Source organism: Tunturiibacter empetritectus (assembly GCF_013410875.1).
Taxonomy (GTDB): Bacteria; Acidobacteriota; Terriglobia; order Terriglobales; family Acidobacteriaceae; genus Edaphobacter; species Edaphobacter empetritectus.
This window is the reverse complement of sequence record NZ_JACCCU010000001.1, coordinates 57,672-115,342: the sequence shown is the minus strand read 5'-3', so window position 1 is coordinate 115,342 and position 57,671 is coordinate 57,672. Positions and strand designations below refer to the sequence as shown.

Genomic DNA, 57,671 nt, shown 5'->3' with positions numbered 1-57,671 from the left:
TCACCTGGGCCACCCTCCGCCTCAAGCCCATCGTCTCCCGCAAGATTGACTACGAAGGCATTCAGTTCCATGGCATAGACGAGTTTCTCGACCTCACCAACCAGGCACACGACATCGAGTACACCGTTAGTTGGGTCGACGTAACCTCCAAAGGCGGCAACTTCGCACGGGGCGTCTTTATGCAGGGCGATCACTCGGCCAAAAAAGACGATCTCAAACCCTCGCCCAAACCAAAGCTGATCTTTCCCTTTGAAGCTCCCGGCTTCGCCCTCAACTCACTCTCCGTCAGCCTCTTCAACACCGCGTTCTTCCACAAGCAGATCCACAAGCGAGCCGTTGCCCTGCAGGACTACGAGCCCTTCTTCTACCCGCTCGATAAGGTTCTCCGCTGGAACCGTATGTACGGCAAACGCGGCCTCCTTCAGTTTCAGTACGTCATCCCCTGGGAGCACGCCAAAGAGGGCACCGTCGCCATCCTCCGTGAAGTCGCAAACTCCGGCCTCGCCAGCTTCCTCGCCGTCCTCAAAGCCTTCGGAGACGTTCCATCCCCGGGTATGATGAGCTTTCCAAAACCCGGCATTACCCTGGCCCTCGACTTTCCCATCAAGCCTGACAAGAGCTTCCCACTCTTCCAGCGACTCGCCGACATGACCCTCGAGTTCGGCGGCCGCCTCTATCCAGCCAAAGACGCCGCCATGACCGCCCATCAATTCCAGTCCTTCTACCCACAATGGGAGCAGTTCGCACGATTCCGCGATCCCATGCTTACCTCCAGCTTCTGGGAGCGCGTCACCCCAAATTCATAAGACCGGACAAAGCAAGCCTATGAGCACCACCCCGCAATCAACCTCAACCCCTCGCAAGATCCTTGTCCTCGGCGCAACCTCCGGCATCGCCGAAGCAACCTGCCGCATCTGGGCCTCACAAGGTGCAAGCCTGTTCCTCGTCGCGCGCAACGCCGAAAAGCTGGCAGCAGTAGCCGCCGATCTCAAGACCCGCGGCGCCAGCTACGTGGACACTGCCGTCGCCGACCTCGATGACACCGACCAGCACCCTGCGCTCCTGGCCCACGCGGTAAACTCCCTCACCGGCATGGACATCGCCTACCTCGCCCACGGCGTCCTCGGCGACCAGCTCGAAGCCGAGCGCGACTTCAACACCGCCGCCCAGATCCTCCACACCAACTTCATGGCCCCGATCTCACTCCTCACCTGGCTCGCGAACTTCTGCGTCCAGCGCCATGCAGGCACCCTCGCCGTGCTCTCCTCGGTAGCAGGCGAGCGAGGCCGCAAGTCCAACTACGTCTATGGCTCCTCAAAGGCCGGCCTCTCCGCATTCCTCGACGGCCTTAGAAACCGTATCGACCGCGAAGGCGTCACCGTGCTCACCATCAAACCCGGCCCCACAAAAACCGCAATGACCGCCGGCATGCCCAGGAGCGAGAAGTTCGCCGACGTCGACTCAGTCGCCGAATCCATCGTCAGCGCCATCGACAAGCGCAGGGACATACTCTACGTCCCATTCCAGTGGCAGCCCATCATGTTCATCATCCGCAACATCCCCGAGCGCATCTTCAAGAAACTCAACCTCTGAAAGATAGGTCCTGCCGGACGGGCCTCCTACGCGGAGGGCGGGCGTTCGCACGCCTTTTTAGAGCTTCGCGTGGTCCTCCCGTTGGTCGGAATAATCTTCCTCGCGACCAACGGGAGCGCCAACCGAAGGTATACAAGTCACGAAGTGACCGCGCGCCGCGCAGGCGGCCCGCCCGGCAGGACACACGCCTCTCCCAAAAACCTGTCAAGCCCCAGATTCACCAAACCCCGCACCAATCCAGCGAATTCGCGTGGCGTATTAGTTACACCCAAATCGCTATAATGGAGACAGGAAGAAAGAAGATCCCCAGCAAATACCAGGGTTCCCTGTTTTAATCTCATAACCCCTTTGTTTGGAAGAATCTGCAGGCAACTCGTTTATTATCAATATTTTGGCGGCCAATACTTCGCGCAAGCCCATGATTAACAAAAGGCTTACACGCAGGTAATAGGGGGGGTATCCCTCTAGGAGTTCTCCTGCTGCTGCTGCGCCATCTGCTGCTGACGAGTCGGCGGCGGTGGCTGCTCTGGGAGCTGTGTCGCCTTCTCCACCAGAATCGACCAATCCTCGGGCACCGGCAGCTCCTGATCGAGCGAAAGGGTTCCCAGGCTCGGAGTCACCCGAACCGCCACGGTCAACTCACTCGCTGCGCGCCCGCGAAAGATGCCGTGAGTCGGCGGAACATCGGAGTAGTCCCTTCCGATTGCCGTACGAATATGCCGGTCCCCCGCCACCAGCCAGTTCGTAGGATCGAACCCCACCCATCCCAGGTGTGGAATCAAAACCTCAATCCAAGCATGTGTTGCCGAACTCACCGACCGGTCCATGTCACTCTCGCCATGAAACAGATATCCGCTCACATACCGGCAGGGGATCCGCAGCTTCGACCGCACCAGCGTGATCATGATGTGAGCAAAATCCTGACAAACACCAGCCTTAGTGCTCAAAGCCAGATCGATCGGTGAATCGACATGCGTCGACTTCGGTTTGTAGTCGAAGTACTCATAGATCTGCTGATTCAGGTGATGCAGCACCATCAGCGGATCGTCCCTGCGCCTCACGTCCAACTCGGCAGCAAGAGCGTCCAGCGCCGGCGTCGGTATAGCAAACTCGCTAGGCAGCAGCATCTCCCAGTAGTCACCGTTCTCCACCATCGCGTCCAGATCCGCCCAGGCATCAGGAGCTAGAAACGCCGGAACCTGCGCCGCTGGCTGTACCTCGACCAGCGACTCAGCAACGATCACCAACTGCCCGTGCATTCCTGGAATATCGAAGTGGTGGACATGGTTCGCCAGATGATCGCGATAGCTGAAGACTCGGCATCGCGGGCTTACCGAAAGATGAAACGTCAGGCAGCGCTGATTCTGGTCGCTCCGCGGGTGCATCCGCGTCTCCATCATGCTCTCGCTGACCTGGTTGCTGTACAGGAACTTCGTCAGATGGCGAATCGAATAATACATAGCCCGTCCCTTCCGGTCTTACGAAGATGCTGCATCTGCTAGAACGGCCAATGAAAGAGCCATCCCAACCGCCATCTGTCCCGCTGATACCAAACAATAGCAGGTAGAACTGTCGCGAAAGCCGTCGGCAACAACAATTGAAGCCACAGGTTGTTAGTGTGAAACAAGTCAGACAACACAACACGGGTTGCTCCCTGCGCAAAGGCGCTTAGCAGGAAGATCGCAAGGGATGCCCGTCCCACCCAGACCAGAGCCTCGCCGATCCAGTGGTTCTCAAGCAATCGGGAAAGGAGAAAAAGACCAGCAGTCCCAGTCAGGCCAAGCACAATATACGTCCCGCGATTCACGAAACCATAAAGATAGATAGCCGCGAATTGGAAGGCGGCAAGCAGCATAAAACCAACCGCCGCCATCCACTTTGGAGTATGTTCCAGCCGAAAGATGTGGTGTCCGACCCACATTCCCACGGCCACAAAACAGAACTCCTGCAACACGTGGTCCGTGGTGAACGTTCCGTAGATCGGCGCCACCCCGGCAAGCACTGAGAGCAAAAAGCGCAGCCAATTCGGAAATCGCACGGTCAAGAGCGCCAGAAGCAAACACCAAAATAAGGTGAATAGAAACCAACTCACACTCCCGTCGGCGACATTCCTCAGAAATGTATTCCAGTGAAATGGCGAATAGGACATCTGGAATCGTCGGATCAAAGGGCCGAGCGCAGCTGAGATGGCCGCGAATAACAAATAGGGATACAGTACGGTCTTCATTTTCTCGAGCGTGAACTTGGCCGGTCCCCGTCGCTGAATGCTACCGAACACGAACAGTCCGGAGGCAAAGAAAAAGGCAGGCATGTGAAAGCTGTAGATGAAAGCTTTAGAAAAATCAGCCCACGGACCGGACCACCAGCCCCGATGCACAACACCTTGTGCCGTATGGCCATAGACGACCAGAATGATAGCAAGACCCTTAACAAGGTCCACAAGGTTCGACCGTCTCCCGCTGGTAATCGGTCTCCGTGTCTCTTCTGCCAGTGCCTGTTCGATCATCTACCCTGCCAGGGCCGCCTGAATGGAATAGTCCACGTATAGCTCGTAGATCGTCTCATGAATGGCTCGGCACTGTGCCTGAATCCCACCCAGGTACCCCAGCACATCCTGGCTCAGGATCTCGTCGACGCTACTGTAGTTTAAGGAGGATTGCAGACGACCGCTCAGTCGACGCAAGGTCTCGGCACGGACCTTACCGCTGTCTCCCTGGATCTTCTCCAGCGCGCACTGCAAGCTGTCGATCGAAAATCGAACCGAATGTGGAAACTCCTCGTCGAGCAGAAGAAACTCGAAGATCTGATCCGGTGTCAGATCCGCGGTATACACCTTGCAGTACGCCTCGAACGCGGTCGCCGAACGCAACAGTCCCATCCAGTCCAGGTATTCATTCCCATCAACGATCCTCTCTGGGTGCCCCCACAGGTCGACATGGTAAGCCTGAAGCAACAGCGCGGTCGCACACGCCCGTTCGATATACCGTCCCACCTGAATGAACTGCCAGCCTTCGCCGTGGTTCATAGTAGAATCTGTGACACCCTGAAACTGATGTACCGCCTCCATCACCGATTGCAGAAACTCGCTGGGGTGCGTCATACCTTGCACCAGCGCCTCCGACTGCCTCTGACTCTGAATCTCCGGCCGCGTTACCTGTAGATAGAGGCTGTTCAGGCGGTGCCATTGCTCGGTAGAAATCTGCTCCCTCACGTGGCGCGAGTTTTCCCGCGCAGCGATGATGCAGGACAGGATCGAAGCCTTGTTTTCCGTATCGAAAGTCAGCGTCTGCGTGAGCGCATACGGCTCACCGGTCCACTCAACATTCTTAGGCTTACCCAGAGCTTGCAGCACCCGTTGCCATCGACGCTCTGCACTGATCGGGCTTTCATCGAGCATCAGATTCAGATTCACATCCAGTAGTCGCGTCGTATGCTCGGCGCGCTCGAGATACCGGCTCATCCAGTACAAACTATCCGCGACGCGTGACAGCATTGGTCACTCCTTTCACTGGCTCAGCACCCAGGTATCTTTGCTCCCGCCACCCTGCGACGAGTTCACCACTAAGGACCCTTGATTCAGCGCTACCCTTGTCAACCCACCCGGCACAATCGTTACCTTATCTCCATACAAAACATAAGGTCGTAGATCCACATGCCGCGGTTGCAGTTCGTCCCCGATTAAACAGGGCGCTCGCGAAAATGAGATCGTCGGTTGCGCAATGTAGTTCCTCGGATCAGCCTCTATCTTCTGCGCAAACTCCTCTTGTTGTGCTTTGGTCGATTGCGGTCCGATCAGCATCCCATACCCGCCGCTCTCGCCCACCGCCTTCACCACCAGCTTGTCGAGATTCTGCAGCACATGTTGCCGTTCCTTAGGCCCGGTCAACAGATACGTTTCAACATTCTTCAGCACCGGCTCTTCGCTCAGGTAATACTTGATGATCTCCGGCACGTACGCATACAGCGCCTTATCATCGGCCACACCGGTACCAAACGCATTGGCCAGTGTCACGTTACCAGCGCGATAAGCATTGAACAGACCAGCCACTCCAAGAATCGAATCTCCGCGAAACGCCAGCGGATCGATGAAGTCATCATCCACCCGCCGGTAGATCACATCCACCCGCCGCAGTCCGATCGTAGTCCGCATGTACACAACGTTGTCATGCGTTACCAGATCGCGTCCTTCAACCAGTTCGATCCCCATCTGCCGCGCAAGATACGCATGCTCAAAGTAAGCAGAGTTGAACACTCCCGGCGACAGCAGCACGATATTCGGCTCTGGTCGTCCCTCCGGCGCCAGGGACCGCAACGTTCCTAGTAGCAACTGCGTGTACTGCTCAATCGGCCGCACATTGTAGCTTCGAAACAGCTGCGGAAAGATCCGCTTCATCACCCTGCGATTGGTCAGCATGTAGCTGACTCCGCTAGGCACGCGCAGATTATCCTCCAGCACTACAAACTCGCCGTTCTCCAACCGAATCAGGTCGGTCCCGCATACAGCAATGTAGACATTTCGCGGAACCTGCAACCCCATCATCTGACGCCGGTAGTGTTTGCAGCTATAGACCACCTCACGCGGTACTATTCCATCATCGAGAATCCGTCCCTCGTTATAGATGTCCTTCAGAAAAAGATTTAGTGCCGTAATTCGCTGCGTCAGCCCGTGCTCTACTGTCGCCCACTCGGCCGCAGTGATAATCCTAGGAATCAGGTCATACGGAAAGATCTTCTCTGTCCCCTCTTCGCGGCCGTAAACCGTAAACGTAATGCCCTGATTCAGGAAACTGAGGTCGGCCGCCTGTTTTCTGCGTTGTAGCTCTTCCGAAGGCAGCGCCGAAAAATGCTCCAACAGTGGTTCGCAGTGTCGATGCAAATCGCCGAGCCCGGTGAACATCTCGTCATAGGCATGGTCCAGCAAATAGTTTTTAAGGGACGCATGCTCGAACTGGGATGACTGGGTGGGATGCATTAGGAGCTTTGAGTATAGCGGACATCCCCGAGCATCCAAACCCAATCTCACGCTCACAGGTACCCAACAAACAGCTGCAGCGGCGGATGCGTCGATGCTCTCGACATCCGGCAGCGCGAGCACCGGGACACCACCTGCTAGGAGATTTATGCAGCTTTGCCGAGGCTGCGACCGCCTTATCTTTGAAGAAGTAGAGACCCAGACGTAGTGCCGATACCAGTTCACGATAGGTCTTCGCATCTTATCGGCCGCGGCCAGCACGAGATAGTGCAGCAGGGGATGGGGTGCGCGGTGCAGTCGTAGCTTAGCGACTTAAGAGCTTCGCATACCGCGCGATTGCCCATGCTGTGGGCAATAAGGTGAATCTTCTGTGAACCGTTGCGAGCCTAAGGAGGCAGGAAGCGTTCCAGATGATTGGCCGTCCGGCTAACGTTTGCGACATCGCTGGCATAGTCCTCAAAGGTGCCGTTGGCTGAGCGACAACACTATGGTCGATTTGAGGCGAGAAGTTTTTCTACTTCGGCGTGGAGGCGGGCGGTGATGGCGGCTGCGGTGTCGTTTGAGGAGAAGCGGATGGGTTGGCCCACGTTGATCTGAAGGGTGCCAGAACGGAACCAGCGACGGCGGCGAGTTTTGAGTTCGCCTAAGCCCTGGATGGCCATGGGCAGTACTGCTGCTGAGGATTGCTTGACCAGCAGGCCGATTCCAGGGCGGAAGGGGGCGAGGGTGCCGTCGGTAGAGCGGGTGCCCTCGGGGAAGACGACGACGTGGAAGCCGTAGTCGAGGGCGTTGCCTGCGTGGGCGAAGCTGAGCTGGAAGTCGCGCAGACGCGGGAGGGGAAAGACGTTGAAGAGCGCGGTGAGAAGGAGCCAGGTGGGTGGGCCGAGGGGGTTGAGCCAGTAGGGTTGCTGGTTGCGGGCGTGGCGAAAGTCTTCGAGCATCTCGCCGGACATGGCTACGGCGGTGCGGAGGCGGATAGCACGGGGAAGGGCGTAGAGGAGGAGGGGGAGATCGTAGGCGGTGACGTGGTTGGCGATGAGGAGGAGCGGTTCGGTTGGCTGCTTGTCTGTTTGCTGCGTGTCTGCTTGTTGCGGGTGGATTGATTGATATGGCCGAGCTGCTGGTGACACGCGGGGTGCGGCTAAGAACCAGACCAGGGGTTGGGCTACACACTCGACGAAGGCGGTGCGAATCCAGCGGATGGGTAGTTGCCAGGACCAGTGAGGGTAGAGGTAGTGGGTAGCTTCTGCCGGGATCGGCGCTTCGGGCTGTTGGGTCGCCTGAAGCTTTTTTGTCAGCGCGTTGAGGTCGGCGGTTTCGGCGAATTCAATTTGCTCGGGACGCGTAACCGATTGATCTTCCGAGACTCCTCTATTGCCAGAGTTTGCGACGAGGTGGCATAGCTCGGGGAGCGTCTCTACCTTGTCGTATTGCTCTTGGGGAAATGCGACGCCGAGTTTTTCTTCGAGCGCGTCCTGGAGCTGGACGCGGCCAAGGCTGTCGAGACGCAAGTCTTCGGCGAGGCGTAGGTCTTTATTTTGGATTTCGTTTTCGGGAGGGACGCCTTCGCCTGTGATGCGGGCTATGAGGGTTAGGAGCCAGTCGGTGGAGGTGGTGGCTGGTGTTGACGGGGCTGCGTTGCCGTTGTTGGCTTCCCTGCTGGTCAGCCAGTTGGCTACGGCTGCGCGTTTGATCTTGCCGGTGGAGGTGCGGGGGAGATCGGGTTCGGACCAGAGGGCCCAGCGGCGGATGCGCTGGAACTCGGCTAGGCGGGTGTTGGCACGTTGCAGGATGGCGGGGGCGCGGTCTGGGGCATGGTCGGGGGTGGTGCGAAGGGCTAGGACGGCGCAGGGTTCGGGTCCAGTGGGGGTTGCGATGGGGACTACGGCGCAGGCGGCTACCTCGGGTTCTGGCTCGAAGGCGGCTTCGAGGTCTTCGGGGTGGAGATTGACGCCGGTGGCGGTGACGATGGTCTCGCTCTTGCGGCCAAGGAAGCGGAGTTCGCCGGTGGGTTGGGCTTCGGCGAGATCGCCGGTGGCTAACCACTCGTCGGTGCGGGGTTGAAGGGCACCACCGGACCAGGTGGCGGGGGAGATCATGGGGCCGCGGACGAGGACTTCGCCGTCGGGCTGGATTTTGACGTCGCGACCGGGGAGGGGCTTGCCCATGGTGCCGCGGGCGACTTTGAAGGGGTGGTTGAGGGTGATGAGGGCGGAGGTTTCGGTCATGCCGTAGCCCTGGACGAGGACGAAGCCGAGGGCGTTCCAGAACTGCTCGATGGGTACGGGGAGGGCGCCGCCGCCGGTGACGAAGGCCCAGTACTTGAAGCCAAAGAGGGAGTGGATGTCGCGGAAGCGCCACCAGCGTTTTTGCGCGGAGATGCCTTTGGCGGCTTCAATACGTGCCGTGAGGTTTGAGTTTTCGGTTTCCAGGTGGGTTTTGAGCAGGGCGAGTACGCGGGGAACTCCGGCGAGGACGGAGATGCGTTCGCGGCGAATGGTTTCGATGAGGCGGGGGGCGGTGAGGCGGGATTCGAAGTGGACCTCGGCGGCGAAGATGGAGGGGACCCAGAGGCCCATCATCTGGCCGAAGACGTGGCTGAGGGGGAGGGTGTGGAGGAAGCGGAGGGGGTGGACGATGCGCTCGTAGCGCATGTAGGGTTGGGCGGCGGTGCGGATGGGTTCGAAGCTGGAGAGGATGTTGCCGTGGGTGTGGACGATACCTTTGGGGTCGCCGGTGGTGCCGGAGGTGAAGAGGATCTGGAGGGGCGTGTCATGGGAGAGGGTGGGGATGGGGTTGGCTTGATCTGCCGTTACGGCGGGGGGAAGGGTGGTGGGCCAGTCTTCGAACGAAAGATGTGGCCAGTCGTTGGGGAGGGTTTGTAGGAGCATGGCGTCGCCGACGATGAGGGAGGGCCGGACGTCGGAGGCTACTCTTGTGGCGAAGTCGGGGGTGCCGTAGGCGTCGAGTGGGACGACAATGATGCCGCGGAGGATGCAGGCGTGAAAGGCGGCGACCCATTCGGCGCTGTTCTGTGCCCAGAGGATGAGGCGGTCGCCTGGTTGGAGGTTGCGTGAGACCAGGAGTGCGGCGAAGCGTCCGGCCAGGTTTGCGATCTCTGCGTAGGTTGTCGCTTTGCGGCGGTTGCCGGTGTACTGGACGATGGCTGTCTGGCGGCCGAAGCGACGGAAGTCGTCGAGCAGTACGGCCAGGTGGGGGCGGGTGGGCATAGGCAGTCAGCTAGACAAAGATAACCCATTGCTACGCCATGCTCGACCAACGCAAGCTAGCCCAGATTGATAAACACAGGAAGATTCCCTGATACTGAAGCGACGACTCGTGCCTTCGCCGAAGCGATACACGCAGCGCGCAAGCCTTCTAAAGCTACTCGGAAGCGTATCTTAGCGAGGCTAACCATAGGTCGTGTGCTCGATGCATGTAAAAGCTGCCTTCGGTCCCCAGCTTCTTGTCGGCTGGTCCCACGCCTACCTCTTCTGTCACTGCTCTGCAGCCGCCCTCGACAGGTATGAAGTGCCACGCATGGTAGTGACTCGACTCAGATGGCGCGACAGTTTCGGGTGTCCAGCTTAGGCGCTTTCCGGGAACCCACTCCGTGATCTTTGCTGTGATGGGTGTGTTGAAGATGGATAGCGAGAGAGTACGCCCTAGTCCTGGAGTTTTGTTCGGTCCCTCAACCCTGACATCTTTTACCAGGATGAACCATTCTGGCCATGCGGTAACGTTTGCCATCTGCGCGAAGACATGCTCGCATGGTGCCGGAATGAGAAGCTCATTATGGCTGAACTGCGCGGCCGTTGCAGGGTCGAAACCTTTTGGCCAGTGAATAGTAGTGTCTCGGCGTGCCAAATCGTTCAGGGCGATGTCGCGCGCCATGGCTGGGGTCTGTGCACGGGAGGGTTTATGCGAACCCACGAATATCAGGAACAATACACCTAACAATACAAAGCCTCGCTGCATAACCCTACGATACAGAATTCTGCGAGTGCTCGTTAATCCCCGCAAACGCGCTTTTCATCAGTGGAGATCACTGACGCTAAACCTACTTATCCGTAGTATTTCGCGTGCTGGCAAGGTGTGGAATCGAATCGATTCCGCGGCCATCTAAACGACGAACTGGTAGAAACCATGAAAGTCATTGAGCTAGCAGCGCCACGTGTCGATTCACTGCATTCCTGCACTTATTCTGATCCCGTCCCAGGCCCGGGTGATGTGTTAGTTCGTCTGCGGGTCGCTTCGTTGAACTTTCTTGATATCGCCGTTGCCACCGGTAAGTACTCCCTCAACAATTTTCCGATCATCCCCGTAACAGACGGGGCGGGCGAGATCGCGGATATCGGCGCGCCTGTGGCCGACTGGAAGGTTGGAGAACGGGTCATCCCGCATTTCATTCCCAACTGGCAAGATGGCCGGATGCCCACCGCCGATGGTGGACCGCGTCGTGGCATCGATCTTCCTGGTAGCCTTGCGGAGTATGTGGTGGTTCCTGCGTTCGCTGGTCCGCACGCCGGCGCATCTATCGAACGCTGAATCTGCCACCTTACCGATAGCGGCAACCACGGCTTGGCGCGCCATTCGCAGTGCTGGACTGGGACCGCACAAGACAACTCTCGTGCTCGGCACCGGCGGCGTATCGCTTTTTGCAATGCAGTTTGCAAAGGCGCACGGGGCGCGTGTCCTTATTACATCGTCCTCTGACGAGAAACTGGAGCGCGCCCGTAAACTGGGCGCCGATGAAGGACCTGGGCAGAGCGCAGTACGGTGGCCAGCATGGCTTTCTCATGATCGAGCCGAGGGAGAATGCGGGAAGCATCTCCCGACCGTCATACCCATAATCCCTGCGCCGCGTGGGCCAGTTAAGAGCCAGTAGCAGATCTCGCACATAGCGGGGTACAGGATGGGTATCGCATGAGCGTTTCCAGCCATCGCAGCGCAGTCAGTCAAAGGGCCATCAAGGGTTGCGCACCTCAATCGTTTATTGTTGACCCTGGCGCATGCGAAGAAGCGGACCGGGAACCTGGCCGTTATAGGCGACTGTTCGAATGTGGTGTTTAGGGGAAGCCTCGAGCGTGTACGGAGCGATCTCCAGCGTGGCGTCCGGAGGGCGCCGCTCCGGACGCTGCGCCCAGGAGAACCGACCCCGTGGCCATGCCCGAAAGCTGTGCAAAGCGCCGACGAGTCAACAATGCCGAATATCCTTGGTCTGTCATTACATCAATATCCTGAATGCGAACGGGTGAAAACCTGTCTTCGCAATACGGGCCTTTCGCTTGATTGGCCGCGCCAGGAAGAGTTACGGATCACACTGCAGAAGTTGCTACGGAGAAAGCGGGGATCTTTGTCGGCGAGTACGTCTGCTTTTACGTTTCCGAAGGTAGTCTCAGACTTGTGTTTGATGTTGTCGTAGAAGGCCTGCAGGATGTCCTCTTTGAAATGGGCTGCGGAGGCAGACGTGCGTGAAATGGCGGACGCTCATACCAATGCGCTCAGCGAGCGATTCGACGGTGAGGTCTTCACGAACGTGCTGGAGGCTCCATACCTGAAGCTCGCGCAATGGCTTTCAGGTGATGCCTGATGCGAAGCATGTGGCTGTATTGTGCTTGCCCGCCCGGACGCACGAGAACCATGACCAGGAAACGCGCGATCTTGAGAGCTGTTTCGTGTCCGTGGTCTTCTTCAACCAGGGCAAGAGAGAGGTCAATACCGGCTGTAGTACCTGCCGATGTGCAGATAGAGCCGTCGTGCAGATAGATCGGCTCGGGCCGCACAACGACTTTTTGGTATTCCCTGGCGAGACGGTCACAGAAGTTCAGTGGGTAACGGCTTGCTTCCCGTTGAGGAGGCCTGCTCTGCGAGAAGGAATGCGCCGGTACAGATGGATGCGACGTGCGCGAGATAAGCGCCTTTAGGGCACAGTGCTGCAGATGTTCTCGAGAATGACGTCGACTGCAGCGCAAGCCAATCGCTCAAGCTCCGCGTCATTTTCATGCTTACCGACTCCTGCCAGCAGGCGGTATAGGACGTCTCCTGTCAATGAGTCGTGAAGGATCACCGCCATCCGATCAATTGGGATCGTTGTTTTTCGCAGCTCTTCACGACGACTTTCCAACAAAGATCGTATGAACGAAGCTGTCCTGGCGGGACCGTGTGTATACCATGCCTCTCCTACTTCGGGACAGTTCGCTGCCTCGCCGATGGCGAGTCGGTGAAGCTCCACGGACCGTTTTGCGGTGATGAGCTTCAGGATGTGAAAAGAGAGCTTCTTAAGGCTCTCTTCAAGATTCAATCCTGAGTAATCGATCTTCGCGAGCGGCTCATTCGATTCGCGGCACAGATTCTCGATACTGCTGATGAACAGCCCACACTTCCCACCGAATTCGCTATACACCGTGCTCTTCGAACCGCCAGCCACCTCGACAATCTTGTCGATGGTGACGCCCTCATAGCCGCGCTTTAGGAACAGGTCTGCCGCGACTCTTTGGAGCTTGCTGTTTCGAACTTCTCCTCGCGATGGTTTGCTAGGCATTCATCTGCCTGTCGTGAATAAATATTTCAACGCGGTCCATAGCCGGAATCCTCCTGTATTAACAACATTTTATGCGTCCACTCTTGTTCACATCTGGGAATTTTTAGTGCGTCGTATTCGAACTTGAGTGCATCTTATTTGTACTGTACAGTACAGTACATAAGATGACAATCGCAAACTGTCTGAAATATGAAGACCACATGGAAATCAATTTCGAAGATTCGCTCATTCACCCGACAGCGGGAGCCTCCATTCGGACGGCATCTCAAACGGGATCGAATTCAGCAATCAGCATTGTGCATCCCGCTGAGTTGAGCACGGAAACGCAGCAGACATCAGGATCGCTAAGGATGTCCGCCATTACAGCGATCCACGGTATTGTTTCCTCGCTCTGGGCAGGCATATTTTTGGTCGAGCCTTTAGTGAAGACCGGCATTCACCACCACGGCGAACAGGACACGGTCGTTTACGTCCTTGAAGGAGAAGCTACTGTACGGTGGGGCGATTTCGGAGAACATTCGGCCACTGTTGGAGCGGGCGACTTTCTCCATGTGCCAAGTTGGTTGCCACATCAGGAACTCAACCCTTCGAAGGAACACCCGTTTCGATGGGTCGTTGTCCGAAGTACGCCAGAGCCGATCGTTGTCAATCTGCCTGACGATTTCTGGCCCGCCACCTGAGCGCAAACTGTGGGCTGGTAATACATTCCAAACTCTCAACACGAAAAGGAGCAGTCTTATGAATACGAATGAGGAACAGATTCTTTCAGCCGCAGGTGCAGGCACATTTGCCATCGGTGGCGAACTTACGGTCAACCGGCTAGGCTATGGAGCGATGCGGATCACAGGGGCAGGCGTGTGGGGATCTCCCCCGGACAAAGCTGCTTCAATGGCGACCCTCCGACGGGCGATTGAACTCGGAGTGAATCTGATTGATACCGCCGACTCCTACGGACCAGGCACCTCCGAAGAGTTGATCGCAGAGGCACTCTACCCATATCCGGCTGGATTAGTGGTCGCAACCAAGGGTGGATGGGAGCGTCCAGGCCCGGGCCAATGGACCCACAATGCGAGCCCGGAACATCTCACCGAAGCACTTGAGGGGAGTCTGAAGCGCCTGCGTCTGGATCGTATCGACATTTACCAACTGCACGCTCCCGATAATGCCGTGTCATTCGAGGCGTCGGTAGAAACACTGGCCAGACTGCGCGAGCAGAACAAGATTCGCCATGTCGCGCTCTCGAATGTAACCCGCGAGCACATTGAAAGAGCGCGCAGAATAGTTCCGATCGTATCTGTGCAGAATCGCTACAGCTTTGCTGACCGGGAATCGGACTTCATTGTCGATTACTGTGAGCAGAGCAACATCGCTTTCCTTCCTTGGGCTCCGCTCGGTCAAGCGAAGGAGGCACATGACGCCATCAAGAAGGTTGCAAACGATCTTGACGTGACTCCCTTGCAGGTCGCATTGGCGTGGCTACTCAAGCGTTCCAAACTGATCCTGCCTATTCCTGGAACGTCCTCGGTCAAGCACCTGGAGGAGAATATCGCTGCTGCGGGTCTTGAACTTTCCCAAGCCGCGTACGACAAGTTGGCCGCTGTAAGCCATGCTCCCGCAAGTCTTCGAGGTTGAAGGACAGCCCACTACTAAGCCATTGCACGATCGATTTTCGCCACACCTGGAGATGAAAATTATGACCGGCTTACACTTAGCGAAATTCCCCGTATTAACCCTTCTCGCCTTCACCACGTTTCTTCATTCTGCGCTGCAAGCTCAGAAGACGATCACCGGTCAGGCCGCCTTAGCCGACTACACTCAGCAGAAGCCGGGTGTCCGGCGAAAGATCACTGTGGCAGATCTGCCAGAGCCGAAACCGTCTGAGTCTGTCGACAACGGCCCCTCTCTTGTTCAAAGGCCGGAGGGCGCGTGGCCCATTGCCCCAGCCGGTTTTACGGTTCAACTCTATGCGGGCGGTGACGCGGCCACTCCTATGCAGCGCTCCGAAAATAAGAAAGAGACGCACGCGCCCACGTCTGGAACCTTCGTGATGCCACGCATCATTCATACTGCACCGAATGGTGATCTCTTCGTAGCGGACTCGCAGGCTGGCTCTATAATGGTGCTGCGTGGCGTGACGAATGCGGGTAAGGTAGCCACCATCAGCACCTACGTTACGGGCCTCGATCATCCCTTTGGCATTGCGTTTTATCCCGCTGGCGCGAATCCTCACTGGATCTACGTCGGAAACGCCACGACCATCATTCGATTCGCCTATAAATCCGGAGATCTGAAGGCTGCTAAGGCGCCCGAGACAATCGTGCCCGATCTTCCCGGCTATGCTCAACTGCGTGGCGGTGGTCACTGGACGAGAGATGTCGTCTTCTCTCCCAACGGCAAGGAGATGCTCGTGTCCGTTGGAAGTGGATCGAATGCCGACGACCCTGACACCCATCCCAACGAGTTTCATCGGGCGGACGTGTTGGAGTACACCCCAAAGGGCAAATTTGTCGAAGTGTACGCTTACGGTATTCGTAACTGCGTTGGCGAGGCAATAAACTCTGTTACCGGTCAACTCTGGTGCTCCACGAACGAGCGTGACGCCTTGGGAAACAATCTCGTTCCAGACTACGTGACTTCAGTGAAGGAAGGCGGCTTCTATGGCTGGCCCTGGTTCTATATGGGTGGACATCAGGATCCGCGACTTATGGGCACACACCCTGAACTCAAGTCCAAAGTCATCACCCCCGATGTCCTGGTTCAACCTCATATGGCCTCACTCGGAATGACCTTCTATCCCATCAACAAATCCACCTTCCCCTCCGAATACGACGGCGACGGATTCGCGGCCGAGCACGGGTCCTGGAACCGAGCGAAGCGCGGGGGCTATGAAGTGATCCGAATTCCCATACGGAACGGCAAAGCCACTGGCGAGTACGAGGACTTTCTTACCGGGTTCGTCACCGCAGACGGGCAGGTCTGGGGTCGCCCAGTGGGAGTAGCAGTAGGTCATGATGGCGCTCTCTACGTGACAGATGACGGCTCTCGCAGCGTCTGGCGCATATCGTACACCGACAAATAGCCAGACCGTGCCGAGTTTCGAGCAGACCCTTATCACAAATGGAGACAACCGACATGATTTCCAAATATCACAGTATTCGAATTGCCACTATCGTCACCGGAGCATCTTTGACGGCCATGCTCGCTCAAACCCGGCTCGCTCAAACCCGCGCGAGTAGCGTTGCAAGCGGTCACCGCGAAATCCTGCTGCAAACAACTCAATCGTGGAACGGCCAGCCCTATACACACTACCCAACGGGGCAGCCACAACTCACGACGATCAAGCTGACCATCGCACCACACACCGTCCTGCCGTGGCACACCCATCCATTCCCAAATGCCGTCTACGTGCTTTCAGGCACTCTTACGCTGCATGACAAGGCTAGCGGCAAGACACAGGTTGTTCATCAGGGACAAGCGGTAGGAGAATCCGTGCATGATGTGCATCGAGGCGAGTCGGGTGATGAACCCACCGTGCTGCTCATCACGTATGCCGGCACCCTAGGCGTTCCGACCTCAGTTCCTGCGGCAGGCGAAAAGGCGGAGTACTGAATCATATCTGCTCAACCGAACCGTTAATGAAAGACAGTGGAGGTACTTATGCCATCAAGTGGAAAGCAAGAGTCAGCAACGGCGATCGTATCGCGCCGGTTTTTTCTCGCAGCCGGTTCAGCAGCATTGAGCGGGATTTCACTCGCACAAAACACGGAGGGGCAGATGACACAGATGAAGACAGAACCTTGGGGACGTATTCTCAATGGGAGAGTAGCTGTAGTCACTGGAGCGGCACGCGGAATTGGGCGCGCTGTAGCCTTGGCCTTGGCGAACAGCGGAGCTCACGTGGTTGGAATCGACATTTGTGCCGTCGTCGATCCGCGTTCAGGAGTAGAACCTGCTAGCCGCGCCGAACTCGATCAGACCGGTGAGATGGTTAAGAGCGAAGGCGTACAGTGGAAAAGCTTTGTGCTGGACCAGCGCGACCTTCCCGCACTGCGCATTGCCGCGGAGAAGATCCACGCAGAGTTTGGCCGCATTGACATTCTGTTTGCCAACGCTGGTATCCAGGCGTTCCGTCCACTACTTCAGATGGAAGATCCTGACTGGCATATCCAGATCGACGTCAATTTGACGGGCACAGCCAATGCGCTCCGTGCCTTTGCGCCGTACATGGTGCAGCAGGAGCACGGCCGGATCATCATGACGACATCGACTCAGGGAAGGCATGGCACCTTGAACGGGTCGGCTTATTCGGCATCGAAGTGGGGCATTATTGGCTTGATGAAGTCTGCAGCGATGGAACTGGGGCCGCATGGCGTCACCGTTAATTGCCTTGTGCCAGGACTCATTGATACACCACTCACGCGCCATGAGGAACGATATGAGCAAGCTCTGCAGGTGGCGGGACGCACGCCAACGGGCGACAAAGCCGTGGACGAAGAAGCTGCTCGCAAAGTGCTACAGAGCAAATCAATTCTCGGTGTGCCGTGGATCGATCCGGCAGAGATGTCGCCCGTCGTCGTATTCCTTGCATCCGACGCGGCGCGAATGGTTTCAGGCGCGACCTACGATGTAACAGGTGGTGACAGTGCCAATAACGTCTAGCCACGCAGTTAGCTGGAAGTTGCGTTGGCCAAACCCTAGCATTAATGTGGAACTCCGCGGTTTGGCTAGACGAAGGGATAACGCACCCTGGTTCGAGGACTACAGCGGTCTGAGCACCCTCAAACGCCGAGGCACGACGTCTGCCGACAATTGGCAGAGGTCTCAAGGGGTAAACCAAGTCAAAATCGAAGGCACGAAAAGACCACAATAACTGTCCATAAGGTGCCTATCAGCAATAAAATCACTATCACAGAATAGGCTACAGTTGATAAATAGCTGCTATCTAGTTGATCACGCAAGTGGCCGCTGACGATGAAGTGCATGAGAGGACCGGAGTGCGCACGAAGTGTGTCCGGGTAGGTATCGATCCGGTCAAGCATGACGGGTGAACCGTGAACGTCGTGCCAGGAGGCGTAAACTTCCTTTCTCCCGTACCAGATCTTCTACATCCGCTTTATTGCGCGTCAGCACCATCACATAACCGTACAGATGATCAGAGCGGCATCCTTACTAGTTGAATTTGGCGTTCCAATACATACAACATAAATTCCTTAGGGAAGAACTCATTCGCAGCTGCAATCCGCGTCGTGCGGTCTGGGGACCGGCCTTCTTCATGAAATTGAACCGACACTTCTGCTTAGATCGGAGGGAAAATCGTTCCAGTTTTGAATGCCTCCTCAATTCGGTCGGCAGCGACTTCCAATCCGCGGGTTCGTTTTATAACCTTTTGGAAGTAACGGGCTCTTGCGCGGTAACTCCAATTCTTAAGCACTTCCCGGATCGCCTCTAACATGTTTTCCCCTGTAAGCGCCGCAATCTCCAGAGATCTCCCTACTCTGTGATACTCGATTCTGGCAGCCACACCGGGCTGGTCATAGCCGATTGGAACAGCGACCATTGGTACTCCCTGGGCCAACGCTTCAAGGGTTGTATTTAGTCCTGCATGGGTTATACAAAGTGCGGCACGCTTCAAAAGTTGCAGTTGAGGGGCGGTGCGAACGATGATTGCGTCCGGTGGAGTTGGCCGCAGATCATCGGGATTGATGGACAGTCCAACTGAAAGAACAAGCTGAACCTCTTGAAGTTTCTCGGCAGCTTCAAGTATCGCCTTGTAGGCATGGTCCAATCCGTTGACCAGGGTTCCCAATGAGGCGTAGATCAGAGGCTTGCCATTTAATTTTTCCCAAGGAAAAGCTACAGGCTCACGGCCTTCGTCGTCGTGAAGCGGTCCGGCATAGTGAAATTGGGAAGGCCACGGGATGCCGGGGAAGTCGAACTCTTTCGGCGTCTGTGTAATGACAGCAAGCTTGGACTGGGTTGATCCAGGCTCCTGCCAATCGCTTCGAAGACCGGCGCTGTCGGCGTAGTGCGCCGCCTCAATCAGTACCTGAGAGAGTGTTGAACGACCTGATGTACTCCTTCGACGTTCCTGCTCACCGCCTCCGGGGTGGTCTCGTGTGGCCAGTTGAAGATAAATGGGGGCGTCGTTCCTGATGCGTCAAGATGTAAAGCGCAGCAGACCTGGACGTAAGGAATGCTCATGCTGATGGGAACCAGTTCAAGGAAGAAGTGAATGGGATCCATTACCAAAGCTTCAATGCCTGTGTCCTGCAATATCCGTGGAAGATTCTTGAAAGCTGCCCGGGCAAGAGGCGCGAACACTTTCTCGCAGGTATAGGTCACAACCTCCATACCATGCATCTTCGCTATCGGCGCATAGGCTTCAGTCAGCGATCCCGCGGGAAATTCTTGCTCGCAATACGGGACAAAGGCCAATCCTGCAGCCCGAATGATAGATTCGGCATCCGGAATACCAATGCAAATCACTTTGTGTCCCCGCGCTTGTAGTTTGCGTGCGAGGGCCGTCATCGGATACAGATGCCCTGAGGCGGGATAAGCTATAAAACCGATCTTCACTAATACCTCTCCTAGTTATGTGCCGACGTTATGTGCCGGCTATTTTCAGCAGGCGAGTATAGAAGGCTCTGAGTGTTCGTAAATTCAGAATGTCCTGTGATGGCAATGATGTTTCCTCTCTGAATGTAGCCAGTAGCTCCGTGATGATCTTTTGGAAAGCTGCGATCTTTACAGAATCTCGTCACAGGATTACGCACGTGAGTCGAACGACATGCGAACGCATCTAACCCCATATGGCAGAGCGCAATTCTTCGCAGCTTGTCGGCCTGATCCCCTTTGGCGCAAAGATGCTTGGGACGAGTGAGTCACTCCCTTGGAAGGGCTTCTTTATCGAGAAGCATGCCATGACGCCGGGAGAACGGCCGCTCGGCGTCAGCCGCTGGCATCTGATCTCCGCATTAGGAAAGCGTCCTGCCATCTTTGAAGGCAAGACCGCCCATGGAGGTGTGCTGCCGTTCACAAAAGCGCCCGGCGCGCTTACGCTAGTTCCTCTCGGAACGATTCCGGCGGTGCGGCTGTGCTCCTCTTCCGAACTCATCAGCTGTGCGGTCGAAGACGCAGTCGTGCAGGCGATCGCGATGGAAGAGCGCAAGGGACAAATGCCCGAGTTGCTCTTCAAAACCGGTATACGCGACCGCGCCACCGAACATATCGTCAACCTGCTATCGGAGGAGATGGAAGCTGGTGGTCTCGCGGGACGCATGTATGCGGAATCCCTTGTACAGGCTCTTGTCAGCCGTTATCTTGCCCTTGCATCCAGCAAGTCTGTCCCACAGGCTCCCGCAGCTCCCGTGATGCATCCCCGACTGCTAAGGCGTCTTCGTGATTGGATGGAAAGTAACTTGCATCGTGACATATCGCTAGCAGCGATGGCACGCGAAGCAAACTACAGCTCGACGCATCTTTTGCGCTCCTTCCGTGCGTCTACTGGTATGACCCCGCATCAGTACCTGCTCGAACTGCGTGTGGCAAAGGCGGAAAGCCTGCTGCGCGACAAAGCTCCCCGTCTGATCGATATCGCGAGCGAGTGTGGGTTTGCAAGCCAGGCTCACTTCACCCAGATCTTCAAAGCTCGTCGAGGGCTTACGCCTGGTCAGTATCGTCGCCAGTTTGCTTCTTAGTCTCGAAGCAGACCGGGCAATCGATACGGCACAGAGCGGGTGGCATTTGAGATTGTCAACAAGATTAATTGCTGTTGCAGTTTGCTGCTCCGGGTTGCTCGCAATAGAAGGCTCGCATGCTGGAAGTTGTGTCCATGACATGCTCTTCAAGGCGAAATCTGAGGCGAGATCATGTAAAGATGGCAGTTTTACAAAAAACTATTCCAGACACTGTGTTTACCCTCAAAGAGGAGGAAACATGATTGCTATTACAGGAATAACTGGACGTATAGGAGGAGGGCTTGCGGGACATCTGCTAGCCCAGGGTCAAGCGGTTCGGGGCGTCGTTCGCGACCCGAAGAAGGGTGAAAACTGGAGGCAGCAGGGGTGCAAAATCGCTGTCGCTGAACCCTTGGACAAGAAAGCTCTTACTGCCGCTTTTCGAAGTGCCGAGGCGGTGTTTATCTTGCCGCCACCAATATTCGATCCTCATCCAGGCTTTGCCGAAGCATTTGCTGCCATGACCGCACATAGAATGCTGCACGAAACGCAGGTGTCGGCAAAGTACTCTACCTTTCAACCATCGGCGCGCAAGCCCGGCAAACGAACCTACACTCTCAGCATACCGTCGGGGAATCGGCCTTCAGCGAGCGCGCTGCCCCGGTCACGTACCTGCGCCCAGCCTGGTTCTTAGAGAACGTTTCTTGGGACATCGATTCCGCTCGTGATGTCGGCGTCATACACAGTTTCCTGAGTCCGCTCGATAAGCTGGTCCCGATGGTGGCAGGTGAAGACATAAGCCGCGTGGCAGCCGAGCTGATCCAAGGGCGGTGGGATGGGCTTCGGGTGGTCGAGCTTGAGGGCCCGAAGCGCACGATCCGCAGAATATCGCGGACGCTCTCGGAAGGCTCTACGCCGGCAGGTCCACGCCAAAGCGGTTCCGCGCGAGTCGTGGGAAGGTTTGTTCATCGCGCAGGGGATGGTCAATCCGCATTCGCGCATCCGAATGCTGGAAGATTTCAAATGAGGGTTGGATTGAGTTCGAAGGCTCGCGCAAGAGAGAGACAACCGCTGAAACCGTCATTCGCACTCTGGTCAACAATGCGATCAGTCAACTTGCGAAGCTAGAGAAGTTGGCGGGATGAGGCTCCACTGACGCGGTGGCGCGCGTTGAAAGTTTGCGAGTGCCGTTCCGACTCCAAGTGATGGTAAATCTTCTAAAGATTAAGTCAGAGTAACGTAAGCCGTAATCCCCACGAATCCATCTCATGAGATCTGCGCGTTGGTGCGCTCGAATTAGGCATCGCATGGCAACAGGAAAATTCTTTGAAGCTAGGAACCTTTTGGACTACTATCCGTTGGAAAATCCTGATCCTCTTTTCACTCTCCAGCGTGGTCTCGGTGATCATGGTGACTGGCTTTTCGATAGCAGTCCTGAACGTGATCATACGACGGGAGAGCGCGTACCTGATTGAGGAACGAATCAAGGTTATCGTTGAAAGCCGCAAGGGGCTCATGGATCCCGTCCTTGAGAAGGTACAGGGATGCCGGTACGCCTCCGATTTGCCCCCTTTCGCAGCCTTCACCGAACAGTTGAATGCTACGTGGCCGGGTAGTGAAAGCATGGTTTCAATCCTGTCCCCAGAGGCCCGCCACAACGCCAATCCGCGGTGGCTTGATGCAACGTCCTTCGCTGGTCTCGTTGAAGATCGGGGGAGTGCCGAAATTCGCTTCCTGCGCACCGTGAAACGCGAGGGTTGTTCGGTAAGGGTTCTTGTCAGAATTCCTCTTGGCGGAATGTTCCTGAATCAATTATCAAAGGCTTCGGGCTTGGAGATCGTAGACAGCAGGCCAGTGCTGCTTCGTCCCTACCGGCGCGATGAGGGGATTGCTGGAGAAATCAAAGCCAACTTTATACCGGGTTCGTCCCAGCCGGTTCCTGTCGTGATTGTCGCGCGGAACTGGGAGACCGGCGCCTCCGAAAGCTGGGTGATATGCCAGCTTCGCCCCAGCTATGCACGGACTATAGAGGATCTCAGCCGTATGGGCCTGCGCAGAGCATCGTGGGTCGCTCCTCTAATCACCATTGGGTTCGGTCTGGGTTCCCTCTACGCATGCGGCATGTGGTTTTCTCTTCGCCTGAGCAGACGCATCGTCACTGTAATTAATACCTTGACCCATGCCGCGCATGTCGTCGGAATGGGTGATTTTTCGATCAGCATTCCTATTATCGAACACGATCAACTGGGATCGCTCGTGGGTTCGTTCAATGCCATGACTTCTCAGCTAGCCGGTCTGTACAAACAAGAGAATCATCGTATTACGCTGGAACGCGATATGACGTTGGCTCGTGAGGCACAGCAATATCTCTATCCGCGCGCGGCGCCGGTCCTGTCAGGGGCGACGGTGTGGGGCAGCACCACGGCCGCCCGTATCGTAAGTGGTGATCTTTATGATTTCTTTTCCTGCAGCAGCAGCTCGGTGGGCCTGCTATGCGCTGACGTAAGCGGCAAGGGTATGTCGGCAGCATTGATGATGGCGCACCTTCAGGCGGTCACACACGGCAGAATGCTTACCCCCGATGAATCATACGCGCGGCCCTCTCCTTCCGCCTTCGCTGCGGCGCTCAACCGTGATCTCTGTGGACGCTTTGGCGACAACCGATACGTCACTATGTTCTATGGAGAATACAATTCCCACAGCGCGCGGCTGCGGTATATCAATGCCGGGCATTGTCGACCCATTTTCATCTCAGAGACCGGCGAAGTCACTGCGCTCCTCCATGGTGATTTGCCGATCGGGTTATTCCCGGACGCGATTTATCAGGAGTTTCAGGTCACTGTATCGAAGGGTTGCACCGTCGTCGTGTACAGCGATGGATTGATAGACGCGTTGAATGCGGAAGGGGAGGAATTTGGTGAAGAAAGGCTGGTGGAGCGCTGCAGATCTCTGCCGAAGGGAGCTACGGCTAAGGAAATCTGCTCACTGCTGTCCCAGTGTCTTGCTGTATGGTCAGCGGGTGCCGAACAGTTCGACGATACGACCATTCTCGTTCTGACCGTGACTGACGGTCAAATCTCGGTGAATTGACGGCACCCGAGAGGGTGTAAGTCTGCTTGCTGAATCATGCCGCAGGAGATAGCTTGGACGTATCAGAAAGACGAGTTACAGCACTTACGGAAGCGAAGAGTGAAGGACGCAAGGGTACATCTGCACCTGCTAAAACTAACTTTGCCGCGGAGGCCCTGGCTCAGGCGTAACTTGCCAGGATTCAAGGACCTTCAGGCACGCCTGAAACCCTCCATAATGCGCGCAACTGACAGCGGTAGTCTTTGTCGACATGCATGCAAGTTGAGGACCTGCCTGACTGCCTTTGCACTGACCGGTGGTCTGCTATGCAACCTGCATGCGGCGAACCTGAAACAACTTCCGCAATTTACACGGACCGCGTGGCGTGTTCAGGACGGACTGCCCGAGAACACTGTCCAGGCGATTCAGCAGGCCAGCGCCGGATATCTGTGGATTGGTACTACGGGCGGAGGCGCACGTTTTGATGGCGCACGCATGACGCCCATCAGCGTAGTAGATGGAAGCATCTTTTCGATGGCGGCGACGCGCGATGGAAGCATCTGGCTGGGCACCGAGGGCTCGGGTTTATTTCACCTTCATCATGGTGTGACCACACCTTTTTCGGCAGCGCAGGGCCTGACGGATGGCTTTGTTCGCGCGATTCTCGAAGATCGCAACGGCCGTATATGGGTCGGCACCGACAACGGCCTCTTCTGGATCGAAGGCGACCGAGCCCGACAGGTCGACACTGCGCAATTCGGGAATCCTCTCAGCGTGCACGCGCTGATGGAAGACTCCTCCGGCCGAGTGTGGGTGGGAGGCTCAAAGCTTCTCGTCTTTGGACCCTCATTGAGCACGGGAGCCCCGCAAGGCAGGATCGTTCAGCACACACTTCCCGGGGCTTTCAGCGAGAACCGCATCAAGTGCATGCTCGAAGCAAGAGATCATACGATCTGGATCGGCACCGTGGGTGGACTGGATCGTCTCGTCGAAGGAAACTTCGTGCGGGTACCGGGCATCGTGGGCACGGTGCGAACCATGCTGCAAACGTCGGACGGGCTCTTCTGGGTAGGCACCATCGGCCATGGTTTGTATGTTCGCCGCCAGGAAGATGCCTTCACTCGCATCGGCGGTGAAGGGCTGGGGGGGATCAATACCGTTCTAGCGCTGTTCGAGGACGATTCGCAGCAGCTCTGGATCGGTAGCCAGGATGGTCTCTTCCGCATGCGCCGCACGCCGATTCGCATCATTCCTCTGCCCGGCGATACCGCGCCTGACTTCGCCACGATCTCGAACGATCAGGGCAACTCGCTTTGGGTGGTCTCGAGCCAGGTTTTTCACATCCAGGACGGTGTCGCACGGCCCTTCACGTTTCCCGGACTGGCGGGCGTTACGATTCGCAATATCTTCCGTGACCGCGCAGGAACACTTTGGTTCGGCACGGACGGTGGCGGGGTCTACCACGAGACAGTCTCAGGCCTGGTTCATTTCCTCGCACCCTCGCGCCTGGTGAACAACTTTGTACGTGGATTCCTGGAATCCTCCGACGGCACAATCTGGATCGCCACGGATGAAGGAGTCAGTCGCATTCGAGGCGAGACAGTGGAAAACCTTCGCATGTCCGACGGTCTCGCATACTTCAGTACCCGTAGCCTTCTCGAAGACAAAGACGGTGATATTTGGATCGGCACGGAGCGTGGTCTTTCCCGCTGGCACCGCGGCCGCTTCGTGCAGGACAGCACAACGGTAGCGCTGCAACACGAGAAGATATGGTCTTTGCTTGAGACGAGTGACGGATCACTCTGGTTCGGTACACGCGATCACGGTGTCTATCGCAAGACCGCCTCGCACCTGGAGCACCTTTCCGTCTCGCAGGGACTCGCAAGCGATCGAATCTATCAGTTACTGGAAGGTCCCGGAAAGCGCGTCTGGTTAAGTGGACCTTCTGTCCTTTCGTCGTTTCTGCTTAATCAGCCGAATTCAACGAGCGAGGGACACCTTGCGAGTACGGTCTACGAACTTCCCGAAAGTGCCTCCGGCACCCAGATGTATGGAGGGCGCCAACCATCGGGTGTAGTGGATCCGCAGGGTAACGTATGGTTTCCCAGCACACGCGGCGCAGTCGAAGCCATCGACGGAAGGTCTGCAAACCAGAGACCGCCGCGCATTGAGATTACCGGAATTGTTGCGAACGGTCAGCCGCTTGATACCAGGACAACTGACCTGGTGCTGCCTCCTTCCCTCTCCAGGCTTGAGATCTCCTTTGCACCGCTTCTCCTTCGTCCCCAGGCTGGGGTTCGCTTCCGGTACAGACTCGAGGGTTTTGATCCTGAATGGATCGACGGCGGCCCAGGCAGGCTCGCGGCCTATACGAGTCTGCCAGCCGGCAGTTATCGCTTTCGCGTTCAGGTCTTTGAGGCCAACGCCCCCGATCGCCTCTCCGAGACCGCTCTGGCCATCCGTATTCACCCTCACTTCTACAAAACTCCCTGGTTTGTGGGTGCTTGTCTGATTGCGTCTGGTCTACTCGCATGGGGCATCTATGAAGGTCGTCTGCGGCAGATTCGTCTGCGATTCGCCGCGGTGATCGAGGAGCGAAGCCGCTTGGCGCGAGAGATGCACGACACCGTCATCCAGGGGTGCACCGGCGTCTCGGCCCTGTTGGAGGCAATGTCCAGCCTTGAGTCTGCAAATCAACCGCTGCGCGATGATCTTCTCAATCACGCTCGCGCGCAGGTACGGTCCACGATCGACGAAGCTCGCCAGGCGGTATGGAATCTGCGCCATAACACGCAGCTATGCGAGGATCTGCCGGTTCGGCTGCAACGCTTAGCGGCCCAGGTTCAGCAGGATCTATCGACCGAGGTCATCTGCAACACGGACGGCCCAAACATTCCCCTGGGTGACTTCGCGGCGAGGGAGCTTCTGATGGTTGTTCGAGAGGCTGTATATAACGCTGCCATTCACGGCACCCCCACGCAGGTAGCCATCTCCTTGCTTTCTCTACCCGAAAGCATCTCGATTGAAGTCCGCGATGACGGTATCGGATTCCAGCCCGATCTTTCTGCCGCCCGCGCGGGGCTACACTATGGTATCGCTGGTATGCGCGAACGGGTGGAACGGATGAAGGGCGAATTTACATTAGCCAGCGAGATGGGAAAGGGCACAACCGTTCGGGCAGCTATTCGCCGCGTCCATCTGACACCCCGTAGATCGCAGGATGCGGAGTCATTGTGACTTCAAATAGTCCCGAGAGGCCGGTCGCGGAAGTTCACCAGGCACCCATTCGAGTGCTGGTTGTAGACGATCATCCTATCCTTCGCTTTGGCGTAATTGCGATCATCCAGGGATGCGGGGATATGACCGTGGTTGGGCAGGCTGGAACCGCCTTCGACGCTGTCCGGCTCTTTGAGGAGCATCGTCCTGACGTGACCCTGATGGACCTGTCTCTGCCGGACGGCAGCGGAGTAGATGCAATTCGCAAAATCAGGCGCTCGCATCCAGTGGCGCGCATCATTGTTCTGACAACGTACGAGGGGGATGAGGACATCTATCAGGCTCTTGAAGCGGGCGCGATGGGCTATTTGATTAAGGGGATGCCACATCAGAGTCTTATCGACGCGCTCCGCCGTGTCCATGCAGGGCGTCGATTCCTGCCGGCGCCGGTAACAACCGCACTCTCTTCCAGAATGCCCGATGGTGAACTGAGCACACGGGAGCGTGAGGTACTTGCACTGCTGGTGCGCGGATTCAGCAATTACGAGATCGCCGAGCAGTTATCGATCAAGGAATCAACAGTGAAGTGCCACGTCAGCGTGATCCTGCAACGGCTCGAGGTAACAGACCGAACCCAGGCAGTGGTCACTGCCCTTAAGCGCGGACTGGCACACCTCTAATCTCGCGGCTCTGGTCATCTTCATGACCTTCTTCGTTCACTCCTACTTTGGTCGGATTCGCCGACGATTTGTTTTCGGTAGAGTCGTCCGGTGCGAAACTTGACCCTCCTCACCGTGCCGAAGTGGACGCTCCCTCGCAACAGGGTGCTGTCGTATCTACTTCCGTCACTTGTTTTTTTTCTGAGCTTTTCTACTATTGCGCAACAGCCGGTGGTGATCGATGCACGTGCGCCAGTCAGTGGTCCGAAGCCAGTCCAGGCTGCGCTTGGCACGAGTACGCGTCCCGATGGGCAGAGCCTGACCGTGAACTCACAGTACCTGTTGCTTGACGATAAGCCCTGGCTGCCAGTGATGGGAGAGTTTCACTATAGCCGCGTTCCACGTCAGGATTGGGAGGCCGAGATCCTTAAGATGAAGGCGGGAGGGGTCCAGATCATCGCGACGTACGTGATCTGGCTGCATCAGGAGGAGGTCGAAGGCAAGTTCGACTGGAGCGACCGTCGCGATCTGCGTGCCTTCGTTGCTCTTTGCTCGAAGCATGGCATGTATGTTTACCCGCGCATTGGACCGTGGGCGCATGGAGAGGTTCGCAATGGCGGCCTTCCAGACTGGGTTCTCTCCAAGGGGCCGGTACGTCGCAACGATCCAACGTACCTTGCCGAAGTAGGAACTTTTTATCAGCAGATTGCGGATCAACTGCAGGGCGAACTCTGGAAAGATGGAGGGCCGGTCGTCGGCATCCAGATTGAAAACGAGTACCGCGACGATGGAAAGCCGGGCAGCGGCGTAGAGCACATCCGCATGCTGAAGAAGCTTGCTCGCGATGCAGGTCTAGATGTGCCGCTTTACACCGTCACCGGCTGGGATGGCGCTGCCATCCCGCTCGATGCCGTGCTGCCTGTATACGGAGGCTACCCGGACGCGCCATGGGATGGGTTAGCGAAGAAGATGCCACCCAATGAGGTCTACACCTTCCGCACCGCCAATCGCATCGGCGGCAATATGGGCATCATCGGCGGGCGGGGACAAAATCCAGCGTCATCCTATGCAGGCACTCCCTTTCTTACCGCCGAGGTTGGCGGAGGCCTCGAAGACACCTATTTCAGACGGCCGGTTCTCTCGACAGACGACATTGCAGCCATCCCCACTGTGCTGATCGGCTCGGGCGCGAATCTGATGGGCTTCTACATGTTTCAGGGCGGACGCAATCCCGAAGGCAAGTTGACCACGCTTCAGGAGTCCCAGGCTACCGGCTACCCTACCGATGTTCCTGTCAAATCGTATGACTTTCAGGCTCCCCTTGGTGAGTTTGGCGGGGAGCGGCCCAGCTTCCGCCGGCTCAAGCTGGTCAACTACTTTCTCAACGATTTTGGAGAGCTGCTGGCACCGATGACACCGAGCTTTCCTGCCGCACTTCCTGCGAGCCCCGCAGACCTCAGCGTGCCCCGCCTTTCGGCTCGCACCTCCGGAAACCATGGATTTCTGTTCATCAACAACTACCTGCGCGGGGAGACGATGCCGGACAGGAAGCAGTTCTCCGTAGCTCTAAAGACCTCTTTGGGTATGGTCGTCGTGCCTGCGAAGCCGATCGATCTTCCGTCGGGGGCCTACGGCATCTGGCCCGTGAACCTGAACCTCGGCGGCCTCACGCTTCGGTATAGCACCGCCCAACTGTTCCATCGGTTCACCGTGGGCGAGGAGGCATACTTCTGTTTTTTCGCCATCCCAGGTATAGATCCGGAGCTAGCACTTGAGACTTCGCAGAATCCTGTTTCTCTCAGTTCGTCACTTATAAGACACACGGAAGACGGAGTGACTTACCTGAACACCCACGATCCCGCGCAGATTCAGCAGATCGTGTATCAGATAGGGGCGAAAAAGATTCATCTCCTGCTGTTCTCTCGCGAACAGGCTGAGCATACCTGGCGTGTGCCTGGGCAGAGTTTTCCCTTGCTGACCTCCGCCGATTTCTACGCGGACGAGCATACGGTGACGCTGCAGTCGAACGGAGATCCGAATATCTCGTTTTCTATCTTCGATCGAAGCTCAAGGCCGACGACCTCGGCTTCCCTCCGGTCAAGCAAGCCGTCGGATCTGCTCACCACCTACGCCTCACGGTTGTCGGCCGTCTCTCCAAAGGGCAGCCTTCAGCTTGTCTCTCTTGGATCGCATCGTGATCCCCTTCATTACGGCTCAACATTCTCCTGGCGCAAGCAGCCGATTCCCGTTGCTCCGGATGATCAAGACTTCGAACATGCTTCGAGGTGGACGCTCGACCTGCCAAAACTTGCATACGGCGATGTGAGCGACATTCGCATCTTCATCGAGTACCAGGGAGACGTCGCACGTCTCAGCTCCGGAGGCAAACTTGTCGATGACGACTTCTGGAACGGTAGACCGTGGGAGCTCAGCCTGAAGGATCTGCGACAGGAAGGGGTAGACCGTCAGGCTGAGTTAAAGGTTCTGGGATGGCCCAAAGATTCACCGATGTATCTCGAAGCTCCAACTCCGTCCGAGGCCCCTCGGGATGGTCTCTCCGCAAAACCTGTCCTGAGGTTGATTCCACAGTACCAACTTGAGGTGCATTTAGCCCCATGAAACAACACCTCGTTCAAAAAAATGCTCTTTTTGGGTACGCCTGGAGGTTTTTTACGTTCAGTCCGACTTTGGTCGGATTCGCGGTCCGGTGTACGAGGCGTAGTGTACGTCTGCTCGACTGTACCTAGAAGCGTCGCTCTGAAGAAAGACGACGGGCAAGCGAGTGAAGATTCACATTCAGGAGAAGGTCATGGTGATGTCAAAGTGTTTCCGTGTAGTAAGTTTGGTTTTATTCGTTGCTCTCGTTGTGTCATCCGCATTTGCACAAACGACGAACGCCCGGTTGAGCGGAACTGTTCGCGACAGTGCGGGAGCTGTTATCCCAGACGCGACATTGACCATAACGAACCTCGGTACGAACCAGGTACGGACACTACGTTCAGGCGCAGAAGGGCAATTTGCGGACCCGTCTCTCATTCCCGGAAGCTATCGCGTCACGATTGAACATGCGGGCTTCCAGAAGAGTGTCCAGACCGGGGTTGTGCTTAACGTGAGCCAGGATGCGACCCTCAACGTTACTTTAAATGTAGGGAACATCTCTGAGACGGTAAACGTCGAAGCGGGCGTAGAGCTTATCAACACAACAACGGCGGAGATCAGCAGCGTAGTCGACCAGCATGCCGTCTCCCAGCTTCCTCTGAACGGTCGCGATCCATCAAGCCTCGTGTTCTTGGCCCCGGGAGTGACCAACGTTCTAAACACGGGTGGTGGCGCCCTGCAGGGCGGCTTCGCCTTCCCAACGGAGACTGGAGGCTCAGCCAATGGAGGCCGTCAGGGCAGCACATACTATCTGCTGGATGGCGTCCCGAATATGGATACATACCTTCTTTTGGCCGCTCCATTTCCTAACGCCGATGCCACTCAGGAGTTCCGTGTCATCTCGAATAACTTCGATGCACGCTACGGGTTCGCACCAGGCGCGGTCGTCACCATTCAGACCAAATCCGGTACAAACGACTTTCACGGCGGAGCCTTCGAGTTTTTGCGCAACAACGTCCTGAATGCCTCTAACTACTTCACCGGTACAGTTGACTCGCTTAAGCGAAATCAATTCGGTGGCTATATCGGAGGACCAATTATTAAGAACAAGCTGTTTTTCTTTGTGAACTATCAAGGCACACGTTCCAGCAGCGCGGCGGCTACCAACGTAACCTATACGCCCACCGCGGCTATGTTGAACGGCGACTTTTCGGCTGTGCCTCAACCCATCACGGCGCCTGGATTTGTCAACAACCGCATCGATCCAAGCCTGTTCAGTCCCGCAGCGCTTGCGATTGCAAAAACGGCTCTGCCGCTTGGCCAGGATCCCGCGACCGGGCAGGTGAACTACCAGAGCGGCGCCATTAAGAATCAATTCGACGAGGGGACGGGAAAGCTGGACTGGGTAATTAACGACCGCCAGCATCTGGTCGCGCGCGCCTATATCAACTACTTCAATCAGGCCGCCGGTACGATCAACGGCAATATACTCTCTGTGCTCGCCCTGAATCCATACACGATCATTCAGGGCAATCCACAACAGTATTACAACGGCATTGCCAGTCATAACTGGGTAATCGACGCGAAGACAGTCAACGTGTTTTCGGCATTTTGGACGCAGATGTCGTCGCATAGCTCAGCGGCGGTCAAGGATATCAACGGACAAGATGTGTGCCTCTCACGATATACCAAGGTGAATGAGGAGGGTTGCTATATCGAAGGTCTCAATGTAACAAACGGCTTCAGCACTGGCTACACGGAGCCCTCCCAGGAGATACGAACCACCATCGGTTTGTCCGATACGCTGACCCGCACCGTCGGAAGGAACACCTACACCTTTGGGGTGGACGTCTGGCACCAATACGCTAAGGAGTTTACGCAGTATCCCACACAGCCAATCGAGTCTTTCTACAACTCCACCGGCTTTGGCCTGGCCGACTTTCTTCTAGGCCGCGTGGGAGGGTTTACGCAGGGCGCGGGTGAGATCGCAAACGTGGTTGGTTGGCAGCTTGGTCTTTATGCACAGGATCAGTTCAAGCTGAAGCCAAACCTAACTTTGACCGCAGGGCTGCGCTGGGATCCGAATGTTCCGCCAGCCTCGCAGGGCGGCCGCGGCTCGGTCTTTGTTCCCGGACAGAAGAGCACGGTCTTCCCGAACGCGCCGACCGGCCTTGTCTTTCCTGGTGATAAGGGCATCAGCGACGGACTCATGAAAACTACTTACGGATATTTCGAGCCGCGCATCGGAATAGCATTCCAGCCGCGCTCGCTGCCGAACACCGCTTTCCGCGCGGGTTTCGGTTTGTTTACCGCTCCCCTGTCGTACTCGACCTATAATCACACAGCCGATATCGCGCCGTTCAGCCCTACCTACACGGTCTATGCGAACTACTCGAACGGTTCGTGTGAGATCTCATTCGACGATCCCTATGCCAGCCCGTGCACTTTCAACGGTGTCGCTCCTTTTCCTCCCTACGCCTCGGTCTCCCAGGCACCTCCGTCCAACTCTGCTTTTCCCAGCACTGTTACAGTTCCGGCGACCTTCTCGCCTGACTTCAAACTCGGTGTAACCCAGAGTTGGAATGCATCGGTAGAACAGCAGTTTCCGGGTAATCTCGCGATGCACCTGGCCTACGTAGGAAGTGAGAGCTATCACCAGACAACAGTGCTGGATCAGAATCCAGGCGTCTACTCGGCGACGAATCCTGCTATTAGCGGATCGCGCACTATCTATCCGGCCTTCGGACAAATTCTGACCGATACGTCGATCGGCACCGCCAACTACCAAAGCCTACAGGCTGGGCTCGAGAAGAAGTTCTCGCACAACCTGCAGTTCCAATCCAACTTCACCTGGTCGCACACGATTGACCTGACCTCCTCAGGTAATATCTCCTTCGGCAATCCTGCGCTGCCGAACCCGTTCGACATTCGCTACAACCGCGGAGACTCGCTGCTCAATATTCCTCTCATCTCAGCGACAAATTTCGTCTACACCACACCGGGACTGCGAAACACCAATCCTTTCGTCCGGTACACACTCGGCAGTTGGGAAGTGAGCGGCATCTTCACGATACAGTCGGGGTTCCCCTTTACGGTTAGCGCGGGAGGAAGCAACAACAACTCTGGAGCGCAACAATATAGCGACCGAGCAGACATCGTTCCAAGCGTTCCGGTACATATTCACCAAGGCAGCAAGGTCCAATGGTTGCAGCAGTACTTCAACCCAGCTGCCTTCCAGCCGAATGCTCCGGGTACTTTTGGCAATAGCCCGAAAAACGGCTTCCGCGGACCCGGCACCAACACCGCTGATGCGGCTCTGATCAAGAACTGGCAGGTGCATGAGCGCTACGGTATGCAATTCCGATTTGAGCTATTCAACGCGTTCAACCATCCGAGCTTCGGCAATCCGAACACCAGCTTGTCAGCGGGTAATGTGGGGGCTATCACCTCAATCGGTTCCATTCCGCCACGGGTCGGACAGGCAGCTATCAAGCTGAGCTTCTAGGAAACAAAAAGGCATCATCGTTCTTCTTGTGAACATCCCTCATCTGCGATGGAACTATCTCGCAGATGAGTGTTTTTGCCTGAAAGCTGCCCTTCCGTGCTGCGGAGGATGCTGCACTTGTAACTTTCATACCACTTCAAAGAACCACCACTCCGACTTTTGGCGGATTCGTGCGGTCATGTCGTGTGTCTAGTCTGTTGCCTGGCAAGTCCAGTTAGGAATGGCCGGAGGTTCAGCATGGCAATCGGAAGTATCTTCGTGTGCAGGCGGGTCGCGGTCGGGGTAATTCTTCTGGCCGGCGCCAACGCGATGCAGCTTGCAGGCACCGGCGCCACTACGGTACTCGCGCCAAGAGACCTAACCAGCTTGGCACAGCGTTGGGCGCTCGAAAACACGGTTGTTCTCTCTCCGCGGCTTAGGTGGGAGCAGAAGGGGGGCTTCGTTCGCAGAAGACCTGGCTGCCGGCGGTGTACTTCTGCGGAAATCCGAGCAAGTTGGTGCTCGAAAAGGGGCTCTCGCTGGGATCCTGTTGGAAGTAATACCTGCCGGTAAGAGTGTCCTTGTGCGAAAGCACATAGCTGAGTATTTAGGATAAAACACCTTGGAGCATAAAAACTATCCGCTGAAGCGACTAATTTGAAGCGCTTCAAGAAAACATGTATGATTCTGATCGATGATAAAAAGGCTGCAAGTCTTGTTACACAGAACGGCAGTTTTCGTCACGCTCATGACTTGGCCTTCGATTGCGCTATGCCAGAGCGAGCCAGTACCTCTACTGTTGAACGGCCAGCCGGCATTGCGGGTTAGTGGGCAGGGGGCGGACGTAACAGAACCTTCTGACGAACTGTCGGCGCTCTCATGTTAATTTATCCGGCGTATCTACAGGAAGAGGATCGACGGCCACGAGATGCTTCTGGCTTCCTTGACATCCCCATCCTGAAGTCTGCACCTCCAACGTTCCTTGTCCAGGCAGAAGACGACACAGCCGGGGTGGGCAACTCGTTGGGTGAGTATTTGGCATTGGTAAAGGAGAAGATTCGGGCGGAGATGCACCTCTATGCAGTTGGAGGGCATGGATACGGACTGCGTCCAACGGAGGCTGAGGTGACGCATTGGACGACTCCTGCGACCTCGTGGCTAAAAAAACTGGAGTTTGTTAAGAGTGGCACCCCATGAAGCGGCGCGAATTCCTGCGAGGTGCCGCGATTGCAGGAGGCTCGACAGCGCTTCGGATAGGATCTGCAACGGCGCAGGCTCCAGTCTCCGCTAACCGAGATTCAACAGGAAAATTCGTTGAGCGTTTTAGTGCGGAAGGCAGGGCGCGAAGCGGAATGGCCCTCGGCGGAATTGGAGCCGGATACTTCGAGATACGCAAAGATGGACGGTTCTACGCATGGAACATAGCTAATAATTTTCCAAAAGAGACCGGCCCAAAGTTCTTGCTTCCGGATGACGAGCGTGAAGATCGGATGGAGGCCAACTTATTCTTTGAGGTGCGCTACCAGGTGCAGGGAGAGTCGCCACGAATAAAGCTGTTGCAGCTTAGCTATGGTCTCTATGAGGGTGCGGAGATGGGAATCGCATATTCCCTTCCCTGGATGAAAGCCATCCGAGAGATTGAGTACAGCGCACGCTTTCCGCTTGCTACGTTGGTCTTTCGAGATCCGGAGATGCCATTTTCTCTGAAGCTTGAAGCATGGTCGTCCTTTATCCCGCATGACGTTAAGAACTCCGCGCTGCCGCTTATTTTTTTTGACTTTGAGGCGGAATCTACATGCGCCAAGCCAGTGAACGTTACGCTGCTGATGACGGCGCGGAACTTCACAGGATATGCAGACGAAGAACGCTTTTACACTACAGTGATCGATAGAGATTCTAAGGGATTGACCATTTCGATGAGCTCTGGCGGTATGGATCGGAAGGCGTCGAGTTGGGGTGAAATAGCTTTGGGGGTATCGTCGCCGAACTCATCCTTCTACGCAGGGTGGGGGCACCGGCATCCCTACTATGAGCAGGTGCTACGTCGATCGACACTGCCAAACCTCGACGATACCAACGGTCGAGAAAGTATCGGCAACTTTGTGCCGGATTGGCTTCCCGATACTACTGGCCGCAACCGCGTTGATCCGCAGACAGGAGTGCGGAAGATGCACGATGACGATCTCTTCAGCACGATCGCGTGCACTTTTAAGTTGCAGGCATCAGGGGAAAACGCCAAGAGTGCTTTTCAATATGCCTGGAATTTTCCGAATCTCTACAACGAAGTGATCGATGGGGTTGGTGGAGACAGGATCGAAGGCCACTTCTATTCCAACTTTTTTTCTTCGGCAGCAGCAGTAATTGCTTACGGGTCTAAATATCACCGCTCACTGAAGCAGAGCACTATGGAATTCTTGAATAATTTCTTTGCGAGCGATGGAGAGGTCGCTTTACTGGAACAGGCTAACTCGCAGTTGAATACGTTTTTCACCAGCGGAAGGCTCACCCGTGACGGAAGTTTTGGCGTGCTTGAAGGATTATCTAAAAGTTATTCGTGGGGGCCAATCGCCACCATTGACGTCATGTTGTATGGCACAGCCCCAATTATCGCGCTGTTTCCGGAGTTGCAGAAAGCTACGATGCGATGTCATGCTCTCGTCCAGCTTCCCTCCGGCGAGATTGAGCACGGTCTCCGCAAAGACTTTTTACGCGGCGAGGACAGTACAACTGGGGTCTCGCATCGCATCGATTTGCCCGGCCAGTTTGCAATCATGGTGATGCGGGATTTTTTCTGGACGAACGACATGAGTTACTTGCGAGAACTATTTCCAGCAGCGCAACGAGCCGTTGAATATGTCTTGCGAGACCGTTCTGCAGGCAACGGCGCGATGCCGGTCACGCAAGGAATTGAGACCAGTTACGACAACTTTTCGATGACGGGTTTTGCCTCTTATCTTCTATCACAGTGGATCTGTGCGCTTGAAAGCGTTGCCGCTGGAGCGGCTGCGTTGGACGACACGCCAACAAGCGCGCGGTATCTCGCTCTTGCCGGCAAGACTCGAGAGACGATGGAGACAAAGCTTTGGAACGGCAGCTATTACAAGCTTTACGCTGCCGATCAGAAGGAGCCTGCCACTTCGAACGGTGATGGGTGTCTAACAGATCAGTTGGTAGGACAGTGGGCGGCGCGATGTTCGGGGCTATCTCCTATTCTTCAAGAAGAACGGATAGGGCTCGCTTTGAAGTCAATCCTGACGCGGAGCTATCATGCCGGATTTGGATTGCAGAATTGTAGCTTTCGGACCGGTGAGCAGTTGAGCGACGTCGATCGCGATATCTGGAACGATCAAGCGAACACATGCTGGAGCGGCGTGGAGCTCGCTTTTGCATCGCTGCTTATGTTTGAAGGGCTGTACGAAGAAGGTGTGATGGTGGCTCGGACGGTCGATACGAGGTACCGGGAGAATGGCCTCTACTGGAATCATCAGGAGTATGGAGGGCATTATTTTCGGCCGATGTCAGCATGGAGTTTGGTTAACGCAATGCTGGGCTTCAGTATTAACTGCGACCGCATGACCTTTGATCCGAAGGTTCCCCAGCTTGATCTTCAACTCTTTTTTGCGACACCTACGGGTACTGCATTTTATCGCCGCTCGGGCAAAACTGTGCAGCTTAGATGTCTGACCGGCCAACTAGCGTTTCGGGAAGTATGGCTTGGAGGTGTCGGTCCGAAGATTGCGACGATTGAAGGCAGACAGATTGAGACCAATACGTCTAGGCAAGGTGGGCTACAAAGTTTTAGTTTCGCGACGCAGCAGAAGATATCTTCGGGGCAGACGGTCACGTTTTCATGAAGCCTGAAAATAGACGTTTTTGGCGAAGGCGGTTGTCGATGATACGTCGAAGTATGGCAGGTGATTTTCAGTCAACTGCCTTTGAGTTTGCAAAGATACTGTAGTTCAACGAGGACAGCAAGTCATGCGAGGACATTCGCGGCGAAGTTTTATCACCGCAGGAGCTACCACACTGCTCGCTTCTTTCGGGTCGGGCCCTTTTTCTGCAGAAGCTCGCACAAACAGTCGAACGCAAACTTCCGCGTCTTCGCGTCCATGCCGATGGGCACATGCTGGAGACCGAAAGGGGAGAGCCGTTCTTCTGGCTGGCCGATACTGCATGGCAGTTGATGCATGCCCTCGCCTATACCGATTGTGAGTATTATTTCGTAGAGAGAGCCCGTCAAGGCTTCACCGTGATTCAAAATCGTCGTTCTGTGTTAGACCCATGGAATCCATACGCCAAATGCTCTTGGGCTCACGCCATTTTCCGATCTCGATTCACTCCAACCGAATCAGGCGTACTTTGACCATTTGGTGCATGTGGTCGATTGCGCTGCCTCAAATGGCCTTTATGTAGCGTTGCTTCCGACTTAGGGTGACAAACTGACGGCGCCGTGGGGAGAAGGCCCCAGGCTCTTTCGCAGCGACAACCTTGCGGCAACGGGTAACTATGCCAGCTATTTGGCGAAGCTGCTTCATGACCGCCCCAATGTTGTTTGGATGTTGGGAGGAGACCGTCCTGCAAGACTATCTCCTTCTTCCCCTGACTGGATGCTTGAAGCAGGAGAGCGGGCCGGCTTTGAACTCACAATTGACTGGCGTCCGATCTGGAAGAGCTTCGCCAATGAGATTCTCAGTACCAGTGAGAAGCCATGTCTGATTCTTTACCATCCGCAAGGTGGAGAAGATTCTACGTCGGTGCTGTTGCGAGATTCAGAGTGGCTCAGTGTAAATGGCATGCAGAGCGGTCACGGTTCTGGCCACGATGTGCCCGTATGGGAGTGGGTAAGACGCGACGTTGCTTTGCTACCGCCGAAGCCCACACTCGACCTAGAACCGAACTACGAGGATCATCTCGTGAATCCATGGCCGCAGTGGAATCCCACCAACGGATTCTTCCGCGACGACGACGTTCGGCGGGCGGTGTTCGCAGGTGCTTGCGGTACGACCTACGGACATCACGCTGTGTGGCAGTTCGCGAGCGTGCGCGGGCCCGTCATCAATCATGCGGATATGGGTTGGAGACTCGCTATGCAACGACCAGCCGCGAGACAGATGAGCTATCTGCGTCAATTGATGTTGTCCCGGCCATTCTTCGGACGGGTAGAGGCACCAGAGATGCTTCCTGCAGGATCTTCAGACGATCCGAGCCGACAGGCTATCGCAACCCGGTCGGAGGATCGATCGTATGCTTTTATCTTCTTTCCGCAGGCCAGGCAACGGATTGAGATCGATTTTGCTGCGGTCCGTGGGCCGCGCCGAGCATGGTGGTTTGATCCTCAAGCCGGCATGGCAGAGAAGACGGCCCTACCAAATACGAAGACGCTCATTCTTATGACTGCCCCGAATGGAGTTGCTGATGCGGTACTTGTCGTCGATTGCGTGGACCGCAACTTTCCTTCTCCTGGTCTTCTGCAAGGTAGAATGAGTTAGTGAAGTCTTGACACTGCAGACGAAGAAGTATTAGATTTGCAGCGATTGAAGCGCTTCAAATTTAGGTATAACGAAGAGACCCTTTTGAACTGTCTGCGAATCTCATTCCTCTGCTTCGCTGCGTTGGCCGGAGCCAGGTTGGTTGCACAATCTCCGGATAAGCAGATCTACCGCGATCCAAGCCGAAGCGCCTCAGACAGAGCCGCAGATCTCGTCGGCCGTATGACGCTTGAGGAGAAGGTCTCTCAAATGATGAACGACGCTCCAGGTATTCCTCGTCTGGGGGTTGCTGCTTATAACTGGTGGAGCGAAGGGCTTCACGGCATCGCCCGTTCTGGATACGCAACGGCATTTCCGCAGGCGATTGGAGTGGCAGCGACGTGGGATCCCGAGTTGATGGGTGAGATCGGCGCGGCAGTTGCCGATGAGGCCCGCGCGAAGTATCATGACGCGCTACGCCAGCAGAATCATAGGATCTTCTATGGATTGACGATCTGGTCGCCCAATATCAATATTCTGCGTGATCCTCGATGGGGGCGTGGACAGGAGACCTACGGCGAGGACCCTTTTCTCACCGCCCAGATGGCGGTTCCTTTTATCCAGGGGTTACAGGGCAACGATTCTCGATACTACAAGACGATTGCAACGCCAAAACACTTTGCCGTGCACTCGGGGCCTGAGTCGGATCGGCACCGGGAAGATGTTAACCCAACAGCTCACGATCTTTGGGATACGTATCTTCCAGCGTTTCGTGCTGCAATTACCGAAGGAAGAGCCGGATCGTTGATGTGCGCTTATAACTCTGTGTATGGTGAGCCGGCGTGCGGCAGCCGGATGTTGCTTGAAGACGTATTGAGAAAGGATTGGGGTTTCCGTGGTTTTATTACCTCGGACTGCGGCGCCATCGACGATTTCTTCGAGACAAAAGCGCATGGCTTCTCTCCAGACGCAGATCACGCCGTAGTCACGGCCCTACGTGCCGGTACAGACACTAACTGTGGAACTAGTTACGAAGCTTTGTTGTCAGCTGTTCGCAGAGGTCTTGTCGGGGAGAGCGAGTTGGACGTCTCGCTCGAACGTCTCTTTGAAGCGCGCATGCAACTGGGAATGTTTGACGACGACAAGATTGTTCCCTATGCGCAAACGCCCTTTTCCGAAGTAAACAGTAGAGCCCACTCCGAACTGGCACGACGCGCTGCGCGGGAGTCGATTGTGTTGTTGAAAAACGAGGGAAACATTCTCCCGCTCGACCCTGAACATGTGCGATCGATTGCTGTCATCGGTCCAAATGCTGCATCTCTATCGGCATTGGAGGGAAATTACAACGCGATACCCAAGTTTCCTGTCGTTCCGTTGGATGGAGTAAGAGCCGCATTCCAGCGTTCACAGGTGTTGTATGCACAGGGCGCTCCGCATTTAGAAGGCGTGGCGCTTCCGGTGCCAGAAACAGCGTTGCGTCCTCGAGTTGGCTCAGAGGAGCATGGATTGACGGCTGAATACTTCTCCGGAGACTTAACAGGTAAACCTGTGGTCACACGTGTGGATCAACGCCTCGACTTCGACTGGACGGCTGCTGCCCCGGTTCCTGGAACTTCGGCCAAGAAATTTAGCGTGCGCTGGACTGGAACAATCGCGATGCCGCGGGCAGGAAGTTACAAGTTTCGCGTTGGTTTTCCGGAGTGCTTTCCTTGCGACGATATGGAACGCTTTCGCGTGTATCTCGACGACCGGCTCATAATTGCCTCCGAACCCACCTCGCCTGTAAAAGAGCGTCCGGCTGAGACCTCCCAGTTCGAAATTAGCTTCGCGGATACGGCCCCTCATTCTCTTAAAATCGAGTATCAACATGAAAGCGAGTTGTTTGGAGCAGGATTCCGTCTTGATTGGTCGCCTCCACCTGCCGCCCTTCTGGATGAAGCTCTACGTGCGGCCCATGATGCCGATGTAATCGTAGCTTTCGTGGGGCTTTCCCCTCTCCTTGAGGGAGAGGAGATGCCCGTCAAGGTGCCAGGATTCGCGGGTGGAGACAAGACCGACCTTGAACTACCCGCCGTCCAGAAGCGCCTGCTTGAAGAACTCGGTAAGACAGGCAAACCGATGGTGGTCGTACTTATGAACGGGTCTGCACTTGCCGTAAACTGGGCAAAGGAGCATGCTGCTGCGATTCTGGAGGCGTGGTATCCGGGGGAATCAGGTGGAACCGCCATCGGCGAGACGCTGAGCGGCGAGAACAATCCCGCAGGCAGGCTGCCGATGACTTTTTATACCTCTGTGGCGGATCTTCCAGCATTTAGCGACTACTCAATGGCACATCGTACCTATCGTTACTACGACGGTAAGCCACTGTTTCCGTTTGGATATGGACTTTCTTATACACAGTTCCGTTATGACGCCCTAAATCTGTCCTCCTCTCATCTGACGGCAGGAATGAGTCTCTCGGTTGAAACCACCGTGACGAATACTGGTGCCCGTGACGGGGATGAGGTCGCCGAGTTGTATCTCATGCCGCCTCGCAGCACCATCGCGCCTCGTCTTGCGCTAAAAGGATTCACACGTGTTCATCTTCGCTCAGGAGAGAGCAAACAGGTGAAATTCGTTTTGAATGACCGCGCCCTGTCTACAGTGAGCGATTCAGGAGAGCGTGCGGTCGAACCTGGGAGGTATCAAGTTTGTGTTAGGGGTGGGCAGCCTCTGGAAGATAGCCGGGGAGTTGTGACTTTTACGATAGACGGCCGAAAGACCGTGCCTCGATAGACAAAACTTTTTCTTGCCCTCTCCCTCCGGATTTGGTCTACAGCGAGGCTCAGAAGTGGTTGCTATTCGAGGCTAACCTAGATGTGGCTCGACAACGAAGCAGTCGCGCAAACAGCATAGAGGAATATTTATGAAGTCTTGTCTTGACATCTGAGAGATGGATAGTTCAGAGTGGTGCGGTATTTGAAGCGCTTCAAATAAATCTTTCATTTTATATGCTGACAGGAGTTTCCGATGAATCGACTTGTCTCTATTGCTACACCGAGCAGCTTGCTCTTAGCCACCCTAATTCTTTCCTCTGTTTCCTATGGACAGGATAAAGACCTTACCAGAAGCTACACCTGGAAGCCGGTACAGATTGGATCCGGTGGGTTCGTTCGCGGCTTTGCCGTTCATCCCAAAGACCCCAACACTCGTGTCGCTCGAGCCGATGTGGACAACATTTACCGCTGGGACGCGGCCACGGGAGCATGGGCTCCCTTGAAAATAAGCAGTGCGTTCTCTTCGGAGATTACGGGTGCTCCTACCTCTGGAGTCGAGGGCGCAGTCGCTTTGGATCCGAATGATCCCAAGGTGATTCTTGTGGCTTACTCCTTTACCCGGTCTTCTGATATTGCCAATACAAATCCCTCCATTAACATGAATGTCTATCGCAGCATCGACAGTGGCGCGACTTTTACCGCCAGCAATCTCTCGCTCACAACTAGTCTGTCGGGTGAGACGCGTGGAGAGAGGCTTGCGATCGACCCAACCAACAGCAATCTCGTCTACTTCGGAACTCCGGGCAACGGCCTTTGGCGCAGTCTGGATGGTGGCCTCCATTTCGAAAGCATCACGGGCAACGGAGCCCCTTCGGCCTCTACCGATGTCGCTCTGCCGCGCTTTGATCCGAATTGCGGCACGGCCTCTCTTCTCGGCAATACGGTATCGAAGTGTGTCTTTCTCACTCTTACAAATGGTTCTATCCTCCGCAGTAGCGATGGCGGAAAAAGCTTCAAGAACATCAGTGCCGGGCAGCCTGTTGACGGTTCACCGGGCTTTACAACGATCGATTCCAATGGCTCGCTTTGGACAACTGACGGACGGAGCGCCAATGTCTACCGGTATACCCGCGCTGGGATTTGGACGACCTTCACGACCCCGATCAGCTCAATAGGGGGTATCGCGGTCGATCCGTCGAACCCGCGACGAATCTTCGTTATAAGCGGCAGCGGCGCGTTGGCCCGGTCGACCGATGGCGGAGCGGTATGGACTAACCTGGGCGGAGTCTTCTTCTCAGAGTCTCAGCCGATCCAATGGCTAGCGCCGTCGGCGATTCGTCCTCAGCAACATTACCTTTCGACAGGCGGTATCTACTTCGACTCGAACGGTACCCTCTACATCCCTGGTGGCAATGATGGCGTCGTCTCGACAGTGCCGAACGATAAGACGGATGCGGCCGCAAATCCGCCTGTCTGGGCGAGCGCTCCAGGAATCGAAGAGCTTGTAGCGACCAACGCTGTACTGCCGCCTGGACAGCGCCCCATACTTGCCGGAGATGACGAGACGCTGTTTACGATCAATGACCCGGATCGCTTAAACGCTGATCATTATCCGATCGATCTATGGGGATACAATCCGGCTCTCGGCTACAACAACAACGGACTCTCAAGCGCACAGGACATTAACTTTGTCCCAAATCAGCCACGTTACATAGCCGTAGCCTCCGACAACTTCTTCGCTGGCGACCCTCAGAAGCAGCAGTTCTCCGGCTACTCTGAAGACGGTGGTCAAACCTGGAATCTCTTCAACTCGATTACCTACGGGACAAATCCCTGCATTCTCTGGGGCGGCACGATTGCGGTCTCTGCACGCGCAAAAGGGCACGTCGGCGATGCTGCTGGAGCCGACAATCTTGTGCGTCTACCGACAAGTCAGTTCACCTATGGGCCCGTCGCTCCTGCCCCTTTCTATTCGAAGGATGGCGGAGCTACCTGGACCCAAACGACCTCGTTCGACAATGCGGTAGACACCGCCTTTACTGGGCAGAGCTCAACGAAACAACAGCCATGTGAAGGAAATACAAACCAGTACACCTACATGCCACCATTCTGGGGCGACTGGGTAGGTGCTCTTGTGCAGCACTCCGTTGTCGCCGATCCTGTGAAGCCTGGCGTGTTCTATCTCAACCTTGCTGCCGGCGGCTTCTGGAAGAGCATAGATGGCGGCGTGACTTGGGCTCAACCAGCGGGCGCTTCAGTACTTCCGCTCAAGATGCACCACGGCAAGATGTATGCGGAGCCTGGGATCAGCGGGCATCTTTGGCTCGTTGATGGCCGCGAGGGCGCAACTGCACACGGGCTGTACCGTTCGACGGACGGAGGGAACACGTTTTCGCGAAATCCAAACTTCGACTTCGCTTGGGCGTTGACACTTGGCAAGCCGGCGGATGGTAGCAAACACCCTGCGATCTATGTGTATGGCTTGCATCGCGGGGACGGGCAGTGGGGCGTATTCCAATCGGTTGATGAGGGGAAGACATTCAACCGCATAGCCAACTATCCGACCGGACTGTTCGACTATGTCACAACACTCGCTGCGAGCCAGGATATCTTCGGGCAGGTCTATATCGGCTTCGGTGGCAATGGCTATGCCTATTCGACCTACGAACCGTAAACGCATTTGCATTGTGGGTGCTCTCGATTGCGATCCTGGGAGCACCCGCTATCATCGACCTCTTTTCGGAACTGGAGCGGCAATTCACAGTCTCTGTTTTGTTGCTGCATATTGAGGTGTCTAAAGCTGCTCCTTCGAATTGTCCTTGATGAAGGATGCTTCTCGAGTTCCTATCTTCAAAGTCAGGAAAGTGAGCATAAAGATCCCTGCCGGTACGATAGTAAACAGAAACTTGATCCCGTCGAGGACATGACCCGGTTGAGTCGGTGCAGCCTGGAAGCCAAGATGTCCAAGACTGGAAGATACGAGTACGGCCCCGAGTGCGCCACCGAGTTTGAGACTTATTAGAGAGCCGGAAGCGATGAGGCCAGCTGTTCTGTAGCCTCCAGCTGCGTCAAGACGTCCAGGAAGTTCAGCGAAGAGGGAAAATAGTGCCGGAAGTAGTGTCCCAGTGCTTACTCCAAAGAGGATCTGCAGCAAGATAAGTTTCGGTAGGCGAGGGTTGCCCCAAACCGCGGGCGGCAAACAAAGCAGCGAACCTGCCATTGCTCCGAGGATTGCGATTCTTCGCGGCGGTAGCCAATTTTGCCGAAGATATGGCAGAACGATACATGCGGCAAGAGCCGCAATCGAGTTGCTGGCGAGTGTAAATCCAATCCATGTTGAATGGCCTGCGTTGTAGCTTACGTAGAAAGGAGTAATAGTCCCGCGGCAGGTAAGTGCTGCGAGAGAAAGCAGAGTAGCCAGCAGAAGCCGAATAAAACTTCTGCTGTGGATCACCGCTAGCAGTGGTCGCGCTGGCTTATTTATTGTCACCGGCAGTGGCTGAACGATCTCTCGCGTGCCGGCAAAGCATCCGATCAGCAGCAGAGACCCTATAACTGCATAAAGCAGACTCACGCGCTGCCACCCGAGAGCAGCGTGGCCTAGACCAAAGTGTCCAACCAACGGTAGGGTAAAGGATTGCACCAGAAGAACCGATCCTGCGGCGGCAGCAAAGCGTGCTGCAGAGAGACCTACCCGCTCTTTCGGATCGTTTGTGATTGCCGAGAGCAGTGCTGTGTAAGCAACGTTAGCCGTCGCATAAAAGGCTCCAAAGATCATTGCAGTCGCAAAAGCCCAGCGAACACCTTGGCTTGTCCCTACGTGGCGCTGCAGCAAGACAGGCCATGCCGCCGGAGCACTGAACAAGAAGACTGTCGCCAATGCTAGCGGAGCGGCCGCCCAGAGGAGAAAGGGACGATAGCTGCCGAATCGCGATCGGGTGCGATCTGCCCAAGTTCCCATCAGTAGGCTGCACACGAAGTCTGCACCTCTTCCGGCCAGCAGAACCGGCGTTAGCGCCCAAGCTGGAAGCGCGAATACTTCGGCATAAAAGTAGATCAAAAACGAATCGAACAGGACCCAGACTAGATTGAAGCCGGCATCTCCCGTCGCATAAGCAATTCGTAGCGGCCAGCGTGATCGCCGTACCTCTAAGAGCGGCCCCGTCATGTCGCCGTTGTCACGGCTAAAGGGCAAAAACGATATTGGAGTGGCGCCCGCAACCTCATTCGCGATACTGTGCAAAGAAGAAGTTGGAGGCGTATAAAGCGGTTCAAATGAATAAACCAAAAAAAACTGTGAGTCTGAAGTTTTTGGCTGAGCATTTGGGGCTCTCGCAAGGTACGGTCTCGATGGCACTCAGTCCTGATGTGGAATCGACCGGGGTTGCATTGAAGACTCGGGAGCGCGTCCTGAAGGCAGCTGCGGAGTACAACTACAGGCCGAATCATTTTGCGCGGTCCCTTTCTATCGGTCGAAGTAACACGATCGGTGTCATCGTTCCCGCCATAAGTGAGGGCTATTATTCCACATTGATCGCAAGCATCGAGTTGCATTTGCTTGAAACAGAGTATTTCTTTTTCGTCACGAGCCATCGCTGGAATAGATCGCTGCTGGAGCGGCTGCCGCAAACCCTCATGCGCAGAGGGGTCGAGGGCCTTGTCCTCATCAATACAGTGTTTGACCATGACTTGGGATTGCCCTCAGTCCGCATCGGCGGTAGAAAACCTCACGAAAACGCTACCAATCTATGCCTGGATGAGGAGCGCGGCACCCGACTTGCGCTGGAACATCTCTACCAATTGGGTCACCGCCAGATCGCATTTATGCGAGGCGAACAAGAAAGCACAGCAACTGCGGAACGATGGGCGGGGATTCGTAAAGCTGCTAAGGCGCTCGGTCTCAAGATTGACCCGGATTTAACGATTCAGCTCGAACTCGGCGACGAGAGAGGTTCGGCTCGCTATGGCTATGTGGGCTATCATGCAGCCAACGAACTTTTGGCCCGAAGGCGCCCATTTACGGCTCTGTTTGCCTATAACGACTCGACGGCGATGGGAGCGATGCGAGCCTTCCAGAGCGTCGGCTTGCGTGTACCGGATGACATCTCCGTCGTCGGTTATGACGATATCCCCGCATCCGAGTATGAACGTCCCTCCCTGACGACCGTGCACCAACCGCTCGACAAGATCGGGATGCTCTCCTCCAGCGTCCTTCTTGAGGCCATTCAAGGCAAAGCACAGCCGCCACTGATACTAGTTGAGCCCGAGATGCGTATCCGAGCCTCGACAAGTCAGCCGAAAGACGGCATACCTCGACAGAATAAGATCGGTAAGAGGCACTGAGTTGCTCATCCGCAGGTTGATTCGAGGCAAAGCTGATTTTCCTTGACAATCTTCTCCTTGCTTAGCTACCTTTTCGCGTGTGATTTGAAGCGCTTCAAATCCTATCGCATTTGCAAACCTTTGAAGGAGCGCCCGCATGTTCGCAACAAACAGAATGATCCGAAGCCAAATACAGCTTCGACACCTCGCACTGGCATTAACCCTGTTTTTCTCCGCTTACTCTGCGTCTGCGCAGTTTACGAGCAATGTTCAGGGCACAATTAAGGATCCATCGGGGTCTGTTGTGCCCAATGCCACCGTAATATTGACCAACACGGACACCAACATAAGTCAGACATCAACGTCCAGTCCTTCAGGTCAGTACTACTTCAACCGGCTGCCCCCCGGACCGTACCGGGTCACGGTAGAGGCTAAAGGATTCGCCAAGACCGTTCGAGACGCACAACTTACCACGGAACAAACAGCTGGCATCGATATCCAGGTCGCAATCAACGGTACCAATGACACTGTGACAGTTTCAGCCGAGGATAGCCACGGCTTGAACCTGGACGAAACCCGTCTGCAATACACCTTGAGCGCCCGTGAGATCGAAGAGTTCCCACTCCAGAATCGTTCCACGTTGAGCTTACTGCGGTCCGCGCCAGGAGCGACGGGCATCGATGAGGGACAGGTAAATATCCCCGTCAACCGCACCACTTCTGGGGAGAGCGCAAACGGCCGTTCCAACGCTGGCAACTTATATCTGCTCGACTTTATTCCGGTCAATAGTCAGATCGGCGGCTTCACGCAGACAGATACAAACGGTGCAGGCCCAGGAGCTGTCACGATCGTTCCACACCCGGACATGGTCCAGGAGATTGCGCTTCAGACGACGACCTTCTCCGTCGAGAATGGAACGAGCAGCGGCATCCAGACCAGCATTACTACAAAGTCCGGTGCAAATAAATTTCACGGCGATGCGGACTACACCTACACCGGTACTCCATTCGCGGCCGTGGCGCCCTTCGGTGTGAAGACGCCCTTCCGGAAACAGTTCGTCTCCGGTGCGCTTGGCGGACCAATTTGGAAAGATCGCACCTTCTTCTTTGGCTCTTACTTCAATCAGCAAGTCGGAACCCCCAACGCGGGCTTTCAGACCTACTACTCGAACGACTTCATCGCATGGGGGTTGGCGCACTATCCAAACTCTCAAAACATCGCAAAAGGGCTGGCGCCATTCCCTGCGGATCGGGCGATCTCGAATGCGCAGGTCACCCTCAGGGGCAGCGATGTGGACTCCAGTTGCGACCCCTCAGGCACCAGCGCTACGGTAATTCCGTGTAGCCTCGCAATCAATCAGCAGTCTCCCTTTGCCACGCCGCAGACGGATAATGGCGCCCAGTACAACTTCCGTCTCGATCACACCCTGCGCAGCGGGAAAGACCGTCTTTACGCAAGCTTCTTCCGGTTTGACCAAAACAGCGTCTCCGCGAGAATTCAATCCACCTACGATGGACAGACCCCAAGCACGGGGTATTACATCGCTGGAAACTACACTCATGAATTCAGCTCCTCGCTGCTAAACCAGGCAAGCTTCGGACAGACTCGTTTCGCCTTCAATTACGCGCCTACGGCACATAGCACTGTCTTATTGACTGTGCCTTACGTCAATGGATGCGGTGGATGCGGTGGCGGGAACGTGTCGCAGTTTCTAGAGACGCAGGCAGAGCACCAGACCTATGGCCGCGACACAGTGTCCTACGTCAAAGGCAGGCACAACATGACTTTTGGCTTCCAGGGATCCTATAACAACGAGTTCGCCGACCAAAGCGCGCTGTATGGCCGTGTCTTTCTGCAACTCAGCTTTGGAATTTATAACTTCCTGGACGACGTCACGAACGGTCAACAGATTTACACCTTATCGGCGCAGAACGGCAAGTTTCTTCCTCAGCTCTTCGGTGCTCAGGGAAGTCGCTTTGGTCTCTATGCGCAGGACGCCTGGAAGATCACACCTCATCTTTTACTCACTTACGGACTTCGCTGGGATGACTACGGTAATCCGGCCAGTTACGGCAAGAATGCTGAGCCGTACGCAAACGTGGTCCTCGGATCTGGATCCTCTCTTCAACAACAAGTCGCAAACGCATCCAGCGTCTCGGTTAGCAATGTGTACGCAAGCTCGCGCAACAAGAACTTTCTTCCGCGGGCCTCGGTTGCATATACGCTCCCCGGAACAAACAACAACACGCTGTTGCATGCGGGCGCCGGCCTCTATAGCGACGACCTGACCCTAACCCTGGTTGCCAATAACCTCCCCACACAACCGCCGACTCGCCTCTCCATCAGCCAATTCGGAATCACCACACCCTCGCTCTACGGCAACAGCACGGTACAAGGGCCTCCGGGAGGCAATCCTTACGGCTTTGTTCTACCGACAGTGCCTGTCTTCGGATTTTCGAAGAAGGGCGCTCCGCTGGACGCAAACGGGAACCCCCAGCCGTATGGCCTCAACGGAACCGATCCAAATGTAAAGCCGCAGAAGGCGGTCCTATACAACATCGGAATCGAGCAGCAGATGCCTGCGAAGCTTGTCTTCGGCTTGCTCTACTCGGGGTCCTACGGTTACGACCAGATCGTTCAGACCGACGTGAATACCTATCCTGGCCTAACCGCAGACCCGGCCAATCAGCGCTACAACACTGATTTTGCGCAGATCAAGTTCTTCAGAAACGCTGGTATCTCCAACTACAACGCACTCATCGCTACCGCGCGGCAAACTATCGGAAAGCTGACCTATCAGGCGTCCTACACTTGGGGTAAATCCCTCGGCGATCCAAATGTTTCCTTCACCGATCAGTACAACATTCATTCGCAGTACAGCAACCTGAATGGCGATATCCGCAACCGCTTCAGTCTCTCTCAGGTTTACGAAGTTCCAGCCAAGTTTCATCAGACCGCACTGAATGAAGTGTTGTCCGGCTGGAGCATCAACAATTCGATCATCGCTCAATCTGGTTCTCCGTTCTCCATCGCGACCACCTCCGGAGCGCACGACTACAACCAGGATGGTGTGCAATACGATCTTCCTGTCTATAGCGGCACCAAGCGCAGCTTTAGCCGTTCGGACGAACGACGCGCCGGCTATAGTCAAACCTCTGTGTTTGCTGGCGGCGCCGCAGACTTCTCCACTCCGTCTGGTCTAGGAGAAGGGCAAGGCAACAAGCAGAACACATTTCGTGGTCCTGGCTACTTTACGCTGGATACCGGCCTGAGCAAGAACTTCCAGATCAAGTGGTGGGGTGCGGAACACTCGACCTTCACGTTACGCGGCGAAGCTCTCAACATCCTCAACTACGCGAACTACGGTAACCCCGATCCGAGCTTTGATGACTCGACCTTAGGCTACGTGCAAACAGCGCATCAGGGCCGAATCATTCAACTGGGCGGTCGGTTCCAGTTCTAGTCGTTTTCACCAGACCTCTGCAGATGGGCGGCTTCACGAGACTCATCTGCAGGGATCGGCTGTCCAAATCATCGCTACCAGGGAGTCTGTACGAATAGCGTCCTGATCCGCCGGGACAGACTTGAAGCCCAACTTCTCCGCGGGTTGTCTAACCGAACTTTCAGCCCTGTTGCGGTTGCTTATGCACTTAAGCATTTTCAGGAACGACTACAGGGTCGCTTGCACGAACTCCGTGAATAGACGGACAGCGCCGCGAACGGAGTAGCAGCACTTCAGGCGAAGCGGCAGGAATTGAAGATACAAGTGAATAGCGTAACCGATGCGATTGCGACAATCGGGCATTCGCATAATCTTTTGTCGAAATTGGCCACCATCGAAGCGGAGATAGGAAGGTTAGACGACCGTTTGGCTGAGATGAATCAGCCGCAAAGGCTGTCGCTGTCTCTGGAGGAGTTAAAAAAAATTCTCTGTTATCAGGCCGCTGAGATTTGCAGGCTTCTGCACGGCGATGTCGAAATTGCACGGCAGATTATGGCTAAACATATTTGGCAGCTTATACTTACGCCGAAGGAAGCTCCCGATGGTCCTCTACTCCAAGTCTCCGGGGACGTTGAATTATTCAACGTATTGGGAGACTCGGAGGAAGTGTGTAGCAGTAATGGTGGCCAGAGACGGGATCGAACCGCCGACGCCGGCCTTTTCAGGGCTGCCGGACAATTCAGCTAAGTAGCCCGGAATCAGCGGATGTACTTGAAGAGAAAGCATTTATGTTCGGTCGATTTTAGGACTGCTTGGGGCAAATTAGGCTGATTTGGGATGCGCATTGTTCGCGTATTGTTCGCGCGTCTCCAGAAGCATCGCCTCTTATCTGATTGCGGAACCACGTTGGGACGCTCTCTGCCTTCCGGTTTAGACGGGCGTCCAATCCGAATTGGACGGAACTCTAATCCGGATTAGACGCTACAATAATCCGAGATGGCCGATACCAATTTCCAGCTCTTTCAACGATTCTCAGCCAAACGTGTGGCCACTGCGCTTAAGGATACTCCCGTGGTCATGCTGATTGGCCCCCGCCAATGTGGCAAGACTACGCTCGTCCGTCAGTTTGCCGACAAGGAACGCGAGTATGTGACTCTGGATGATGACACAGTGCTCGAAGCCTCTCGTAACGACCCGGCTGGTTTTGTGCGTGGATTCGATTTGGTCACCATCGACGAAGTGCAAAGAGCTCCGGAACTTCTGAGGGCCATCAAACGATCTGTGGATAGCGACCGAAGGCCAGGCCGTTTCCTTCTGACAGGTTCTGCGAACATTCTCACTTTGCCTCAAGTCTCCGAAAGTCTTGCGGGCCGTATGGAGATCGTAAACCTGATGCCGATCTCCAGAGCCGAGATACTAGGCAAAGAGCCCACTTTCCTCAAAACGGCATTCAACAGCAAATTGGTAAAGCCAGGGCCAGATATCGTTGGGGATCAGCTTGTCCATGCGGTGCTGGTGGGCGGATATCCCGAGATGCTGCGGAGAGAAGACTCCCGGCGTCGCCAAGCCTGGGCACGCGACTACGTGAAAGCGATCGTACAGCGGGACGTGCGCGATATCGCGGAAGTAGAGAAGCTCGATCAGTTACCGCGGCTGCTCCAGACGCTTGCTCATCAGTCTGGGCAACTCACCAACTTCACTCAAATCGGCGGCCAGATCGGGATGGACGATAAGACAACGAGAAAATACATTGGCATTCTTGAGCAACTGTTTCTCGTGCATCGCGTCTCCCCATGGTTTCGTAATGAACTGAAGCGACTGATAAAGACCCCGAAACTGCATTTTGTCGACTCTGGGTTGCTCGCCGCCTTGCTGGCGTTGACTGCTGAGCAGATAGCAAAGGACCGTTCAACATTTGGTGCGGTGCTTGAAACATTTGTATTTTCCGAAGTGATGAAGCAGATCACATGGTCCGACGAAGGCTATACGCTCCATCACTATCGAGATAAGGATCAAGATGAGGTCGACATCATTGTCGAGGATGAGCATGGCGCACTGGTCGGGATTGAAGTCAAAGCGAGCGCAACGGTCCATGCGAGCGACTTCAAGGGGATGCGGAAGCTGTTGGATACCTGCGGTGATGGTCTGAAACTCGGGCTCGTGCTCTATGACGGAACGAAGGTCGTCCCCTTCGGGGACCGCCTCTTCGCTGCTCCTATGTCTTGCCTATGGGCTTGACTCACTCCATGCCATGGAATGAATACCAAGCTAAAATACAAAAAAAAGACTTACAGGCCGGAAGAGTCGGCAAAACCGGCCCAATGGGAGGTATTTGGGACAAAGATGCGACAAACTTTTGCCAAGCGGAGCACCGGACTAGGCCGTGGGGGCCAGCTCGATTATCCCTTTGCCGCTATCGGCAAAGGCACGATCTAACCAACCTTTCCTCGCAACAATCGAAGGTGCCATATTTCGGAGGAACGATGTCCAAATCGCTTCAAACTCCGCCGGACTACGCCGATGTGTATCTCCACGATCAGCAAGCTGGACTGCTGATCGTGGACCTCAAGAACTTTGACAGCGTTATACCACTGTAGGCGCGCGCTCTGGGAGGGCAGGATAGCGTGCCACTCCGACTGCTAACGAGATCGCGCCGTGTCGAGGGTAATCGGGACGCCAATCAATCAACGAGGATAACGACTTTCCCAATGCTCTTGCTAGATTCGGAAAACTCATGCGCCTCCTCGATCTGGTCAAGGGTGAATCGGGCTGCGATTGTGGTCTGCAGCCAACCCTCCTGAAGTCCTCTGTTTGTTGCTTCAATCGCAAGTTGGTGGGCTTCGGAGCTCATGTTGTAGACGAAGATGAATCGAATTGTGGCGCCTAGTCTGAGCAACGGAAAGAAAGACAGCGTTGGTTCTGGTTTCGCATCCGAGCTGTAGGTCGCGATCACGCCGTTCTCTTTGAGCACCTTCATCGTGGTGTCGAGGTTGGCTCCGAAAGCAACGTCAATTACGCGATCTATGATTCGCTCGTTTGCTCTCCCGACCCACTCCCCTAAGCGAGTAACCTGATCCTCCCTGGTTCGGTCGATGATGACGTCCGCGCCGGCGGCTCTGGCAATAGCGACTTGCCTCTCGTTACTCACGGTAGTAAAAACGGTGGCACCGCCATGTTTAGCAAACTGGATCGCATGAGCGCCAACAGCCCCTGCTCCGCCGGTTACTAGCACCTTCAGATCATTTACCGGACCATCCGCATAGACACAACGATGGGCCGTGAGAGCGGGGACGCCCAGGCATGCTCCGATCTCGAATGGGACAACGTCTGGAAGGTAGACTGCGTTAGCACTTGGGACAGCAACATATTCTGCAGCGCAACCGGTTCCACCCGAATAGAGAGCTTCGTACATCCATACACTCTCCCCGATCCGTGACGGAGAAATGCCGTCTCCGACGGCTTCAATTACTCCAGCACCGTCTTGATGGGGGATGATCCGCTCCACTCCGACTGGCAAGGGAATACCTGTCCGGGCCTTGGTATCGGATGGATTCACCCCAATCGCGTGAACACGAACGAGCACCTGACCCGGCCCGGCTTCCGGTTTCTCTAGATGACCCACTTGCAGTACGTCTCTGGCACTGCCGTTCTTCGTGTACCAAGCTGCTTTCAAGAAGGCTCCTTCTGCTCTTCGTCGACGCGTTCAAACATGAGTACCCTATCTGGCAACTCCTGGAACAGGCCCATCAAGCCGTCATATAGGGCGAACCGGATCTAGTCGAAAGCGCCCTTGTGAGACGCACCCGACTCAGAAGCCCGGCTGTTGGCAGCCGAACCCCTAAGCACGAAGGTTGCGCGGGTTGCTTGAAAATTCCTCTTACACGATCACAACCGGGCTGCTGCCCGCCAGCAGATGGTGAAGCTGCAGAGCGTATTCAGACGCTGAGTATTGGCTCTGCCCAGTGACGAGCCTTCCGTCAACAATGACGCGAAGCCCATTCGGCTCAGCGCAGCTGTAGATCGCACCGGCTTGTTCCAAAATCGGCTGAGGGTAGTTCGGCAGGAAGTTCTTGCCGAAGAACTTCTCTAACTCCACGTCTTCGGCGAGGGAGTAGCCCGTTACCTGACGTCCCTTGATCCGCTCAGGGTTGTTCCCGAGAGAGATCGCACCGTGGCAAATTGCACCGACTACCTTCCCGGCAGCGAAGAAATGCTCCAGTGTTTTGGCAACGTCCGGATTTGGATAGAGGTCAACAGCTGCGCCACCACCACCGGCCACATGCACTGCGTCGTAGCTGGTCAGATCCAAGCCTGCCAGCGGCAGAGTCGTTTCAAGTTTTGCCACCAGAGCCTTATCGGAGAGGAAGCCCTTGCTGACGATGTCATTGGCCTCTTGTGAGTTCGGATCGTAGGGATCGCTCGCTGCGAACCACGTCAGCTTGCCGCCTTTGGGGCTCGCGATGTCGATCTCGACGTCGCGTTCGCTCAGATGCCAATAGGGATGAGTGAGCTCCGCCAACCACAATCCATGCTCAACGCTTGTTGCGATAAAAAGGACTTTCATGTGTTCTCCATGATTCTGATTTGTTGCAGCCTGCACCTGATCGTGCGAAGCTGACCGAGAGGCGCACATGTCCACTCACTTCATATATTGAAGAGACATACATGCCTTGTCAACAACCCTCGAAAGAGTGGAAACATGCCACTCTAAAGAACTACTGTGCAAAACCACAACTTTCTCAATCGTTTCCACAACGCGGCGCATCCCATTGCATATGTAGTCACTTTAGTTTTGGAAGGAACACTCAATGAGGAAATTGGAAGGCAAGGTCGCCGTTGTTACTGGAGCATCAAAGGGTATTGGTGCGGCTGCAGCTAAATGTCTGGCAGCCGAGGGAGCTTCGGTGGTTGTCAATTACCACACCAGCAAAGAAGGGGCAGATCAAGTCGTTGCGGCCATTGTGGCGTCAGGAGGAACCGCAATTGCCGTGGGTGCCGACGTTTCCGATGAAAAACAGATCGCAGAGCTGTTTCAAAAGACGAAGGCAGAATACGGTCACCTCGATATTCTCGTGAATAATGCTGGGGTTTATGCTTTCGGTCCGATCGAGGAAGTGACCGCCGCTAAGTATCATCACGAGCACAACCTGAATGTCTTGGGGCTAATTCTGACCACGAAGGCAGCTCTTCCTCTCTTCCCAGCAGAGGGGGGAAGCATTATCAATATCGGCTCCCGCGTAAATTCCGTGGCTCCGGCGAACTCACTTATTTCTTCCGCCAGCAAAGCTGCCGTGGACGCGATCACGAAAGTACTGTCTAAGGAGCTCGGCCCGCGCAAGATCCGCGTCAACTCGCTCAACCCAGGTGTAATCACGACCGAAGGATTCATAGCAGCGGGTCTCAAGGACAGCCCGATGCAAAAGCACTACGTCTCGATCACGCCGCTCGGTCGTATGGGCGAGGTGGACGATGTTGCATTGCCCGTCGTCTTCCTGGCGTCGGATGACTCTCGTTGGATCAGTGGCGAGTTGATTCTCGTCGCGGGTGGCGAATAGGTCGCTCAATGCTTGCTGCGCTTTTCGCCGCAAGCACAAGCAACTGTCCGTGACTTGGTCGCGGACTTCACAGTGAGCTCACGATAAAGAGGTGATTCCCGATGTCAGCATCAACTAAACATGCCGTGTCTGAATACTTTGCGGCCATCCGTGCGATGGATGTTGATCGCCTTATGACGGCATTTAGTCCGAACGCGGAGCTATACGACCCCGTCGGAACTCCGCCGAAGATCGGCGCAGAAGTCATTCGCGCCTTTTTTGCGCAAACATTCTCCAGCTTTCAGCTCGTAAGCTTGACTGAAAACAATGTCTACATAATCGGTGAGATTGCGGCGGTCAAGTGGACTGGAAGGGCCGTTGGTCCGAGCGGGAGTGCGTGTGATTTCGACGGAATCGACGTATTGCATTGTACGGAACAAGGGAAGATTGAGCTTGTACGAGCATTCTGGGATCCGACCTCTGTGATGGCTCTCCTGCAACCATAATCGCATCTCTTCCGGCCCCCATCCATTGAACGTTGGTCGACATATTGGAACTTAACAGATCGTTCGGCACATTAGGGAGTTTGACCATGAGCACGTTGGCAGGAAAAGTTGCGGTTGTTACAGGTGCATCCAAAGGCATCGGCGCAGGCATAGCAAAGGCGCTCGGAGCGGCTGGGGCTTCTGTTGTCGTGAATTACGCATCCAGCAAGTCGGGTGCTGAAGTAGTGGTGGAGGCAATTGTGAAGGCCGGTGGCAAGGCTGTTGCCGTCCAGGGTGATGTGAGCAAGCCGGTCGAAGCACAAGCAATCGTTGATGCCGCAGTTAAGAACTTTGGCAAACTCGATATCTTGGTAAACAACTCGGGCGTATATGAGTTTGGTCCGATCGACGTCATCACTCCTGAACACTTCCACAAGCAGTTCGACATCAATGTGCTTGGCATTCTGCTGGTCACACAGGCCGCGGTTAAGCACATCGGCAAGGGAGGGAGCATTATCAACATCGGCTCGGTAGTAAGCCGCATCACGCCCGCAGGCAGCTCTGTGTATTCGGCCACCAAAGGAGCAGTAGATGCCCTGACCGGTGTTCTCAGTAAAGAGCTTGGCGGTAAGGGCATTCGCGTGAATGCACTGAACCCTGGTTTAATCGAGACCGAAGGCACGCATAGCGCGGGGTTTATCGGCTCGGACTTTGATAAAGAGCATGTGGCCTCCGTTCCATTGGGCCGGATTGGACAGCCGGATGATATTGCCGATATCGCTGTATTTCTCGCTTCAGATCAGGCTGGTTGGCTCACCGGCGAGCTAATCACCGCCGGAGGTGGGCTCCACTA

General features: G+C 55.5%; 43 protein-coding genes and 1 pseudogene (2 of these 44 cut by a window edge). 31 read left to right on the top strand and 13 right to left on the bottom strand.

Annotation, left to right across the window (positions count from 1 at the left end; genetic code table 11):
• Together HDF08_RS00425 and HDF08_RS00420 are read left to right on the top strand one after the other, a co-directional pair.
• On the top strand, nucleotides 1-806 hold the 3' portion of the coding sequence (locus tag HDF08_RS00425; protein WP_257030810.1) for an FAD-binding oxidoreductase. The gene continues 508 nt to the left of window position 1, outside the view; 806 of the gene's 1,314 nt are visible here — the last part of the coding sequence; its start codon lies beyond the left edge, outside the window; the stop codon is at nucleotides 804-806.
• A 19-nt stretch (nucleotides 807-825) separates the two neighbouring features.
• Nucleotides 826-1,593: an SDR family oxidoreductase gene (locus HDF08_RS00420; RefSeq protein WP_179636490.1), complete on the top strand. Its 768-nt coding sequence runs from the start codon at nucleotides 826-828 to the stop codon at nucleotides 1,591-1,593.
• Between the two features lie 464 nt (nucleotides 1,594-2,057).
• Here the strand turns inward: HDF08_RS00420 and HDF08_RS00415 are convergent, their stop codons facing one another.
• The 7 genes from HDF08_RS00415 to HDF08_RS22025 form a co-directional block, all read right to left on the bottom strand.
• Nucleotides 2,058-3,053 carry a transglutaminase family protein gene (locus HDF08_RS00415; protein ID WP_179636489.1) on the bottom strand — a complete coding sequence of 332 codons (996 nt, stop codon included), beginning with the start codon at nucleotides 3,051-3,053 and terminating at the stop codon, nucleotides 2,058-2,060.
• Nucleotides 3,054-3,091: 38 nt separating this feature from the next.
• Nucleotides 3,092-4,099 (bottom strand): acyltransferase family protein, encoded by a 1,008-nt coding sequence (locus HDF08_RS00410; protein ID WP_179636488.1) that lies wholly within the window; start codon nucleotides 4,097-4,099, stop codon nucleotides 3,092-3,094.
• Nucleotides 4,100-5,086, bottom strand: a complete 987-nt coding sequence (locus tag HDF08_RS00405; protein WP_179636487.1) for an alpha-E domain-containing protein — start codon at nucleotides 5,084-5,086, stop codon at nucleotides 4,100-4,102.
• 12 nt (nucleotides 5,087-5,098) lie between these two features.
• Complete coding sequence (locus HDF08_RS00400; protein WP_179636486.1) at nucleotides 5,099-6,565, bottom strand: circularly permuted type 2 ATP-grasp protein; 1,467 nt, start codon at nucleotides 6,563-6,565, stop codon at nucleotides 5,099-5,101.
• A gap of 221 nt (nucleotides 6,566-6,786) precedes the next feature.
• The gene (locus HDF08_RS22030; RefSeq protein WP_353070377.1) at nucleotides 6,787-6,930 is read right to left on the bottom strand and encodes an alpha/beta hydrolase; all 144 of its coding nucleotides are present in this window, start codon (nucleotides 6,928-6,930) and stop codon (nucleotides 6,787-6,789) included.
• Between the two features lie 120 nt (nucleotides 6,931-7,050).
• A complete protein-coding gene (locus tag HDF08_RS00390) occupies nucleotides 7,051-9,795 on the bottom strand; it encodes an AMP-binding protein (protein WP_179636484.1) in 2,745 nt (914 codons plus the stop codon).
• A gap of 154 nt (nucleotides 9,796-9,949) precedes the next feature.
• Complete coding sequence (locus HDF08_RS22025) at nucleotides 9,950-10,459, bottom strand: SRPBCC family protein (RefSeq protein ID WP_353068028.1); 510 nt, start codon at nucleotides 10,457-10,459, stop codon at nucleotides 9,950-9,952.
• 252 nt (nucleotides 10,460-10,711) lie between these two features.
• Between HDF08_RS22025 and HDF08_RS21385 the strand changes: the two genes are divergently transcribed.
• The 3 genes from HDF08_RS21385 to HDF08_RS00375 all read left to right on the top strand — a co-directional run bounded on the left by HDF08_RS21385 (nucleotide 10,712) and on the right by HDF08_RS00375 (nucleotide 12,158).
• Nucleotides 10,712-11,113 carry an alcohol dehydrogenase catalytic domain-containing protein gene (locus tag HDF08_RS21385; RefSeq protein WP_218884461.1) on the top strand — a complete coding sequence of 134 codons (402 nt, stop codon included), beginning with the start codon at nucleotides 10,712-10,714 and terminating at the stop codon, nucleotides 11,111-11,113.
• The gene (locus tag HDF08_RS22020) at nucleotides 11,010-11,453 is read left to right on the top strand and encodes a zinc-binding dehydrogenase (protein ID WP_373563159.1); all 444 of its coding nucleotides are present in this window, start codon (nucleotides 11,010-11,012) and stop codon (nucleotides 11,451-11,453) included. Before HDF08_RS21385 ends, HDF08_RS22020 begins: the two co-directional genes overlap by 104 nt.
• 549 nt (nucleotides 11,454-12,002) lie before the next feature.
• On the top strand, nucleotides 12,003-12,158 hold the full coding sequence (locus HDF08_RS00375; protein WP_179636482.1) for a hypothetical protein: 156 nt from the start codon (nucleotides 12,003-12,005) through the stop codon (nucleotides 12,156-12,158).
• A 330-nt stretch (nucleotides 12,159-12,488) separates the two neighbouring features.
• Here the strand turns inward: HDF08_RS00375 and HDF08_RS00370 are convergent, their stop codons facing one another.
• Nucleotides 12,489-13,109 (bottom strand): TetR/AcrR family transcriptional regulator, encoded by a 621-nt coding sequence (locus HDF08_RS00370; protein WP_179636481.1) that lies wholly within the window; start codon nucleotides 13,107-13,109, stop codon nucleotides 12,489-12,491.
• Nucleotides 13,110-13,273: 164 nt separating this feature from the next.
• On the opposite strand from HDF08_RS00370, the gene HDF08_RS00365 reads away from it, so the two are divergent.
• The 5 genes from HDF08_RS00365 to HDF08_RS00345 all read left to right on the top strand — a co-directional run bounded on the left by HDF08_RS00365 (nucleotide 13,274) and on the right by HDF08_RS00345 (nucleotide 17,768).
• Entirely contained in the window at nucleotides 13,274-13,789 is a 516-nt protein-coding gene (locus tag HDF08_RS00365) for a cupin domain-containing protein (protein ID WP_179636480.1), read from the top strand.
• Nucleotides 13,790-13,847: 58 nt separating this feature from the next.
• A complete protein-coding gene (locus HDF08_RS00360; RefSeq protein WP_179636479.1) occupies nucleotides 13,848-14,741 on the top strand; it encodes an aldo/keto reductase in 894 nt (297 codons plus the stop codon).
• 61 nt (nucleotides 14,742-14,802) lie between these two features.
• Nucleotides 14,803-16,188: a PQQ-dependent sugar dehydrogenase gene (locus HDF08_RS00355; protein WP_179636478.1), complete on the top strand. Its 1,386-nt coding sequence runs from the start codon at nucleotides 14,803-14,805 to the stop codon at nucleotides 16,186-16,188.
• Nucleotides 16,189-16,241: 53 nt separating this feature from the next.
• Nucleotides 16,242-16,718 carry a cupin domain-containing protein gene (locus HDF08_RS00350; RefSeq protein ID WP_179636477.1) on the top strand — a complete coding sequence of 159 codons (477 nt, stop codon included), beginning with the start codon at nucleotides 16,242-16,244 and terminating at the stop codon, nucleotides 16,716-16,718.
• A gap of 165 nt (nucleotides 16,719-16,883) precedes the next feature.
• Nucleotides 16,884-17,768, top strand: coding sequence for an SDR family NAD(P)-dependent oxidoreductase (locus HDF08_RS00345; protein ID WP_257030809.1), 885 nt, complete (start codon nucleotides 16,884-16,886; stop codon nucleotides 17,766-17,768).
• Between the two features lie 637 nt (nucleotides 17,769-18,405).
• Here HDF08_RS00345 and HDF08_RS21540 read toward each other — a convergent pair.
• Together HDF08_RS21540 and HDF08_RS21535 are read right to left on the bottom strand one after the other, a co-directional pair.
• The gene (locus HDF08_RS21540) at nucleotides 18,406-18,915 is read right to left on the bottom strand and encodes a glycosyltransferase (protein ID WP_373563093.1); all 510 of its coding nucleotides are present in this window, start codon (nucleotides 18,913-18,915) and stop codon (nucleotides 18,406-18,408) included.
• Nucleotides 18,916-19,148: 233 nt separating this feature from the next.
• Nucleotides 19,149-19,685 (bottom strand): glycosyltransferase, encoded by a 537-nt coding sequence (locus HDF08_RS21535; protein WP_257030808.1) that lies wholly within the window; start codon nucleotides 19,683-19,685, stop codon nucleotides 19,149-19,151.
• 233 nt (nucleotides 19,686-19,918) lie between these two features.
• On the opposite strand from HDF08_RS21535, the gene HDF08_RS00335 reads away from it, so the two are divergent.
• From HDF08_RS00335 to HDF08_RS00275, 14 genes and pseudogenes are all read left to right on the top strand, one after another.
• Nucleotides 19,919-20,806 carry a helix-turn-helix domain-containing protein gene (locus HDF08_RS00335; protein WP_179636476.1) on the top strand — a complete coding sequence of 296 codons (888 nt, stop codon included), beginning with the start codon at nucleotides 19,919-19,921 and terminating at the stop codon, nucleotides 20,804-20,806.
• 139 nt (nucleotides 20,807-20,945) lie between these two features.
• Nucleotides 20,946-21,479, top strand: coding sequence for an NmrA family NAD(P)-binding protein (locus tag HDF08_RS22015; RefSeq protein ID WP_373563092.1), 534 nt, complete (start codon nucleotides 20,946-20,948; stop codon nucleotides 21,477-21,479).
• Between the two features lie 632 nt (nucleotides 21,480-22,111).
• On the top strand, nucleotides 22,112-23,875 hold the full coding sequence (locus HDF08_RS00325) for a PP2C family protein-serine/threonine phosphatase (RefSeq protein WP_179636475.1): 1,764 nt from the start codon (nucleotides 22,112-22,114) through the stop codon (nucleotides 23,873-23,875).
• Nucleotides 23,876-24,136: 261 nt separating this feature from the next.
• Entirely contained in the window at nucleotides 24,137-27,091 is a 2,955-nt protein-coding gene (locus HDF08_RS00320) for a sensor histidine kinase (RefSeq protein ID WP_179636474.1), read from the top strand.
• Entirely contained in the window at nucleotides 27,088-27,750 is a 663-nt protein-coding gene (locus HDF08_RS00315) for a response regulator (protein WP_353068018.1), read from the top strand. Before HDF08_RS00320 ends, HDF08_RS00315 begins: the two co-directional genes overlap by 4 nt.
• Before the next feature lie 90 nt (nucleotides 27,751-27,840).
• Nucleotides 27,841-30,348, top strand: a complete 2,508-nt coding sequence (locus tag HDF08_RS00310; protein ID WP_179636473.1) for a beta-galactosidase — start codon at nucleotides 27,841-27,843, stop codon at nucleotides 30,346-30,348.
• A gap of 190 nt (nucleotides 30,349-30,538) precedes the next feature.
• Nucleotides 30,539-33,832 (top strand): TonB-dependent receptor, encoded by a 3,294-nt coding sequence (locus HDF08_RS00305; RefSeq protein ID WP_179636472.1) that lies wholly within the window; start codon nucleotides 30,539-30,541, stop codon nucleotides 33,830-33,832.
• Nucleotides 33,833-34,690: 858 nt separating this feature from the next.
• Nucleotides 34,691-35,008 (top strand): alpha/beta hydrolase family protein, encoded by a 318-nt coding sequence (locus tag HDF08_RS00300; protein WP_179636471.1) that lies wholly within the window; start codon nucleotides 34,691-34,693, stop codon nucleotides 35,006-35,008.
• Between the two features lie 155 nt (nucleotides 35,009-35,163).
• Nucleotides 35,164-37,665, top strand: a complete 2,502-nt coding sequence (locus tag HDF08_RS00295) for a GH116 family glycosyl hydrolase (RefSeq protein ID WP_179636470.1) — start codon at nucleotides 35,164-35,166, stop codon at nucleotides 37,663-37,665.
• Between the two features lie 269 nt (nucleotides 37,666-37,934).
• Nucleotides 37,935-38,174, top strand: coding sequence for an apiosidase-like domain-containing protein (locus HDF08_RS22010; RefSeq protein ID WP_179636469.1), 240 nt, complete (start codon nucleotides 37,935-37,937; stop codon nucleotides 38,172-38,174).
• Nucleotides 38,098-38,952: pseudogene (locus HDF08_RS21530) on the top strand (glycoside hydrolase family 140 protein); the annotation flags it as partial. The gene HDF08_RS22010 and the pseudogene HDF08_RS21530, both read left to right, overlap by 77 nt.
• On the top strand, nucleotides 38,944-39,300 hold the full coding sequence (locus tag HDF08_RS21525; protein ID WP_306459684.1) for a putative collagen-binding domain-containing protein: 357 nt from the start codon (nucleotides 38,944-38,946) through the stop codon (nucleotides 39,298-39,300). The pseudogene HDF08_RS21530 and the gene HDF08_RS21525, both read left to right, overlap by 9 nt.
• 222 nt (nucleotides 39,301-39,522) lie before the next feature.
• Nucleotides 39,523-42,054, top strand: a complete 2,532-nt coding sequence (locus HDF08_RS00280) for a glycoside hydrolase family 3 C-terminal domain-containing protein (RefSeq protein WP_306459683.1) — start codon at nucleotides 39,523-39,525, stop codon at nucleotides 42,052-42,054.
• A 234-nt stretch (nucleotides 42,055-42,288) separates the two neighbouring features.
• Nucleotides 42,289-44,709 (top strand): hypothetical protein, encoded by a 2,421-nt coding sequence (locus tag HDF08_RS00275; protein ID WP_179636467.1) that lies wholly within the window; start codon nucleotides 42,289-42,291, stop codon nucleotides 44,707-44,709.
• 120 nt (nucleotides 44,710-44,829) lie between these two features.
• Here HDF08_RS00275 and HDF08_RS00270 read toward each other — a convergent pair whose 3' ends face one another.
• Nucleotides 44,830-46,230: an MFS transporter gene (locus HDF08_RS00270; RefSeq protein WP_179636466.1), complete on the bottom strand. Its 1,401-nt coding sequence runs from the start codon at nucleotides 46,228-46,230 to the stop codon at nucleotides 44,830-44,832.
• A gap of 56 nt (nucleotides 46,231-46,286) precedes the next feature.
• On the opposite strand from HDF08_RS00270, the gene HDF08_RS00265 reads away from it, so the two are divergent.
• The 4 genes from HDF08_RS00265 to HDF08_RS00250 all read left to right on the top strand — a co-directional run bounded on the left by HDF08_RS00265 (nucleotide 46,287) and on the right by HDF08_RS00250 (nucleotide 53,037).
• Nucleotides 46,287-47,378, top strand: coding sequence for a LacI family DNA-binding transcriptional regulator (locus tag HDF08_RS00265; protein ID WP_179636465.1), 1,092 nt, complete (start codon nucleotides 46,287-46,289; stop codon nucleotides 47,376-47,378).
• Between the two features lie 136 nt (nucleotides 47,379-47,514).
• The gene (locus HDF08_RS00260) at nucleotides 47,515-50,820 is read left to right on the top strand and encodes a TonB-dependent receptor (RefSeq protein WP_306459652.1); all 3,306 of its coding nucleotides are present in this window, start codon (nucleotides 47,515-47,517) and stop codon (nucleotides 50,818-50,820) included.
• Nucleotides 50,821-51,123: 303 nt separating this feature from the next.
• Complete coding sequence (locus HDF08_RS00255; protein ID WP_179636463.1) at nucleotides 51,124-51,546, top strand: hypothetical protein; 423 nt, start codon at nucleotides 51,124-51,126, stop codon at nucleotides 51,544-51,546.
• 249 nt (nucleotides 51,547-51,795) lie between these two features.
• Entirely contained in the window at nucleotides 51,796-53,037 is a 1,242-nt protein-coding gene (locus HDF08_RS00250) for an ATP-binding protein (protein ID WP_179636462.1), read from the top strand.
• A gap of 442 nt (nucleotides 53,038-53,479) precedes the next feature.
• Here HDF08_RS00250 and HDF08_RS00245 read toward each other — a convergent pair whose 3' ends face one another.
• Both HDF08_RS00245 and HDF08_RS00240 read right to left on the bottom strand, forming a co-directional pair.
• On the bottom strand, nucleotides 53,480-54,472 hold the full coding sequence (locus tag HDF08_RS00245) for an NADPH:quinone reductase (RefSeq protein ID WP_179636461.1): 993 nt from the start codon (nucleotides 54,470-54,472) through the stop codon (nucleotides 53,480-53,482).
• Nucleotides 54,473-54,676: 204 nt separating this feature from the next.
• A complete protein-coding gene (locus HDF08_RS00240; RefSeq protein WP_179636460.1) occupies nucleotides 54,677-55,363 on the bottom strand; it encodes a type 1 glutamine amidotransferase domain-containing protein in 687 nt (228 codons plus the stop codon).
• 244 nt (nucleotides 55,364-55,607) lie between these two features.
• Here HDF08_RS00240 and HDF08_RS00235 point away from each other — a divergent pair, with 244 nt between their 5' ends.
• From HDF08_RS00235 to HDF08_RS00225, 3 genes are all read left to right on the top strand, one after another.
• Nucleotides 55,608-56,354, top strand: a complete 747-nt coding sequence (locus tag HDF08_RS00235) for an SDR family NAD(P)-dependent oxidoreductase (RefSeq protein WP_179636459.1) — start codon at nucleotides 55,608-55,610, stop codon at nucleotides 56,352-56,354.
• Between the two features lie 101 nt (nucleotides 56,355-56,455).
• Nucleotides 56,456-56,839 carry a nuclear transport factor 2 family protein gene (locus HDF08_RS00230; RefSeq protein WP_179636458.1) on the top strand — a complete coding sequence of 128 codons (384 nt, stop codon included), beginning with the start codon at nucleotides 56,456-56,458 and terminating at the stop codon, nucleotides 56,837-56,839.
• Nucleotides 56,840-56,925: 86 nt separating this feature from the next.
• On the top strand, nucleotides 56,926-57,671 hold the 5' portion of the coding sequence (locus HDF08_RS00225) for an SDR family NAD(P)-dependent oxidoreductase (protein ID WP_179636457.1). It continues 1 nt past the right edge of the window; the window shows 746 of its 747 coding nt (coding positions 1-746); the start codon lies at nucleotides 56,926-56,928; the stop codon is cut by the window's right edge — 2 of its three bases fall inside, at nucleotides 57,670-57,671.

Bases quoted from the DNA above. Each gene is read 5' to 3' on its own strand.
- HDF08_RS00420 (WP_179636490.1), top strand. From the start codon at position 826: ATGAGCACCACCCCGCAATCAACCTCAACCCCTCGCAAGATCCTTGTC.
- HDF08_RS00415 (WP_179636489.1), bottom strand. From the start codon at position 3,053: ATGTATTATTCGATTCGCCATCTGACGAAGTTCCTGTACAGCAACCAG.
- HDF08_RS00410 (WP_179636488.1), bottom strand. From the start codon at position 4,099: ATGATCGAACAGGCACTGGCAGAAGAGACACGGAGACCGATTACCAGC.
- HDF08_RS00405 (WP_179636487.1), bottom strand. From the start codon at position 5,086: ATGCTGTCACGCGTCGCGGATAGTTTGTACTGGATGAGCCGGTATCTC.
- HDF08_RS00400 (WP_179636486.1), bottom strand. From the start codon at position 6,565: ATGCATCCCACCCAGTCATCCCAGTTCGAGCATGCGTCCCTTAAAAAC.
- HDF08_RS00390 (WP_179636484.1), bottom strand. From the start codon at position 9,795: ATGCCCACCCGCCCCCACCTGGCCGTACTGCTCGACGACTTCCGTCGC.
- HDF08_RS22025 (WP_353068028.1), bottom strand. From the start codon at position 10,459: ATGGCGCGCGACATCGCCCTGAACGATTTGGCACGCCGAGACACTACT.
- HDF08_RS21385 (WP_218884461.1), top strand. From the start codon at position 10,712: ATGAAAGTCATTGAGCTAGCAGCGCCACGTGTCGATTCACTGCATTCC.
- HDF08_RS22020 (WP_373563159.1), top strand. From the start codon at position 11,010: ATGGTGGACCGCGTCGTGGCATCGATCTTCCTGGTAGCCTTGCGGAGT.
- HDF08_RS00375 (WP_179636482.1), top strand. From the start codon at position 12,003: ATGTCCTCTTTGAAATGGGCTGCGGAGGCAGACGTGCGTGAAATGGCG.
- HDF08_RS00370 (WP_179636481.1), bottom strand. From the start codon at position 13,109: ATGCCTAGCAAACCATCGCGAGGAGAAGTTCGAAACAGCAAGCTCCAA.
- HDF08_RS00365 (WP_179636480.1), top strand. From the start codon at position 13,274: ATGACAATCGCAAACTGTCTGAAATATGAAGACCACATGGAAATCAAT.
- HDF08_RS00360 (WP_179636479.1), top strand. From the start codon at position 13,848: ATGAATACGAATGAGGAACAGATTCTTTCAGCCGCAGGTGCAGGCACA.
- HDF08_RS00355 (WP_179636478.1), top strand. From the start codon at position 14,803: ATGACCGGCTTACACTTAGCGAAATTCCCCGTATTAACCCTTCTCGCC.
- HDF08_RS00350 (WP_179636477.1), top strand. From the start codon at position 16,242: ATGATTTCCAAATATCACAGTATTCGAATTGCCACTATCGTCACCGGA.
- HDF08_RS00345 (WP_257030809.1), top strand. From the start codon at position 16,884: ATGACACAGATGAAGACAGAACCTTGGGGACGTATTCTCAATGGGAGA.
- HDF08_RS00335 (WP_179636476.1), top strand. From the start codon at position 19,919: ATGGCAGAGCGCAATTCTTCGCAGCTTGTCGGCCTGATCCCCTTTGGC.
- HDF08_RS22015 (WP_373563092.1), top strand. From the start codon at position 20,946: ATGCTCTTCAAGGCGAAATCTGAGGCGAGATCATGTAAAGATGGCAGT.
- HDF08_RS00305 (WP_179636472.1), top strand. From the start codon at position 30,539: ATGGTGATGTCAAAGTGTTTCCGTGTAGTAAGTTTGGTTTTATTCGTT.
- HDF08_RS00300 (WP_179636471.1), top strand. From the start codon at position 34,691: ATGTTAATTTATCCGGCGTATCTACAGGAAGAGGATCGACGGCCACGA.
- HDF08_RS00295 (WP_179636470.1), top strand. From the start codon at position 35,164: ATGGCCCTCGGCGGAATTGGAGCCGGATACTTCGAGATACGCAAAGAT.
- HDF08_RS22010 (WP_179636469.1), top strand. From the start codon at position 37,935: ATGCTGGAGACCGAAAGGGGAGAGCCGTTCTTCTGGCTGGCCGATACT.
- HDF08_RS21525 (WP_306459684.1), top strand. From the start codon at position 38,944: ATGTTGTCCCGGCCATTCTTCGGACGGGTAGAGGCACCAGAGATGCTT.
- HDF08_RS00280 (WP_306459683.1), top strand. From the start codon at position 39,523: ATGACGCTTGAGGAGAAGGTCTCTCAAATGATGAACGACGCTCCAGGT.
- HDF08_RS00275 (WP_179636467.1), top strand. From the start codon at position 42,289: ATGAATCGACTTGTCTCTATTGCTACACCGAGCAGCTTGCTCTTAGCC.
- HDF08_RS00260 (WP_306459652.1), top strand. From the start codon at position 47,515: ATGTTCGCAACAAACAGAATGATCCGAAGCCAAATACAGCTTCGACAC.
- HDF08_RS00250 (WP_179636462.1), top strand. From the start codon at position 51,796: ATGGCCGATACCAATTTCCAGCTCTTTCAACGATTCTCAGCCAAACGT.
- HDF08_RS00240 (WP_179636460.1), bottom strand. From the start codon at position 55,363: ATGAAAGTCCTTTTTATCGCAACAAGCGTTGAGCATGGATTGTGGTTG.
- HDF08_RS00235 (WP_179636459.1), top strand. From the start codon at position 55,608: ATGAGGAAATTGGAAGGCAAGGTCGCCGTTGTTACTGGAGCATCAAAG.
- HDF08_RS00230 (WP_179636458.1), top strand. From the start codon at position 56,456: ATGTCAGCATCAACTAAACATGCCGTGTCTGAATACTTTGCGGCCATC.